The 53,146-nt window shown below is 46.7% G+C and carries 45 protein-coding genes, 2 tRNA genes and 1 riboswitch (1 of these 48 running past the window's edge); of the genes, 36 read left to right on the top strand and 11 right to left on the bottom strand.

Annotated features, from left to right (window positions below; translation table 11 throughout):
- The 8 genes from P5G61_RS23540 to zapA all read left to right on the top strand — a co-directional run.
- Positions 1–380 carry the end of an aldolase catalytic domain-containing protein gene (locus tag P5G61_RS23540; protein ID WP_053780435.1) on the top strand. It extends 577 nt beyond the left edge of the window, so the window shows 380 of its 957 coding nt (coding positions 578–957); the start codon falls outside the window, past its left edge; its stop codon occupies positions 378–380.
- Positions 381–785: 405 nt separating this feature from the next.
- Entirely contained in the window at positions 786–2,912 is a 2,127-nt protein-coding gene (locus tag P5G61_RS23545; RefSeq protein WP_301248650.1) for a bifunctional diguanylate cyclase/phosphodiesterase, read from the top strand.
- Positions 2,913–3,056: 144 nt separating this feature from the next.
- Positions 3,057–3,130: transfer RNA gene (locus tag P5G61_RS23550), tRNA-Pro, on the top strand.
- A gap of 11 nt (positions 3,131–3,141) precedes the next feature.
- Positions 3,142–3,212 (top strand) — tRNA-Gly (locus P5G61_RS23555).
- 480 nt (positions 3,213–3,692) lie between these two features.
- A complete protein-coding gene (abc-f, locus tag P5G61_RS23560) occupies positions 3,693–5,585 on the top strand; it encodes a ribosomal protection-like ABC-F family protein (RefSeq protein WP_301248651.1) in 1,893 nt (630 codons plus the stop codon).
- A gap of 460 nt (positions 5,586–6,045) precedes the next feature.
- Positions 6,046–7,080: a phenylalanine--tRNA ligase subunit alpha gene (gene pheS / locus P5G61_RS23565; protein WP_024628331.1), complete on the top strand. Its 1,035-nt coding sequence runs from the start codon at positions 6,046–6,048 to the stop codon at positions 7,078–7,080.
- Between the two features lie 72 nt (positions 7,081–7,152).
- A complete protein-coding gene (gene pheT, locus P5G61_RS23570; RefSeq protein ID WP_301248653.1) occupies positions 7,153–9,606 on the top strand; it encodes a phenylalanine--tRNA ligase subunit beta in 2,454 nt (817 codons plus the stop codon).
- Between the two features lie 138 nt (positions 9,607–9,744).
- Complete coding sequence (gene zapA / locus P5G61_RS23575; RefSeq protein WP_301248654.1) at positions 9,745–12,465, top strand: cell division protein ZapA; 2,721 nt, start codon at positions 9,745–9,747, stop codon at positions 12,463–12,465.
- Positions 12,466–12,569: 104 nt separating this feature from the next.
- On the opposite strand, the gene P5G61_RS23580 is transcribed toward zapA, so the two are convergent.
- Both P5G61_RS23580 and P5G61_RS23585 read right to left on the bottom strand, forming a co-directional pair.
- Positions 12,570–12,953, bottom strand: coding sequence for a cupredoxin domain-containing protein (locus tag P5G61_RS23580; RefSeq protein WP_301248655.1), 384 nt, complete (start codon positions 12,951–12,953; stop codon positions 12,570–12,572).
- Positions 12,954–13,160: 207 nt separating this feature from the next.
- Positions 13,161–13,526: a phage holin family protein gene (locus tag P5G61_RS23585; protein WP_024628335.1), complete on the bottom strand. Its 366-nt coding sequence runs from the start codon at positions 13,524–13,526 to the stop codon at positions 13,161–13,163.
- A 184-nt stretch (positions 13,527–13,710) separates the two neighbouring features.
- On the opposite strand from P5G61_RS23585, the gene P5G61_RS23590 reads away from it, so the two are divergent.
- The 4 genes from P5G61_RS23590 (at position 13,711) to P5G61_RS23605 (ending at position 18,601) form a co-directional block, all read left to right on the top strand.
- On the top strand, positions 13,711–16,080 hold the full coding sequence (locus P5G61_RS23590; RefSeq protein WP_301248656.1) for an endonuclease MutS2: 2,370 nt from the start codon (positions 13,711–13,713) through the stop codon (positions 16,078–16,080).
- A gap of 73 nt (positions 16,081–16,153) precedes the next feature.
- Entirely contained in the window at positions 16,154–16,573 is a 420-nt protein-coding gene (locus P5G61_RS23595; protein WP_024628337.1) for a DUF350 domain-containing protein, read from the top strand.
- Between the two features lie 120 nt (positions 16,574–16,693).
- A complete protein-coding gene (locus tag P5G61_RS23600) occupies positions 16,694–17,260 on the top strand; it encodes a hypothetical protein (RefSeq protein ID WP_301248658.1) in 567 nt (188 codons plus the stop codon).
- Between the two features lie 126 nt (positions 17,261–17,386).
- Positions 17,387–18,601, top strand: a complete 1,215-nt coding sequence (locus P5G61_RS23605; protein ID WP_301248659.1) for an MFS transporter — start codon at positions 17,387–17,389, stop codon at positions 18,599–18,601.
- Positions 18,602–18,660: 59 nt separating this feature from the next.
- Here the strand turns inward: P5G61_RS23605 and P5G61_RS23610 are convergent, their stop codons facing one another.
- Positions 18,661–19,881 (bottom strand): NAD(P)/FAD-dependent oxidoreductase, encoded by a 1,221-nt coding sequence (locus P5G61_RS23610; RefSeq protein WP_301248660.1) that lies wholly within the window; start codon positions 19,879–19,881, stop codon positions 18,661–18,663.
- Positions 19,882–19,978: 97 nt separating this feature from the next.
- Here P5G61_RS23610 and P5G61_RS23615 point away from each other — a divergent pair, with 97 nt between their 5' ends.
- The 7 genes from P5G61_RS23615 to P5G61_RS23645 all read left to right on the top strand — a co-directional run bounded on the left by P5G61_RS23615 (position 19,979) and on the right by P5G61_RS23645 (position 24,222).
- Positions 19,979–20,212: a hypothetical protein gene (locus P5G61_RS23615; RefSeq protein WP_024628341.1), complete on the top strand. Its 234-nt coding sequence runs from the start codon at positions 19,979–19,981 to the stop codon at positions 20,210–20,212.
- A gap of 34 nt (positions 20,213–20,246) precedes the next feature.
- The gene (locus tag P5G61_RS23620) at positions 20,247–20,642 is read left to right on the top strand and encodes a spore coat protein (RefSeq protein WP_024628342.1); all 396 of its coding nucleotides are present in this window, start codon (positions 20,247–20,249) and stop codon (positions 20,640–20,642) included.
- Between the two features lie 158 nt (positions 20,643–20,800).
- Positions 20,801–21,301: an Lrp/AsnC family transcriptional regulator gene (locus tag P5G61_RS23625; protein ID WP_301248661.1), complete on the top strand. Its 501-nt coding sequence runs from the start codon at positions 20,801–20,803 to the stop codon at positions 21,299–21,301.
- Between the two features lie 13 nt (positions 21,302–21,314).
- Complete coding sequence (locus P5G61_RS23630; RefSeq protein ID WP_024628344.1) at positions 21,315–22,523, top strand: aminotransferase class I/II-fold pyridoxal phosphate-dependent enzyme; 1,209 nt, start codon at positions 21,315–21,317, stop codon at positions 22,521–22,523.
- 190 nt (positions 22,524–22,713) lie between these two features.
- A complete protein-coding gene (locus P5G61_RS23635; protein WP_173405202.1) occupies positions 22,714–22,935 on the top strand; it encodes an aspartyl-phosphate phosphatase Spo0E family protein in 222 nt (73 codons plus the stop codon).
- 161 nt (positions 22,936–23,096) lie between these two features.
- The gene (locus tag P5G61_RS23640) at positions 23,097–23,648 is read left to right on the top strand and encodes a type 2 periplasmic-binding domain-containing protein (RefSeq protein ID WP_024628346.1); all 552 of its coding nucleotides are present in this window, start codon (positions 23,097–23,099) and stop codon (positions 23,646–23,648) included.
- A gap of 37 nt (positions 23,649–23,685) precedes the next feature.
- Complete coding sequence (locus P5G61_RS23645; RefSeq protein ID WP_024628347.1) at positions 23,686–24,222, top strand: bifunctional adenosylcobinamide kinase/adenosylcobinamide-phosphate guanylyltransferase; 537 nt, start codon at positions 23,686–23,688, stop codon at positions 24,220–24,222.
- A gap of 107 nt (positions 24,223–24,329) precedes the next feature.
- Here P5G61_RS23645 and P5G61_RS23650 read toward each other — a convergent pair whose 3' ends face one another.
- Positions 24,330–24,941, bottom strand: a complete 612-nt coding sequence (locus P5G61_RS23650) for a DedA family protein (protein ID WP_024628348.1) — start codon at positions 24,939–24,941, stop codon at positions 24,330–24,332.
- 226 nt (positions 24,942–25,167) lie between these two features.
- Here P5G61_RS23650 and P5G61_RS23655 point away from each other — a divergent pair, with 226 nt between their 5' ends.
- The 8 genes from P5G61_RS23655 (at position 25,168) to P5G61_RS23690 (ending at position 32,711) form a co-directional block, all read left to right on the top strand.
- Positions 25,168–25,749, top strand: a complete 582-nt coding sequence (locus P5G61_RS23655) for a cob(I)yrinic acid a,c-diamide adenosyltransferase (protein WP_024628349.1) — start codon at positions 25,168–25,170, stop codon at positions 25,747–25,749.
- Positions 25,746–26,729, top strand: coding sequence for an RluA family pseudouridine synthase (locus P5G61_RS23660; RefSeq protein WP_301248665.1), 984 nt, complete (start codon positions 25,746–25,748; stop codon positions 26,727–26,729). The genes P5G61_RS23655 and P5G61_RS23660 overlap by 4 nt, the downstream gene beginning before the upstream one ends.
- 387 nt (positions 26,730–27,116) lie before the next feature.
- Complete coding sequence (locus tag P5G61_RS23665) at positions 27,117–27,482, top strand: arsenate reductase family protein (RefSeq protein WP_301248666.1); 366 nt, start codon at positions 27,117–27,119, stop codon at positions 27,480–27,482.
- 364 nt (positions 27,483–27,846) lie between these two features.
- Positions 27,847–28,740: a 5'-3' exonuclease gene (locus P5G61_RS23670; RefSeq protein WP_301248668.1), complete on the top strand. Its 894-nt coding sequence runs from the start codon at positions 27,847–27,849 to the stop codon at positions 28,738–28,740.
- Positions 28,741–28,745: 5 nt separating this feature from the next.
- Positions 28,746–29,852: a phosphodiester glycosidase family protein gene (locus tag P5G61_RS23675; protein ID WP_363325764.1), complete on the top strand. Its 1,107-nt coding sequence runs from the start codon at positions 28,746–28,748 to the stop codon at positions 29,850–29,852.
- A 29-nt stretch (positions 29,853–29,881) separates the two neighbouring features.
- Positions 29,882–30,577 carry an MOSC domain-containing protein gene (locus tag P5G61_RS23680; protein WP_301248670.1) on the top strand — a complete coding sequence of 232 codons (696 nt, stop codon included), beginning with the start codon at positions 29,882–29,884 and terminating at the stop codon, positions 30,575–30,577.
- A gap of 70 nt (positions 30,578–30,647) precedes the next feature.
- Positions 30,648–31,526, top strand: coding sequence for an ROK family protein (locus P5G61_RS23685; RefSeq protein ID WP_301248671.1), 879 nt, complete (start codon positions 30,648–30,650; stop codon positions 31,524–31,526).
- A gap of 183 nt (positions 31,527–31,709) precedes the next feature.
- A complete protein-coding gene (locus tag P5G61_RS23690; RefSeq protein WP_301248672.1) occupies positions 31,710–32,711 on the top strand; it encodes an HRDC domain-containing protein in 1,002 nt (333 codons plus the stop codon).
- Positions 32,712–32,800: 89 nt separating this feature from the next.
- Here the strand turns inward: P5G61_RS23690 and corA are convergent, their stop codons facing one another.
- Entirely contained in the window at positions 32,801–33,736 is a 936-nt protein-coding gene (corA, locus tag P5G61_RS23695) for a magnesium/cobalt transporter CorA (protein WP_024629019.1), read from the bottom strand.
- Between the two features lie 453 nt (positions 33,737–34,189).
- Positions 34,190–34,315: riboswitch (SAM riboswitch) on the top strand.
- Between the two features lie 233 nt (positions 34,316–34,548).
- Between corA and metA the strand changes: the two genes are divergently transcribed.
- From metA to mqnC, 4 genes are all read left to right on the top strand, one after another.
- A complete protein-coding gene (gene metA, locus P5G61_RS23700; protein WP_301248673.1) occupies positions 34,549–35,466 on the top strand; it encodes a homoserine O-acetyltransferase MetA in 918 nt (305 codons plus the stop codon).
- 24 nt (positions 35,467–35,490) lie between these two features.
- Complete coding sequence (locus P5G61_RS23705; RefSeq protein ID WP_024629021.1) at positions 35,491–36,678, top strand: aminotransferase class I/II-fold pyridoxal phosphate-dependent enzyme; 1,188 nt, start codon at positions 35,491–35,493, stop codon at positions 36,676–36,678.
- Complete coding sequence (locus P5G61_RS23710; protein WP_285074731.1) at positions 36,671–37,864, top strand: trans-sulfuration enzyme family protein; 1,194 nt, start codon at positions 36,671–36,673, stop codon at positions 37,862–37,864. Before P5G61_RS23705 ends, P5G61_RS23710 begins: the two co-directional genes overlap by 8 nt.
- 244 nt (positions 37,865–38,108) lie before the next feature.
- A complete protein-coding gene (mqnC, locus tag P5G61_RS23715; RefSeq protein WP_024629023.1) occupies positions 38,109–39,245 on the top strand; it encodes a cyclic dehypoxanthinyl futalosine synthase in 1,137 nt (378 codons plus the stop codon).
- A gap of 326 nt (positions 39,246–39,571) precedes the next feature.
- On the opposite strand, the gene P5G61_RS23720 is transcribed toward mqnC, so the two are convergent.
- Together P5G61_RS23720 and P5G61_RS23725 are read right to left on the bottom strand one after the other, a co-directional pair.
- On the bottom strand, positions 39,572–42,448 hold the full coding sequence (locus P5G61_RS23720; RefSeq protein WP_301248676.1) for a YhgE/Pip domain-containing protein: 2,877 nt from the start codon (positions 42,446–42,448) through the stop codon (positions 39,572–39,574).
- 560 nt (positions 42,449–43,008) lie between these two features.
- Positions 43,009–43,500, bottom strand: coding sequence for an RrF2 family transcriptional regulator (locus P5G61_RS23725; protein ID WP_301248678.1), 492 nt, complete (start codon positions 43,498–43,500; stop codon positions 43,009–43,011).
- Between the two features lie 217 nt (positions 43,501–43,717).
- Between P5G61_RS23725 and P5G61_RS23730 the strand changes: the two genes are divergently transcribed.
- Together P5G61_RS23730 and P5G61_RS23735 are read left to right on the top strand one after the other, a co-directional pair.
- A complete protein-coding gene (locus P5G61_RS23730; protein WP_301248680.1) occupies positions 43,718–44,695 on the top strand; it encodes an aldo/keto reductase in 978 nt (325 codons plus the stop codon).
- Complete coding sequence (locus P5G61_RS23735) at positions 44,692–45,705, top strand: zinc-binding alcohol dehydrogenase family protein (protein ID WP_301248682.1); 1,014 nt, start codon at positions 44,692–44,694, stop codon at positions 45,703–45,705. Before P5G61_RS23730 ends, P5G61_RS23735 begins: the two co-directional genes overlap by 4 nt.
- A gap of 328 nt (positions 45,706–46,033) precedes the next feature.
- On the opposite strand, the gene P5G61_RS23740 is transcribed toward P5G61_RS23735, so the two are convergent.
- The 4 genes from P5G61_RS23740 to P5G61_RS23755 form a co-directional block, all read right to left on the bottom strand.
- On the bottom strand, positions 46,034–46,939 hold the full coding sequence (locus P5G61_RS23740) for a YitT family protein (RefSeq protein WP_301248683.1): 906 nt from the start codon (positions 46,937–46,939) through the stop codon (positions 46,034–46,036).
- Between the two features lie 111 nt (positions 46,940–47,050).
- On the bottom strand, positions 47,051–48,289 hold the full coding sequence (locus P5G61_RS23745; protein ID WP_301248684.1) for a cation:proton antiporter: 1,239 nt from the start codon (positions 48,287–48,289) through the stop codon (positions 47,051–47,053).
- A 4-nt stretch (positions 48,290–48,293) separates the two neighbouring features.
- Positions 48,294–48,788, bottom strand: coding sequence for a cation:proton antiporter regulatory subunit (locus P5G61_RS23750; protein ID WP_024629028.1), 495 nt, complete (start codon positions 48,786–48,788; stop codon positions 48,294–48,296).
- 311 nt (positions 48,789–49,099) lie between these two features.
- Complete coding sequence (locus tag P5G61_RS23755) at positions 49,100–49,504, bottom strand: hypothetical protein (protein ID WP_285074727.1); 405 nt, start codon at positions 49,502–49,504, stop codon at positions 49,100–49,102.
- A gap of 180 nt (positions 49,505–49,684) precedes the next feature.
- Here P5G61_RS23755 and P5G61_RS23760 point away from each other — a divergent pair, with 180 nt between their 5' ends.
- From P5G61_RS23760 to thrS, 3 genes are all read left to right on the top strand, one after another.
- Complete coding sequence (locus tag P5G61_RS23760) at positions 49,685–50,629, top strand: putative sporulation protein YtxC (protein WP_301248685.1); 945 nt, start codon at positions 49,685–49,687, stop codon at positions 50,627–50,629.
- Positions 50,630–50,822: 193 nt separating this feature from the next.
- Positions 50,823–50,999, top strand: a complete 177-nt coding sequence (locus P5G61_RS23765; RefSeq protein ID WP_301248686.1) for a hypothetical protein — start codon at positions 50,823–50,825, stop codon at positions 50,997–50,999.
- Between the two features lie 57 nt (positions 51,000–51,056).
- Positions 51,057–52,994, top strand: coding sequence for a threonine--tRNA ligase (gene thrS, locus P5G61_RS23770; RefSeq protein WP_301248687.1), 1,938 nt, complete (start codon positions 51,057–51,059; stop codon positions 52,992–52,994).
- Positions 52,995–53,146 lie beyond the last annotated feature (152 nt).

Genomic DNA, 53,146 nt, shown 5'->3' on the forward strand with positions numbered 1-53,146 from the left:
AACGTCTTGGTGTTCATACACACAATAACATGCAGCTCGCCTTCTCCAACACATTGGTAGCAGCAGAGCTTGGCGTTGAACTGCTGGATGCTTCCGTATACGGCATGGGACGTGCTGCAGGGAACTGCCCGACGGAACTGCTCGTTGCTCATCTGAAAGGCACGAAATACAATCTGCGTCCAGTCCTTGGTGTGTTGGAGCAATTGATGGTCCCTCTCCGTGAGAAGGAAGAATGGGGTTACATTTTGCCTTACATGATTACAGGTACATTGGACGAGCATCCTCGCTCGGCGATGGCACTGCGTTCGTCCGAAGACAAAGACAAGGTTGTTGATTTCTATGATAAATTGACAACACCAGAAGTGAATTTTGACAAATAAACATGTTGCATCATTGTTGAATTGGAGTTCCAGTGAACTAGAGCTGGATCTATTACATCTATAACTTTAGCGCATTAGCGTTTTAAGTCGAATGGTGCACGTAAGACGAAAATTAGTCTAAAATACAGTTGCAAATCCAAAAAAACATGAACTCCGATAGGGGGTTCATGTTTTTTTAGTTCTTATTGCCTTGTTTTTCTACATATCTATGAATAAATATTACTAGGAGTGCTCATTTTTGTGTTCACGTCTGCGGAAATAAATGTTATTATGTACCAGATAGCATGTATTCACATGTGAATTGAACGTTGGTAGATATAATAAAATGTCGAATATTGTAACAAAGTAGATTTATATCGTTAATGTTATTTCAGGATAGGTGATCCCGGGAAGGAAAAACACGGCATGAAGGCTAATCAGCAAGATCAGAGAAAAATAGGTTGGGTCGCGATAGGCGGCTTATTGTGTTTCATCGCAAATCAATGGTTTCGTTCCTCTGCAAGCTCTGATCTGATCATATCGGGTTACCCGGTTTTGACACTCTTGGGTGGATTCGCTGCGGCAGCGGCCTGTATCGGCATCTATAATCAAAGCTGGTTATTTCAGACTCAAAGACTGACCCTCCGAAGGGTCCTTATGACAACGTTGTTTTTATTGATTGGTTTATTTGAATTGGTTCACATCGTTTCTTTTGCGGAAGAGATGCCAAATGGTGCGATGATGGAGTCGGAGTTCTCGCTGAAGATGATGTCGCTTGGATCTCTTGTCTGTGCGGCAGGTTTGCTGTTCATATATGCAGTCAGCGAGAGGGAAATTGCGTTACCGCGCAAATTTTTACTGTTCGGCGGAACGCTGGGTATTTTTATTGTTTTGTATACATTGGCTATTCAGGAATGGGCTGTACTTCCGAACTTGCTGGAGGGGAATGTGCTTGGCGGCATGTTTACCCGATTTCATTTTCTGGTCGGCATTCTGTATAGCGTGACTGCGGTCATGTTATTCATTCAATGGAAAAAAGGAAAAGATCGTGATCTATCTACCGTCCTTTGCGCCATCCTCTGTTTTTTCTATGGAGAATGTTACTTTGTTTCGGCTACGAAAATTAATGATCTCAATCTGTTGCTGGGTCTATTAAGTAATTGTTTTGGCTATTTCTTCATCCAGAAGGGGCTGTATTCGTCTGTGGTGGATACGCCTTTCCTCAAGCAGCAGGTGGCTGAGGCAAAAATGAACTTTATTGCTCACCATGATGATGTGACAGGGCTGCCCAATCGCCGTCGCCTTTCTCAACGACTGAAAGTGATGATGGATGCAGCTATGGTAGAGGAGCAGCTTGTCGGGGTGTTGGTATTAAATATTAACCGATTCAAAACAATTAATGATTCATTGGGCCAACAGGCGGCTAACCGTGTACTTCGTCAGGTAGGACAGCGCTTGAAGCATTCTTCGCTCCCGGGAGAGGAAGTATTCGGACTGGGAAGAGATGAATTCGTACTCACAATGACAGATTTCAGCACAACAGATACGGCATTGCGGCGGACAAGATCAATCCTGCAGCTGTTCGAAAAGCCTGTAACTGTAGATGGAAACGAATATCATCTCACGCTGGGTATTGGTATGGCAATATTCCCGCATGACGGGGACTCACCGGAGGAGATCATTCAGAATGCGGATACGGCGCTGCATAATGCCAAAGAGCAGGGAATGGAGCTGAACCGATATGCCCATGTGATGCAGATGAAAGCCCAGGAACGTTTACAGCTCGAGAATGATTTGCGCAAAGCGCTGGATCGTGGGCAATTCTATCTGGTCTATCAGCCGCAGGTCAATCTGGCGAGTGGCTTGATTGTAGGTATGGAGGCTTTGGTGCGCTGGCAGCATCCGCTGAGAGGGTCAGTATCCCCTGCGGAATTTATTCCTCTTGCTGAGGAGAGTGGGCTGATCGTACCGCTTGGAGAATGGGTACTGCGTGAGGCATGTGCTCAGAACAAACGGTGGCAGGAAGCGGGTTACCGCAAGTTGTGTGTGTCGGTTAACTTGTCCATGAGGCAGTTCAGGCACTCCCATCTGCTGGATAACATCAGCGGCATTCTCAAGGAAACGGGCTTGGAACCGGTGTGGCTTGAACTGGAGATTACCGAGAGTATGACGTTTGATAAAGATCGTGCCTTTGAACAGTTGCGTAAAATTAAAGAGATTGGTGTGCACATCAGTATTGATGATTTTGGCACCGGGTACAGCTCGCTGCATTATCTGAAAGATCTGCCGATTGACCGCCTCAAGATTGACCGTTCCTTTGTCAATGAAGTGATGGAGGACAGTAACAATGCGGCGATTGTATCGACCATTACATCGATGGCGCATCACTTGCAGTTGAAGGTAACGGCTGAGGGCGTTGAAAATGAGGACCAGCTTTCGTTCCTTCGTGATCAGCATTGTCATGAGGCTCAAGGGTACTTTTTCAGCAAACCGATTTTGGCAGCCGATTTTGAAGAACAGTTTTTGAGAGATGTGGATAAACCAACAGGTTAAGGATAGGCAGGGGCGTAGACACGCTTCTGTCTTTTTAATTTTTCGAAACGGGGAGGGAAAAATAGTAAAAAGAAGTTGCAAAGCGTTGGATGATCATGGTATATTAATTTTGTAAAATTCATGTTAATGTTCCCCGGAACTTGACGGGACGTAGCTCAGCTTGGTAGAGCACCTGGTTTGGGACCAGGGGGTCGCATGTTCAAATCGTGTCGTCCCGATCGTCATTCGCGCGGGTGTAGTTCAATGGTAGAACTTTAGCCTTCCAAGCTAATAGCGTGGGTTCGATTCCCATCACCCGCTTAACTAATGCAACACCTAAAACCCTTGTGGAAACAAGGGTTTTTTCTTTTTTTTCGAAGTTAGTGTATTCCTAGTCCCGTTGGAATGGAGAATATCCTGACTCCAAATTCAAGACCTTTGCTTTTTCTCCATCATCTGGTACAATAACGGAGAAATCGATACTACACATGAATGAGAGGTAACCATACGTCCCATGAAGTAAAACACATGAATTCAACCCCAGTAACTGCAGAGAGTGTATTGACGCAGTCAGCCAAAGCGGCTGAGCAATGAGGGGATTCGTGTGTCCAAATTCAGCTATGGGATCAGGTATGGAAACAGGCAGGCTGATCTGGCTTGTGTGTACCCTTTTAGGGTTATTTGTTCATGCCATGGGTATCTTATGCTTGTTTTTTGACGCTTTATCCAATCCTGAATTGCCAGACCGCCGGCTGATGCCAGCGGTTTTTTTATTTTGAATTGCAGGAAGGATGAGGCCTCATGATGACAATGGTACGCCTACATGAAGTATCGAAAGAGTGGAACGGGAATGAATTATTCGCAGGATTGAATCTGGAAATAAATGAAGGCGAGCGGCTCGCCATTCTGGGTCGCAACGGGTGTGGCAAGACCACTTTGTTACGCATCATTCTTGGAGAAGAAGATGGCGGTGGACGAATCGAACGCCACGTCCCGCAACAGGAGTGGGGATTCATGCGTCAGCGCTCCTTGATCAAGCCGGAGACGAATGTGCTTGATGCCGTCCGTCAGGAAAGTGGACGGATCTACGAGGTGAAGTGTGACCTGGAAGAATTGGAACAGCGTATGGGCAAGAGTGGAGCGGCAGATGAGCAGCGGCTGCTTGAAGCTTATACAATAGCGATGGAACAATATGAGCAACTGAACGGGTATATGTGGGAGACGGAGGTAGAGAAGGTACTGACACGTCTCGGGTTATCGTCGGAACATTGGAGCAGGTCGTATCATTCCTTGAGTGGTGGTCAAAAAACGAAGGCCCGTCTCGCAGGATTACTGGTCAGTAAACCGAAATTTCTGATTTTGGATGAACCGACGAATCATCTGGATGAAGAGAGTATGCGCTGGCTTGAAGAATGGCTGTCCACCTATGCAGGAACATTATTGTTTGTCTCTCATGACCGGACCTTTATAGATCAGGTGGCAACGGGTGTGATTGAGTTTAGCCCGGGTGCCCTGACCAAATATAAGGGGGGCTACACGAATTACAAAGGCCATAAGGAACGTGAATTGCGTGAGCAGGAAGCAACCTATCGCAAGCAGGAACTGGAACGGAAAGCGCTAGAAGAGACGATCCGCAATTATCAGCAGTGGTTTCATCAGGCTCATAATTCAGCGTCCGATGTGGAGGTCAAAATCACCCAGAGCTTTTACAAAGCCAAAGCCAACAAGAACATTTCCCGCTACCATGCCAAGCAAAAGCAACTGGAGCGCTTGGAGAAAGAGCGCGTGGATAAACCTCGCGAAGCTGCGAAATTGAACATGGAGCTGCAAGTGAACACGCTGGCTGCCCGCCAGCTCCTTGCACTGGAAGATGCCAGTTTTGGTTATCCGGGAAGCCCGACATTGCTTCGCAATCTCCGGATTGCGGTCGAACGCGGAGATCGTCTTGCTGTACGCGGTCCCAATGGAACAGGCAAGACAACGCTGCTCAAGATGATGATTGGGGAGTTGGAACCTTCGCAAGGCAAGGTGACACGTCATCCGCAACTGAAGATTGGTTATTTTTCGCAAGAGCTTGAAGGATTACCGGAAAGTCAGACGCTTCTGGACAGTTTGCTCAGTCTTCCATCCATGACACAAAGTGCTGCACGCACCATTCTGGGATGCTTTTTATTTTCGAGAGATGATGTGTTCAAACGTATTGGGGATTTGAGTATGGGGGAGAAGTGCAGAGTTGCGTTCCTGCGTTTGTATTTCGGAGGAGCCAACTTGCTGGTGCTGGATGAACCGACCAATTATCTGGATATTGACACACAGGAAGTGATGGAGAATATATTGAAGCAGGCATCCGGAGCACTGGTACTCGTATCCCATGATCGTATGCTGACCAAAGTACTCGCCAACCGCTTGCTTGATCTGGAGCCGGGGGGAAAGGTTACACTGTTTGACGGTGGAGTCGAGGACTGGGAGCAATCCATCAAACTGCGAGAATCCGCCCTTGAGATTCGGGAGTCAGATGATGAACGGTTACGGCTTGAAATGCGTTTGTCTGAGTTGTTATCTCCTATGAGGAGTGCGAGCAATGAGGTGTTGACTAATCCTGATGATGTGATTGAGCGGGTGGCTGAAGTTGCCGAGGTTCGCGAAATTCAACGTCGTTTGAAACAGCTGCGTGAGCTGAGAAAACACAAGTAATCCATTGATAAAGCTTTTGTCGTTTTGCTTTTGGGCTTAACGATGGATCAAGCGGCTTTACGGCTTGCTATTTCGAGCGATTTTGCATATAATAATGGACGATCATCAGTAAATTTGAAGTTTTTTTCTGACATGAAAACGTGATGATGGAGACAAGTAAGCAGTGCCTCTGGACAGGGAGGAAGCGCCGTAGATTGAGAGCGTTTCTGTAGAACAAGGCTGCTGAAATTCACTCCGGAGCGGTTCCCTGAACCATATCTTGCGATCCATCGCAGGAGTTAGTAGGGGGTAACGGTTAACGGTCGTTATTCCGTATAGAGTGAGGCAAACATGTTGCAGGCCGGAAGGGCCGGGCAGCACTGAATGTCTAACAAGGGTGGTACCACGGTCTTTTCGTCCCTTCAGGGGAGAGAAGGCCTTTTTTTGTTGCATTAACACCACATAAAGGGGGCATTTACACATGAAAGAACGTTTGGAGGCATTAAAGATCGAAGCGCTGGAACAACTGTCCGGCGTGAACGATCCACAGACGCTGAGTGATCTGCGTGTAAAGTATTTGGGGAAAAAGGGTGCACTGACTGAGATTTTGCGCGGTATGGGTGCGCTTAGTGCAGAGGAACGTCCGGTGATTGGTCAGGTCGCCAATGATGTTCGCGGTGCAATTGAAGAAGTCATCGACAGCAAGCAGGAGCAGTTCCAGAAGGAAGAGACAGCGAAACGTCTGCAATCCGAGAAAATTGATGTGACCCTGCCGGGACGTCGCGGACGTCAAGGAGGACTGCATCCACTGACCAAAGTGGTACAGGAAATCGAAGATATTTTCATCGGTATGGGATATCGTGTAGCAGAAGGTCCTGAGGTTGAGATGGATTATTACAACTTCGAAGCATTGAATCTGCCGAAGAATCACCCGGCACGTGATATGCAGGATTCCTTCTATGTAACAGAAGACCTGTTGATGCGTACGCATACGTCACCGGTTCAAGTTCGTACCATGCAAAGCATGAAAGGTGAAGTGCCTGTTAAAGTTATCTGTCCGGGTAAAGTATACCGTCGTGACGATGACGATGCGACGCATTCGTTCCAGTTCAATCAGGTTGAGGGTTTGGTTATTAGCGAGAATATTCGCATGAGTGACCTGAAAGGCACCTTGCTGCAATTCGTACGCGAAATGTTCGGTTCACACACTGAAATTCGTCTCCGTCCAAGCTTCTTCCCGTTTACCGAGCCGAGTGCTGAAGTGGATGTCACTTGCGTGCAATGTGGTGGCAGTGGCTGCCGGGTATGTAAACAGACGGGCTGGCTTGAGATTTTGGGTGGCGGTATGGTTCATCCGAAAGTACTTGAGATGGGCGGTTACGATCCGGAGAAATACAGTGGGTTTGCATTCGGAATGGGCGTAGAGCGTATCGCTATGCTTAAATATGGCATTGATGATATTCGTCATTTCTACAACAGTGATATGGCGTTCCTGAAACAATTTGGACGCCTGTAATTACCGAAGTAGCATACAGGGCGAACGCCCTTCATTTGCAACACCAATTCATAGATTAGGAAGTGAACGTCCATGAGAGTATCGACAGATTGGCTGTCTGATTATATCGCGCTGGAAGGCGTGGAACCGCAGGAGTTGGCAGAGAAAATCACCCGTGCGGGGATAGAGATTGATGTAGTGGAGAACCGGAACCAGGGCGTGAACAAAGTGGTTGTCGGTTACGTGAAGAGCAAGGAGAAGCATCCTGACGCGGACAAGCTGAATGTATGTGTGATTGATGCCGGACAGGAAGAAGATCTGCAGATCGTATGTGGTGCGAAAAATGTGGATGCGGGTCAAAAAGTAGTTGTTGCCCTGGTTGGAGCGAAGCTCCCTGGTGGACTTGATATCAAAAAAGCCAAGCTGCGCGGTGTTGTATCCCTTGGCATGATCTGCTCTGCGAAAGAATTGGGCATGAACGACAAGTTGCTGCCGAAGGACCAACAGGAAGGCATTCTTGTTCTACCTGCACAAACGGAAATTGGCACACCAATCAGCCAGGTGCTTGGTCTTGATGATCATGTGCTTGAACTGGATCTGACACCGAACCGCTCCGACTGTCTGAGCATGCTTGGTGCAGCTTATGAAGTGGGTGCCATTCTCGGTCGTGAAGTGAAACTGCCTGATCCGACTCAAAAGTTGGTGGAAATTGGTGATGCGGCCGCGAACCATATCTCGGTTGAGATTACGGCTGGGGAACAATGCAGTCATTATGCAGCCCGTTATGTAACAGGGATCAAGCTGGGAGCTTCCCCACAGTGGATGCAAAACCGTTTGATGGCTGCTGGCATCCGTCCGATCAATAATATCGTCGACATCACGAACTATGTCATGCTGGAATACGGACAGCCGCTGCATGCTTTTGATGCAGATAAGTTGGAGAAGGGCCATATTGAAGTGCGAATGGCCAAAGAAGGCGAAACGATCGTGACGCTGGATAGCCAGGAGCGCAAGCTGGAGCCGCATATGCTGCTCATTACCGATGGCGTGAAACCGGTAGCCATCGCGGGTGTAATGGGTGGCGAGAATTCCGAGGTAACGGAAACCACTGTGAATCTGTTGCTGGAATCCGCCAAGTTTGATGGCGGAACTGTTCGGAAAACGTCGCGCCAACTGGGGCTGCGTTCCGAAGCAAGCATGCGTTTTGAGAAGGAAGTCGACCCGGCTGCTGTCATTACGGCATTGAACCGTGCGGCTGAGTTGATCCAGCGTTATGCAGAAGGCGAAGTTCATCAGGGAATTGTGGAAGCAGGAACAGCTGCTGCGGATAAACACGTTGTACAGTTGTCGCTGGAGAAACTGAATCGCTATCTGGGAACCGAGTTGTCCCTGCTTGAAGTGAAAACCATTTTCGCTCGTTTGCACTTTGCGTGTGGTGATGCGCAGCAGGGCCTGCTGGATGTTGAAGTGCCAAGCCGCAGAGGGGATATTACACTTGATGTGGATCTGTTTGAAGAGGTTGCCCGTCTGTACGGATACGACAATATTCCAACCACATTGATTGAAGGACCAACGACACCGGGAGCTTATACGCGTTCGCAAGCGATGCGCCGTACCATTCGTGGCCTGTTTGCAGGTAGTGGCTGGCAGGAAATGATCAGCTATTCGTTCGTACACCCGGATAAAGTTTCCTTGTTCCCTGCCCTGACAGAAGGCAGTAAAGCTGTGAAGCTGGCTATGCCAATGAGTGAGGATCGCAGTGTGCTTCGCAAGAGCATTTTGCCGCAAATGCTGGATGCAGCGGTGTATAACATGAACCGCAAGCATGATTCACTGGCTGTATTCGAAGTAGGCAGTGTCTTCTTCACTGAAGAAGAGAAGCTGACGAAGCAGCCGCATGAAATTCCGGTCCTGAGCTTGTTGCTCACAGGAAACCGTGCATCCCAGCAGTGGAATGTGGGAGCAGAGAAAGTGGACTTCTTCGATCTGAAAGGTGCACTTGAGAACCTGTTCGCCTATGTAGGTCTGGAGCAGCGTATTCGCCTGGTGGCAAACAGTCCAGAAGGTTTCCATCCTGGGCGCTCCGCATCGGTATATTTGGAAGCAAAAGATGGTGGAGAAGGCAAACTGATTGGTACGATGGGGCAATTGCATCCTGAACTGCAGCAGCAATATGATCTGAACGATGTATACCTTGCTGAGATCGGGCTTGAAGCCATCTATGGTGACGCTGATACGGATATCCGTTATCGTGAGCTTCCACGTTTCCCTGCAGTTGAGCGGGATATCGCGGTTGTTGTGAGTAAAGATATCGAAGCTGGGGATATGCTGCGTGCGATTCGTGAATCTGCCGGTGAGCTGCTGCAAACCGTACAGGTATTCGACGTATTCACAGGCAGCAAATTGGGTGAAGACAAGAAGAGTGTAGCGATGGCTCTCGTTTATCGCAATCGTGAACGCACATTGACAGATGAGGAAATTACCGAGGTTCATGCTCGTGTTGTTGCTCGTCTGGAGGAGCAATTTGGAGCCGAATTGCGTAAATAGAACATAAGTCAATTTTTTGAACAAAGTTTAGCAGGAATTGCTTGAAGTCACATCGAATCCTTAGCATTAGAGGATCGATGTGACTTTTTTTGTTAAACAGCTTAGAATCAACATACAGACTTGAAGGAGGGCACAACTGTGACTACACCTGATCGTACACGCGTCACCGTAGAGATCTACGGGACTTCCTATAAACTGGTTGGCAGCAGTGCCGACTATATGAAACAAGTAGCTAACCTGGTAGATGAGCGTATGAGCGCGATCTCCAAGCAAAATTCCCGTCTGGATACTCCGCGTATTGCGGTACTGGCGGCTGTACATATGGCTGAACAGTCTCTTCAGACTCATGAAATTCGGAATGAACTGAAGATGCTTACTGGAGAACGTACAGAACTGAGAAACGAATTGAACCGGTTGAACGCCATACAAAATGAACATCAACAGGAATTGGAACGTCGTGACCAAGCAATCGCTGAAGCAACGAAGCTTAAAGCTGAGGCGGAACAGACCATCGCGAAGCTCCAGAAGGATCAGCAGGCAGAAATAGCCAAGCTGAATACATTGCTGGAGCAGGAACGCACTCAGGCAGCAGGTCGTGAGCAAAAGCTTCAGGCCCAAACTGCTGCGCAGCTGAAAGCGGCGGAAGAGAAGACGCAGGCGCGTCTGAAAGAAGCAGAAGAAAAAGCAGCGAATCAAATCAAGAATGCACAGACGCAGGCGGCAGCCCAGCTGAAGGAAGCACAGACACGTGCAGCAAATGAGCTGCAGCAGGCCCAAGCCAAAGCGGCTGCACAATATAAGGAGCTGCAGGACAAGACGGCAGCTCAACTGAAAGAGGCAGAAGCACGGGCTGTGGCAGAACGTCAAAAAATTGAGGTTCAGGCCGCACAGCAAGTACAAACGGCGAAGGAACAAGCAGAAGCTGCAATTTTGTCTGAATTGGAACAAGCCGAGGCCCAATTGCAAAATGTTCAGGAAGAAGCCCAGCTTCAATACCGTGAACTTCAATCCGAGATGGAACAGCGTATACAGCAGGCGGAGCAAGCTGCCGTGAATCAGGCTCAACAGCTGACTGAAAAGGCAAAAGAAGAACAAGCCGCATTGCAGCAGCAAGCAGAGCAGAAGCGACTGGCTGAGATAGAGCAGCTGAAATCAACGTTCAAGGAGTCATCCGAACAGGCGGAACTGGAGTGGATGGAAAAAGAAGCGGCTTATGAGGAGCAGCTTCAGCAAATCCATGAGGCAGCCCAGACTCAAGCGAATGAAGCTTTGGTAACTGCTGAGGCTTTGCTGCAAGAAGAACGAGGCAAGCTGAAGCAGCAGTTGGAAGAAGAACGTAAACAGGCCAAATTGCGCTTAACCGATGTTGAAGGCCAGCTAGCCGAGGTACGTAAGCAGCTCAAGAATGCTCAAGAGGTTGTTGTGGATCAGGAGCAACAGCTCCAACACGAGCGTAATCAAACGGAAACGTTGCGCAGTGAACAAGCCGTATACAAACAGGAGCAGGATGTTCAGCTTCGTCGAATTACGGAATTGGAGCAGCAGCTGGAACAATTAAAAGCAGATAGTGCTCAGCTGACTGAACAGCTTCGCAACACAGAAGCTGAGGTAGAGCAGTCCCGGGAAGCGGAGCAGCAGTGGAAACAGCAGTATAACGAGACCGTTGAACGTGAATCTTCTCTGACAGCACAGCTGCGTAAAGTACAGGAACAGCACGGCCAGCTTGAACAGGAGATCAAGAAACTCCGTGAAGCCGAAGTGAAGTCCGAGGATGAGCAGCGCAGGCTGCAAAAAGTGCTTGAGCAGGCTCATGCGGCAGTGCGGACATTGCAACATGAACTCGGCACACTGACGCAGAGCGAGCAGTCCTGGAAAGAGCAGGCTGAACAACGCCTGATCGAAATCGGTGAACTGGAGACGCAGGTACTCGAAGCTGCGGAACAGAATGAAACGCTGGAGTCTGGTGTACAGTCCCTTCATGATGAATTATCCGTCGTTAAAGAAGAAGCTCGTCACGCCAGCGAAGAAGCTGAACATTATATTGCGCAAGCAGGTCGTCTGGAGCAGCAGCTTAAAGAGCTTGATGATGAATTGAATGAAGCACGTGAAGAACTGAACAAGCTGCAGGAAAGTTATAAACAAATCCGCAAGGATTATGGTGATGCACTGCAGCGTGAAGAAGACTATACTCGCAAGCTGAATGAAATGAGCGAAGAAAAGAAAGAAATCGTGCGTGCGCTTGAAGAATCCAGGCAGAATGCCAATCAGCTATCTGCGCGGATCGATAAACAAGGCAGCTTGCTGACTCAGACAGAAGAAGAAGCACTTGAGTGGCAGATTAAGCATGAAGAATTGTCTGCCAAACAGGCAGAGCTATCCTCACGCCTGCAAGAGCTCACTGCTCGGGAAGTTGAGCTGAGCTCCAGGGTAGAACAAGCAGAACAACATGCGGAACAACAAGAGCAGGTTTGGCAACGGCGTGCGGATGAATGGGCGGCTCAGGAGCAATCCTGGCAGGAACGATGGGCTGCACTGGAGAATGAAGTGAATCTTTGGCAGAAAGAAAGTGCTGCCAGTGTGGAGAAGGTAGAAGAGCTGGAACATGAGCGGCAGCAGCTTGACAAGCAGCGTGCAGAAGCGATCGAAGAAAAGCAGACGATGGAGAATGAACTGCTGGAGATCGGTGAGCGGTATGAAGTTGCGGCTAACCAGCTGCGTTTGCTGCAAGTTGAACGTGAGATGGAGCAGGAGAAGGCGGAGCAACTGAATACGGATTACCGCCAATTGCGGGATGAATATACGAAATTGCAGACGGAATATAACGAATGGATTGAATTGATTGAGCAGGATCAGACCTAGCTGATGATTACGTCATAACTGGAATCCTGGACAGCGCACTCTTGTACAATTTGTTATAATGAAGAAAGAGCTCCCGTCGCTACGGGGGCTCCTTGTCTTGAACACTATTCTTCAACAATAATTTTGGAGATCATACTGCCGTGACCGCTCCCGCAATAGACAGAACAGGACATTTCAAATTCCCCTGCTTTGTCAGGAGTAATCACTTTGGAACTGTTCTGGGTGTCCAGCCGAAGGTTCAGCTCGGGCACGAGAACGCCATGGTTACCATTTGTATTTTCATAAACAATCTTAACCGGGACACCTTTTTTTAAGTGGTATTCAGGTTGGTCAAATTCATAGTTGCTTGCTTTGATTACCAGTTCTTCGCTGGCAGTTACACCCGATTCAGACTCGCTGTTTGATCCTGCGGATTGTCCAGTTCCACCACATGCAGCAAGAACCAGGATCATCATACAGGCTGCAAGCCATGCCATGCCTTTTTTCATGATGTGCCTCCTTAAAAAGCGTGATATGGATAAAATTTGAATGATTGCTCCAGTCATCATACCGCAAATTGACGATGCCTGTACATGCTGCCTATGTCGTTTTTTTGAACATCAGTATGTATATAACACCCCCAAAAAATAAACCTCGTCAGGCGTTTAAGCCATCAGAGGTTTAGGGGAAGCCTATGGAGAGTAGATACGTTGAGTCTATGCGTGATCTTTGGATCTTCTTCCAGCATCAAAAGGGGTGGAAACTGGGATGAACAAATCAATAATCCCGATGACCAATGCAGCCAGAACGGCACCAAGCAGGCTGACATGCACATGATCTACGATATATTGACCAATCCAGATCACCAGTGCGCTGACGATGAAGCCGACAATACCACGGCCAAAGGGATTGACCCTTTTACCGAAGATGCCTTCAACAACCCAGCCAAGCAGAGCGATAACCAGAGCCAGCATCAGGGCGCTCCAGAAGCCACCGACGGCGAACCCTGGTACGATCCAGCTGACGACCATCAATACAATTGCGGCGATGATAAATCGCACGACATGTCCCAGAAAATTCATGGTTATACCTCCTTTATTCAGATCATATTGAGAATTGTACATCCAGTTCAATGTGAGGTTGCACAATCCTGACACCTGTAGTTTGTGGCGCTTTGTCCCAAGTTATGTGTGGAAGGATTCGTTAAATAGCGAAAGAAAGTTTCTTTCGTTATAATACAGTTATAGTTTGGAAGGAGTTGTACACTTGGACACGAAAATTTTACACACATTGGAATATCGCAAAATTTTAAATACATTGCAAAGCTTTGCCCAGACTACGATGGGAAAAAAGAAAGCGGACCAATTGGAGCCGATCAGTGAACTGGAAGAAGTCAAGAGGTTGCTCCAGCAAACGGATGAAGCTTTTACGTTTGACCGTCTGAAAGGCTCTCCATCTTTTGGGGGAATTGTGGATATTACCGCATCCATCAAACGTGCCGAAATCGGAGGCACGTTGAACCCGCATGAGCTGCTGGGGATTTCCAACACCACCTTGGCAGCACGTCGATTGAAACGCCAAATCGCTGCGCTCCACGATGATGAAAAGGTAGAATCGATTTTTTATATCAGTGATCAGTTATCTGAGCAAAAAGCGCTCGAAGATGCGATTCGTATCTGTATTGACGACAATGCCGAAGTCTCAGATAGCGCAAGTGTTACACTAGCGCAGATTCGGCGTGAATTGCGCGGAGGTGAATCCCGAATTCGCGAGAAGCTGGATTCGATGATTCGTTCTTCGACGGTATCCAAAATGCTGCAGGACCAGCTGATTACCATTCGTGGAGACCGTTTCGTGATTCCCGTGAAATCGGAGTATCGCTCTTACTTTGGCGGGATTGTACATGATCAATCCGGTTCGGGAGCAACGCTGTTTATTGAACCTGAATCCATCGTTGCGATGAATAACAAATTGCGTGAAACCCGAATCCGGGAAGAGCGCGAAATTGAAGTGATTTTGCAGAAATTGACGGCACTTGTCAGTGAACAGGCAGAGTGGTTATTATATGATGTTGACCTGCTGGGATCTTTGGATTTTATTTTTGCCAAAGCACGTCTTGCCCGTGAATTAAAGGCCACGTTGCCACGCATGAATGATCGCGGATTCATCAAGCTCAAGAAGGGGCGTCATCCGCTCATTTCGATTGAAAATGTGGTGCCCACCGATATTGAACTTGGCAACGATTATACGTCCATAATTGTAACGGGTCCTAACACGGGTGGTAAGACGGTAACGCTCAAGACCATTGGATTACTGAGTCTCATGGCGATGTCTGGTTTGTTCGTTCCGGCCGAAGACGGCAGTCAGCTATGTGTATTTGATGCAATTTACGCGGACATTGGTGATGAACAAAGCATTGAACAGAATCTGAGTACGTTCTCCAGCCATATGACGAACATCATTCGGATCTTGAAAAACATGACGACCAAAAGCCTCGTGCTGCTTGACGAACTTGGGGCAGGTACTGACCCGGCAGAAGGGTCTGCGCTGGCAATCTCCATTCTGGAGCATATGCATCAGACCGGATGCCGCATGGTAGCAACAACGCATTACAGTGAGTTGAAAGCTTACGCTTATGAGCGTAAAGGTGTTATTAATGCCAGCATGGAATTTGATGTCAATACACTGAGCCCGACCTATAGACTACTTGTAGGTGTTCCGGGACGGAGTAACGCGTTCGCAATTGCGGAGCGACTGGGTCTGCCAGGATACATTCTGGATTACGCCCGTGGCGAAGTGAAAGAGGAAGACCAGCGCGTCGAGCATATGATTGCTTCCCTGGAAGAGAATCGGCTTACTGCTGAACAAGAACGTGAAAGTGCGGAGCGTCTGCGTCAGGATATGGAGAAATTGCGCAGCCGCCACCAAGCCGAATTGGAGAAGCTGGAACAGCAGCGTGACCGCCGTATTGAAAAAGCGGAAGAAGATGCCCGCAACATTGTGGACAAAGCGAGAGCGGAAGCAGAGAAGATTATAGCCGATCTCCGTCAGCTCGCTATGGAAGAAGGAGCATCCGTGAAGGAGCACAAGCTGATTGCTGCTCGCAAACAACTGGATGAAGCAGAACCGGAGAAACGCAAGAAGACCATTAAGCGTGCTGCAACGGCAACGAAGTCCCGGGCCATCGGCCCAGGCGATGAAGTTCTTGTCTACAGTTTGAATCAAAAAGGTCATGTGGTGGAGATGTCCGGCAGCAGGGATGCCATGGTTCAATTGGGGATCATGAAAATGAAAGTATCCTTGAATGATCTTGAATTACAGCAGTCTGCACCAGCGGATTCCAAGCCGAAACAGAAACCGGTAACGGGTGTGAAACGAACTCGCGATGACAATGTGAAAAGTGAACTGGATTTGCGGGGCACGAATCTGGAAGAGGCCTTGATGGAGACAGACCGCTTTATCGATGAAGCGTTCCTTGCTAATCTGGGTCAGGTCTATATCATTCATGGTAAAGGAACAGGAATTTTGCGTTCCGGTATTCAAGATTACCTGCGTAAGCATAGACATATAAAAAGTTACCGGCTGGGCAATTACGGAGAAGGCGGAAACGGTGTGACCGTCGCAGAATTGGAATAGCCCGACCAAGAATCAAAGATATTCTGCCGCCTGAGTGTCTTCAGGCAGCAGAATGGGGAAGGGGAAACGATGAGTGAAAGGGACGATAGACCAATTGCTGTCTCATCCCTTGGGGATGGTGCTCGGATTTTTCTCCGTAGCGATTATGGAGCTGCTTGTATTTCTTGCCTGCTTTGAACTGGTGACCAAGTACAAATGCTGGAATGAAATCAAGAAGGGGAATGTGGCGGTTGCAATGGCTACAGGAGGCAAGATCTTTGGGATCTGTAATGTACTTCATTTCTGCATTCAGGCCAAATCGTCGGTGTATGAAGCTATGACGTGGTCCATTGTAGGATTTGTTCTACTGCTCATTGCTTATTTTCTATTCGAGTTTCTGACACCGGTGTTCTCTATTGACAAGGAGATTGAAGCGGATAACCGGGCCGTTGGATTGATTTCCATGATTATTTCCGTCTCGTTGTCATTTGTTATTGGCGCGAGCATCATGTAGGGGGACCGTTCATGAAAATATTGATACGGATTCTGTTTGCTGCGTCGATTGTATTCTTTGCCATAGGCATCATTTATGTGTTGAACACATGATTATTTGAAAGAGAAAGGTTGATTCAATATGGAACCAACAGTATGTCCATGGTGTCACACCGAGATTGTATGGGATGAGGAGCTAGGTCCTGAAGAAGAATGCCCTTACTGTCACAATGAATTAAAGGGATATCGTACTCTAAACATCAGCATCGGTGATGAAGAGAACGATGAAGCAGAAGAAGACATTTATGATATGGATGATGTCGTGGACGATGAACAAACTACGGATCTTGCCAGCCTGTGGGGAGATGAAGTAGAGCTGAAATTGCCGGAACTTCGTACATTAACGAAGTATGCGGATGAGGGAAATGATTTGATTCAATACGAAGAAGGCGTGGAGAAACAACTTGATTTGCAAGAAGAGGTACCAGAATGCCCGCACTGTCGTGAATTCATGATCCTCACGGGTACACAGAAGTCCACCAAAGATACGTTTAATCCTGTTGCCAATGCCGTTTCCGGTACGGACTCGTTGCTGGATGCGCCATTCGAAGTACAAATGTATGTATGCTCAGGCTGCTTCCAGGTGCAATATAATTTGGCCGAAGATGACCGTCTGCGTCTGATCCAGAATTTGAGTGCGCGGAAATAAGGGAGTATAACGATCTGAAAATATAATATTCCGGGAAATTCATCATGTTTTCCTTCTGCTTGGGGCACGTTAACCCTGAGACCTGCCTGTGAAGTGCTGACTTCAGGTGGAATAAGGAGGGAGCAGATGAAGATTTCTCTGGGACGACAATCCATTCTGCTACTAGGCGTGAATGGATTGTTTGTGTTAGCCGGAGCTTTGTCGGGGACGTTTCTGAATGTGTATCTGTGGAAAAGTCGTCCGGACTACGCCATGCTCGGGTGGTTCACCATAAGCCAGCAAATTGCACTGGGACTTACGTTCTGGCTCGCGGGGAAGTGGGTCAAGGAGCATAATAAAATGTATGCTTTGCGATTAGGCACCGCTTTGTCGGGTGTATTTTACATGCTTGTATTATGGGCGGGGCCCAAAGCAGTTGACTGGATTTGGCCTTTGGGGATTCTGCTCGGATGTGCACTCGGGTTGTTCTGGATTACGTTTAACGTTGTTTATTTTGAGGTGACTGATCGGGAAAATAGAGACCTGTTCAACGGTTGGGTGGGTTTACTGGGTTCCATGACAGGCATAATCGGCCCTTGGTTCTCAGGTCTTATTATTTCACGAATGGCTGACAATACGGGCTATCGCCTTATTTTCACAGTGTCGTTGGTGATCTATGTAATTGCCGTCGTGTTCAGTTTTTTTCTGAAAAAAAGGGAGGTCAGCGGCACATACCGCTGGTCTGAACCATGGCGACAGTTATCTGCCAAAGATAGTCCATGGAGACCGCTTGGCATGGGATTATTTGCGCAAGGCGTGCGAGAAGGTGTATTTGCCTTTCTGATTGCATTGCTCGTCTATATAGCTACGAAGCAGGAATATAAGCTTGGGCAGTTCTCACTAATCACTTCTGCCGTAGCTCTGGTGAGTTATTGGGCCGCAGGAAAATGGTTTAAGCCGCAATACAGGTCTAGGGGAATGTTGGCCGGAGCGATATTGTTGTTCATCGTATTGCTTCCTCTGTTATGGAAGGTTAGCTATGGTACGCTTTTAATTATGGGAATCGGGTCAGCCTTGTCGATGCCGCTGTACATTTTGCCGATGATTTCGGCAGGATTCGACCTGATGGGAACGAGCGGCGAAAATGTAGAGAAAAGGGTTGAACTTGTCGTATTAAGGGAGCTGTGTTTGATGGTCGGCCGGTTATTCGGCCTTGCTGTATTTATTCTGACGGTCATGAATGGCCCTTCATTACAAACGCTAACCTGGCTTATTGTGGTGCTTGGAGCTTTCCCGCTTATTGGCTGGATATTCATGCGTAAAATGTTAGTACAGCCGGATCAGCAAAAACCTTCTGCATAGGAAAAGGGTACAGTCCAGGGATGTGATCCTGAACTGTACCCTTATTTATTGAGATTTGCTTACACAGGAGTAGGCTTATTCGTTCTTGTTAATGAGAAAAGTTCCATGTCGTCATTCCGGACTCCTGTAACAGCGTCGGCCAGAATAGAAGCAGCGAACATGCTGTACACCGTCCCGTTACCGCCATAACCCTCGAGAAAATAAGAATGCGGGTAATCGGGATGTGGGCCGATAAACGGAAGGCCGTCATTGGTATTGCCGAACACGGCACCCCAGGCATAATCAACTTCAAGACCATCCAACGGGAAATAAGAGCGAACTTCTTCCAGGAGTGTATCTCCCCGGTGTTTTGCCCGAATCTCGCGCTGATCTTCCCTCGGTGTCTCTTCATCCAGTCCGCCAGCAATGATCCGTCCGTCTGGTGTTGTTCTCATATACAGATAAGGGCGTGCTGTCTCCCAGATCAGACTGTGCTCATGCCATTCTTTCAGGTCTGGCAACGGCTTCGTTGCAATAGCGTAGGTGGTTTGCAGGTAGGCTCCTTGATCCCTTTTGATGGCCTGCGTCTCATAACCGGCAGCAAAAATAACCTTACTGGCCCGGATTTTCCCACTTGAAGTATAACAAAGCACACCATCATCATCGAATTCACAATGAATCATCTCTGTCTGTCCGTAGATTCGTGCTCCACGTTTGCTCGCTGATTCAAACAGGGCATGAACAAAGCGATACGGGTTCACTTCGGCATCCCCCAACGTATAAAGTGCGGCAGGTTTGCTGAAGGGAAAATGGTCGCTAATTTTGTCGGAATTCCACAGTTCAGCTTCAAAGCCATAGCGCTTCAACGTTTGATATTCTTTCTCCAACATGGCTACATCATCCTTGCTGCTGGCAAAACAGAGACTGGTCCGCGGAATAAACCAGGGATCGGTATCGAGCCTTTCCGCAATTTGTGTGAGCTGCTGCATGGCTTCACGACATAGTTCATAGAATCGCACGCCTGTTTTTTCGCCAAAGGTATGAATGCATGAGGTTAATGATTTGTCGTTCGTGTATTGTAAAAGGCCTGTATTGGCAGAGCTGCTGCCATGGGCAATCTCCCTTTTATCAATGACAACTGTGTTAACACCACGCTGCGTGAGCAATTCGGAAGTCAGTGCGCCCCCCATACCACCGCCGATGATCAGGCAGTCACAGGAGATGTCGGTTTGCAGCGGGGGATAGGTGGAATTTGTATTAAAAGTGGAAGGCCAGAAAGGTGTGCCATAGACCAGATCCATGAGAAACATCTCCTTTGTAATTAACGTTTGTATACTTTTGGGCGACCGGGTTAACAATAATTGCGCATAAACTTTATGCCGAGGAGGTCAACGAAACATGCAGAATCAATCCATGCAAGCGCTGAGTCCGAAAGAGTTGAATTATATCGCGGATTCGATATCCAATGAAGAACTGCTGATCAAGCAGTGTGCAGCCACAGCTTCCATCTCACATAATCCGCAAATTCAACAAGCACTGAACCAGTATGTTCGCTCCCATGAACAGCATCTGAACATCCTTGTTAATGCTCTTCAGCAGCATCAGTCCATTGCCCCAACACAGGCTCAGTAAATCGAATTGAATCTAACGTTTAGGAGGAAATCGTGTGTACTCACAATCCATGTCTTCCAATGGGAATTTTATGCAGGAGAAAGATTTGCTAAAGTCGATTCTTGCAGATTTAAGACGAACTTCGCGCGAATATACGACAGCAACAACAGAATCTTCATGCCCGATGACTCGCAGAATGTTTACAGACCTGACCAACGATACCCTAAGGCTGCAAGGTGATCTGTTTAATCTAATGCAGCAAAACAACATGTATTCTGTCTCTTCCAAAGCACTTCGCCAGGATGTGGATAAGCAGATTCAGTCTGCTCAGCAGACCCAACAGAAATGTCAGCAGTTCATTCAGGAAAAGAACACTCAGAACAGTGCTTACAGCCAGGCACCCAATGTACCTCAGCATCAACCGAATTACGGTAACCCTTATTACATGTAACCTTTGTAATTATGGTTTGAAGCAGGGACTGTCACAGACCATACCACCGCTTGCCCGAATTCAGGGCGGGCGGTTTTTGTCTTTGCATGATCGTTGAATTCATGTAATATAAGTATTAATTCATTTTCAGGAACCTGGATGACGCTGGAGGGAAAGACATGAAGGATCTGAACGATCTGCAATTAAAAGTTCTGGATTTGTTGAAGGAAGACGCGAGAAGGACTCCCGCACTGCTGTCGACGCTGTTGGGGGAGTCGGAGGATAAGATCAAGAACGCCGTGGCACAGCTTGAACAGGAACATGTTATTGTGAAATACGCAACCGTTGTGAATTGGAGCAAGATCGATGATGAGAAAGTAACAGCCTTGATCGAAGTGCAGATTACGCCTGAGCGTGGTCGTGGCTTCGAAGGAATCGCGGAACGCATTTATCTGTATCCGCAAGTGAAATCGGTATATCTCATGTCAGGTGCATACGATCTGCTCGTAGAAGTAGAAGGTGGCAACCTGCGTGAAGTCGCTAATTTTGTTTCGGAGAAATTGTCTCCGATTGACTCTGTACTTTCAACGAAAACGAATTTTATTCTTAAAAAATATAAGCAGGACGGGATTATTTTTGAAGACCATCAGGAAGACAACCGTCTCATGATCTCGCCGTAAAGGAAGATGCGTCATGATAGTGAATGAACAGACAACAGGAAACAACAAGAAAATGACTTCGTATCTGGCACCTTTGGTTCAACAGATACCGCCATCCGGCATACGTAAATTTTTTGATCTGGTTGGTGATAACAAGGATATCATCACACTGGGTGTAGGAGAACCGGACTTTGTAACACCATGGCATATGCGTGAAGCTTGTGTATATTCACTCGAAAGAGGCATGACCAGTTACACTTCCAATGCCGGTATGCCGAAACTGAGAGAAGCCATTAGCGAGTATCTGGACACTCAGTTTGATACCAAGTATGATCCTAAGGATGAGATTATCGTTACCGTTGGTGGCAGTGAGGCCATTGATCTGGCCTTGCGTGCATTAATCGTACCTGGTGACGAAATTCTGATTCCCGAACCTTCGTATGTGGCATATTCTCCAATTGCTTCAATTGGTGGAGGTATACCGGTTGGGGTAGAGACGTATGCGAAGGATCAGTTTAAACTGACTGCCGAGGCGCTGGAAGCAGGTATTACACCGAAGTCCAAGGTGGTTATCCTATGTTATCCGAGTAATCCAACAGGTGCGATTATGACTTATGAAGAATGGCTGCCTATTGCTGAAGTGATCAAAAAGCATGACCTGATTGTCATCGCGGATGAGATTTATGCGGAGCTGACATATACGCAAAAACATGTTAGTTTCGCTTCAATTCCGGATATGAAAGAACGTACCATTTTGGTTAGTGGATTTTCCAAGGCTTTTGCAATGACCGGCTGGCGAATCGGGTATATGTGTGGACATCCTGAACTGATTGCAGCCATGCTCAAAATTCATCAATATACGGTGATGTGTGCACCTGCCATGGGACAGGTGGCTGCGCTTGAGGCATTGACGAACGGATTGGGCGAGAAGGACAGAATGGTCGAATCCTATAATCAGCGCAGACGCCTTATCGTACAAGGGTTTCGCGAGATTGGACTGGACTGCCATGAACCCCAGGGAGCATTTTATGCATTTCCGAGTATTCAGAAGACAGGGCTGAGTTCAGATCTGTTTGCCGAGCGTCTGCTAACGGAAAATAAGGTGGCGGCTGTTCCAGGTAATGTATTTGGTCCACAAGGCGAAGGGTTTCTTCGTTGTTCCTATGCAACATCCGTGACCCAATTGAATGAAGCATTGGAACGAATCGGAAACTTTGTTTACAAACTGCAAAAAGAGGGTTAATAGGAATTAGAAGCTTAGGACAAATGTGAACGTTCTTCAAACTAGAAAAAAATAACTTTCTTTTACAAAATATTGTGATATAATTTCAATTTGAAATAAGTTTTTCTTGTATTTGGAAACTAATTTTTCCAAGGAGGGGTTGGCTTTGTTTTGTGTTGAATATGATTTACCGACTAATCGTGGGCATTATTTGGCAGAAGGCGATCATGGCGACCGATGGTCGGTGAAACCGGATCACGCATCTTTGCATAACGTTTCCTTGGAAGATGAGATCCATATGCTTCGCCTCAAGATGGAACAGATATTTCTGGAAGAGAAGTCATTCACATCCGATATTGTAATTGAAATTAGCAGTTTGCTAGATTTGAAGATTAATGAATACATGAAGGCTAATCCGATTAAAGGAAAATAATTTTTTGTTGTATCTAAACGTTACGTATACTCGATTTGAAGAAGACCCGGAAAGGGTCTTTTTTTTGATCTATGAATAGATTGCTTTGGATAGGAAGGGTTATTTTTTTGCGTGGAACAATTGTGATATATTGTACATAGGAGACTAAAGGGGGAACTGGAATGAAGAGATTTTGGGGGCTTGCCGCAATCATTTCTATGATTTTTCTACTTGCTGGCTGTGGCGGTAAGGACGGTTTTACAATTTTTATCATTGACAACCAAGGAAATCCATCCGTGATCTCGGAGCAGCTGCAAGCTAATTTGCAGCAGAAGTTGGGTGAGGAGCCCAAGGTAGAGGTAATCACAAGTGCGATGTATGATGTTCAGAAAATTATGGTAGAGTATGCGGCAGGTGGACATGATATTTTCATTTTGCCTGAGGCTGATATGAAGCAGTACGGAAGTAATGGCTCCAATATTCCGCTTGATGATACATTTAATCCAGAGAAGTATGAACGTGGTGTATTTGAAGGCGGGGTCCTGGTGGAGAAGGGCGAAGGGGACGATGGTTCAGATATCAAGACAGAATCACATCTCTATGGCATTCCGCTGGAAGACATGCAAATGTTCAAAGATGTAGATTATGCTGCGCAAAATCTGTTTGCTACCATTCCGGTGTCAGCGTCCAATGTCGAAGAATCCAAGAAAGTGCTGAAGGCGCTGACAGAATAAATGCAATCTAGTATGGCTACTGAAGGAGGGGAGCGGATTGCTAATTACGGTCACAGGCGGCATAGGCAGTGGTAAAACCCGATTTGCGCTTCGATACGCAGCCCGGATTAGCCGGGAGGGCATTTATTTATCCACTGGTGATCATGATCCCGTGATTCCCGAATTGCCATCCGCTCATTATCGTGCCATCCAGGCTGGAAACGGCCAGCACCTTACGGAGGTGCTTCACCAGATTAATCGGGAATCCAATCTCTTCCTTGCAGATCAGCGAATCGTTATTGTAGATAGTCTGACAGCATGGATGGCAGCAGGGTTCAGGGCAAGTGATGATCTGGATCAGCAGCGTTCACAGACGCAGCTGTTGCTGGATGCCCTTCTGTCTTACCAGGGAAAGCTGCTCGTGATCACCAACGAAATGCACGGTTCGCTGTATCCTTCAGAGGAAGAACGAATTTTTGCGGCAAGAATGGCGTCGGTTAATCGGGCGTTGCAGGCGCATTCGGAACAGATGTACCTGCTGGTATCTGGCTTGGCTGTTGATCTTAGAGGTCAAGGGCTGCGATATGAAGATTAGCATTATTCATAACATCAAAACGATGGACGAACCTAAAAAAACCTCCGTAACCACAAGTTGTGGTGCGGAGGCTTTGTTTTATGCCAAAAAGTATAGTGTAAATCTCTTTATTTCCGAGTTTTATTTCGTCTGATCCACCAGATTATACAGCCAACAACAATAATCGCCAGCAATACATATACGACGAGGGAGTACACGTCCATAAAGTGCAGAATACTTTCCCATGACGCTCCAAGCGCGGCACCAACTGAGACGAGAATGATATTCCAGGCCAGTGTTCCAATGGTCGTGAAAAGCAGGAATAAGCCAAATTTCATGTTGGACATACCGGCAGGAATCGAGATCAGGCTGCGAACAAGGGGAACCATGCGACAGAATAGTACGGTCCACATTCCATATTTGTCAAACCATGCATCGACACGGTGGATATCTTCTTTTTTGATCCGCAGTATATGTCCCCAACGTTCTACAATCTTCTCCAGTCGATTGACATCAATTAACAGTCCGATTCCATACAGAATGACAGCCCCAAGCACAGAACCAATGGTAGCCGCAATAATGACGCCAGGAAGGGTCAGGCTGGTGTAGGTGGTCATAAAGCCGCCAAATGGTAAAATGATTTCAGAGGGGATGGGGGGAAATACGTTTTCAAGAGCAATAATAAGTGCAATGCCTATGTAGCCGTATTGTTCCATGAAATCGGTTATCCAGTTTTGCATAATCGTCTCCTCTACTTTTGGTTTGCAAGAATTTGGCGTATACTCGGCAGAGTACGCCAATTCATATATACGTATGAAGGATCTCACTGGTTTCTGAAAATAATAGCATTCCCGTAATCATAGCAGGTCAAGTATACTGATTAAGTTAAAGTTAAGAAGGGCATGCATTTATATTTAACCCCAGCGTTCTGCCATGCGAATGATATTAACAATAGGAGGGATTACAATGGGCATATATACACGAACAGGTGATGAGGGACAGACCTCGGTCATTGGAGGACGGGTCATCAAGGACGATGACCGAGTTGAAGCTTACGGGACAATTGATGAGCTGAATTGTTTTGTTGGGCAGGCGATCAGTTTTATTGATCAAGCCAATGGAGAGTTTGAAGATTTGCGTGAACATTTGCTCGAAATTCAGCAAGAATTGTTTGATTGTGGGTCTGATCTAGCCTTTGTAAAAATTAGCGAAACCAAATATAAAGTACGGGATGAGATGGTCACCCGGCTTGAACAATGGATTGATCAGTACGATGCCGAGAATCCGAAGGTAGAACGGTTTATTTTGCCTGGGGGAAGTCTGCTCTCTTCCACATTACATGTTTGCCGTACGGTATGTCGCCGTGCTGAGCGCCGCGCCGTTACACTCGGACAGCATACGGATATCAACCCTTCCGTACGACGTTATTTGAACCGTCTGTCTGATTATTTCTTCGTTGTTGCACGGACTGCCAATGCGAGACAACAGGTAGCGGATATTGAGTATGTGCGGAGCAAAAAAGTATTCCGTCGCAAAGACAACGAATGAGCGATTATTATTCACCACTGACTTACACCGTTCCCGAACATGAAGAGGGTTGGCTGCTGAAGACTGTGCTTCAGCGTCGTTTGCAGGTTTCGCGCAAGCTCCTGTCGAGACTCAAACTCACGGAGCAGGGAATTATGTTGAATGGCGAGCGGGTATACATCAGCGTCAAAGTTAGTGCAGGTGACGTCCTGGAAGTCCGGATGGAACAGGAGGAGTCTGATGATATTTTGCCTGAGCCGATCCCCTTTACGATACTGTACGAAGACGAGCACTTGCTTATCGTGAACAAGGATTCCGGTGTCATCGTGCATCCAACACATGGGCATTACACAGGTACATTGGCGAACGGGGTAGTCCATTATTGGAAGTCCAAAGGCGAGCGTTTTCGCTTCAGACCGATTCATCGACTGGATCAGGAAACTTCGGGTGTGCTGGCAATCGCGAAAAATCCATATGTGCATCAGCATGTGTCTGAACAGATGATTGCAGGAACGGTGGACAAAAAGTATATTGCCTTTGTGCACGGTAGTCCTGCCCAAGAAGAGGGGGCCATCGATGGCCCGATCGATCGTGATCCCGCAGAGCCCCATCGTCGAATCGTTACACCTGACGGATATGCAGCAAGAACGTTATACACGACAGTCGCCCGATGGGCGGCAGGGAGCGCCAGCGCGGTGAACCTGAAGCTGGAGAGCGGCAGAACGCATCAAATACGGGTACATATGACATCAATCGGCTGCCCGTTAATCGGGGATCGGATGTACAAGACCCTTCCCGTACATGAGATCAATGAGCAGACCATGGCTGTTCGGCAGGAACGAGACACTTGGATTGACCGTCAGGCATTGCATGCATGCGAACTGTCGTTTGACCATCCCATTTTGCAGAAACGGATGACGTTCCATGCCCCTTTACCCGCTGATATGGCGGCATTGGGGGCACGCCTGGATGTTGAGGCATCTCCTAGAGAAGCATTATAAAATACTGTGAATCGGCCTGTGATTTGCGCTGTGTAGCATCTCAGTGCACGGTGCCCTGCTGTCTATCAATGGTTTTAGTTAGATGAACCTATGTGAGGGATGCAACCGCACCCGAACAAAATGCCGTAGGCTAAGGTCTTAAGGTCTTAAGGTCTTAAGGTCTTAAGGTCTTAAGGTCTTAAGGTCTTAAGGTCTTAAGGTCTTAAGGTTTTAAGGTTTTAAGGTTTTTGATCTTAAAATCATATAGCCGAATGGATATTTTTTTCATTCGCAAAGCGGTTCACAATTACAGTGCGATGGTATCGGTTTGGAGCGACTTTTGGATTTGCGAAGCAAACCAAGGGAAGCGAGAAACCGAAACCGGAGCATTTCAGGAGGACAATAACAATGAGTAATCTGAAAGTATATCAATATGCAAAATGCGGCACATGCCGCAAAGCTGTAAAATGGCTGGAGGCACAGGGCCATGAGCTGGACTTAATCCCTATTTTCGACACACCACCATCCGAAGTAGAATTGAGTGACTTGATTCAGAAGAGCGGACTTGAAGTGAAGAAGTTCTTCAATACGAGTGGGGAAGTATACAAGGAGCAGCAATTGAAGGACAAGCTGCCGGGGTTGTCCGCAGAAGAGCAGATTCGTTTGCTGGCTTCCAATGGTCGTCTGATCAAACGTCCAATCGTTACGGATGGTCATAAAGTGACCGTAGGGTTCAAGAAAGACACCTATGAGCAGGAATGGAACAACGCGTAATTTATAGTTGAATGATTTCATATTGTTAAATGAACCAAGGTGAAAAAAGCTCTGATTGTTCAAATTTCAGGGCTTTTTTGGCTGGTCGATCCTTGGCGGAACTATGCTATAATGATAGAATTAGTTCGATATTTTATTTGCTATAGAAACTTAGCTAAAGATTTACACGAGAACGGAGAGGACGGAAATAACCTGAGGAAGCGGAGCGTTCGCCTTTATCACCGGATTTTCCCTTTTGAAGAAGGGAATCAAAAAAATCTGGGGATAACAGCGATCAGAAGGTTGTTCTGTCATCGGAGTGGCAAGTGTAAATATTCTTTAGTTCAATTTTCTATGGAATCAGGACAGGAGAGAACAAAATCAAGTGAATCAACGTAATGAACCTACTTTGTTGCTGGTAGATGGTATGGCGGTGTTGTTCCGTGCATTCTATGCAACATCTGCAAGCGGATATATCAGACGTACAAAGGCAGGCGTGCCAACCAACGCAGTATACGGATTTATCCGTTATTTCTGGGATGCGGTTCAAACCTTTGGGCCAAGTCATGTCGTATGCTGTTGGGATATGGGGGGCAAGACGTTTCGCGGTGAAGAGTATGCAGCGTACAAGGGGAACCGTCCGGAAGCTCCGGATGATCTGATTCCTCAGTTTGCTCTGATTCGTGAAGTGATGGATAGTTTGAATATTCCGAATATTGGCGCTCAAGGATATGAGGCTGATGATTGCATCGGTACACTTGCCAAGTATTACACCGAGCATACGGATATGAACGTGATGGTACTTACGGGTGACCACGATATGCTGCAGCTGATTGATGACCGCACTAGCATTATTATTATGAAAAAAGGTCATGGCAATTACATGGTCTATACGCCTGAATCCCTGATGTCGGAGAAACAGCTCACACCACGTCAAGTGATTGACATGAAGGGTCTGATGGGCGATGCCAGTGACAATTATCCCGGGGTACGGGGCATTGGAGAAAAGACGGCATTGAAGCTTGTGCAGGAGTTTGGCTCCATTGAAGGTATCCTGGACAATATGGATAAGCTTACAACTTCGGTACGTAACAAGATTGAGAATGATCTCGACATGCTTCATCTGTCTCGCAAACTGGCAGAGATTCACTGTGCAGTTCCGGTAGCTTGTGCACTGGATGTATGTGAATTGCGTCTTGACCCGGATATGGTGATGGACAAGTTCGAACAACTTGAGATGAAGAGCCTAGGCTCTTGGATGGGAGTGGCAATTGGGTGAGTAGTATGCAGACAAAACGGACGGGCAAAAAGTGGTGGACAGGGGCTATGGCCCTCGTCCTTGCTTTGCCTGTAATCCTTTCAGGAGCGGTGAGTGCTCCACAGACAGTAGATGCCAAAGCGGCAATTAGCACCAAAGTACAGAAAGTAAACGCAGCAGGACGCAGTTTTACCGTGCAGACGGTTAGTATTCCCAAGGGTACACCAGTTACCGTAGGATTAGCGAAGAAGCAGGTCGGTCAGACTGCAACATTACCTTCGATTGTCAAGGCTTATGGAGCACAAGCAGCCATTAATGGAGCGTTTTTTGAAGCTTATAACGGAGCTCCAGATCCATACGGCATGTTAATAGCAAATGGCAAGGTTATACATATTGGAAGATACGGAACAACGATCGGATTTAAGGAAGATGGCTCGGCCATCATGGATTCGCTTCAAGTGAGTCTCACGGGTAAAGTAACAGATACAGAAGGGAAATCACGCAGTTGGTATGCGACCTTTATCAACCGAACCCCTTCCGCAAATGCGAGTATTACGATGTTATACACGCCAGAGCGGGGATCCACCGTTGGGTTCAAGGGAGGTACTGCCGTTGTGATGGAGAAAGGGATTGTCACCAAGAAAGTACCCAATACCAATGTAGCTATTCCGAAGAATGGCTCGGTGCTGGTCTTCACGGGAAATCAGAAATCTTCGTCGGACCGCTTCACCGTTGGTTCAACTGTAGAGATGAATTATAAATACACCAACGCAGCAGGCAAAGAGATTCCTTGGCAAGATGTAGTCACCGCTGTGGGCGCAGGTCCGCGTCTGGTGAAAGACGGCAAAGTTGCCGTAAATCCAGCGAGTGAGGGCTTCAAGGATACCAAAATTCTTAATGCCTCCGGCGCAAGAAGCGGTATTGCCATTATGGCCGACGGTTCGGTTATGCTGGCTACCGTTTCGGGAGCGACAATCAAAGAATGGGCTGCTGTCATGCAGAAGCTCGGTGCCAAGCAGGCAATGAATCTGGATGGTGGAGCATCTTCAGGCATGTACGCTGGCGGCAAAATGCTTACTTCCCCGGGCCGTTTGTTAAGTAATACGCTTGTTTTTGGTGGCTCTGTTCGTTAAAAGAAAGCTATTATGGGAGGTATGATCAGATGACACTCACACACAACCGGAAGCCAGATGAAAGCAAGACGGCTGTACTAGCTGTAAATGTGGGGCAACCTCAGGCATTACCTGGTCAGAAGCGCGAAGTGATGAGCGGCATTGTGAAGCATCCCATATCCAGCCCGGTCTTCCTGTCATTCACCGGAATGACAGGAGATGGTCAGGCGGATCTGGAGCATCATGGCGGACCGGATAAGGCGGTTTGTGTATACGATTACAGTCGTTATCCGGCGCTTGAACAACTGATGGATCGCAAGCTGGACTGGGGGGCTTGTGGAGAAAATCTAACCGTTGAAGGCTGTATGGAGGATGAAGTCCGGATTGGTGATGTGTATGAGTTGGGAGGAGCCACAGTACAGGTCAGCCAGCCAAGACAGCCTTGCTTCAAGCTTGGTGCCCGGTATGATTACAAAGAGCTGCCAGTTTATTTTCAGGAGAGCGGACATACCGGATTTTATTTTCGAGTATTGCAAGAGGGCGAGGTAACTTCTTCTGCAATATTCAGACGAATAAGCACGGACCCTGCATCAATGACCATTCTGGAAGCTAATCGAATTATGCATCAGGGGAAGCATGATGCGGTTGGTATGCGTGCGTTGCTGGCCATTTCAACGCTGTCCGACAGCTGGAAGCAGTCTTTGTTGAAGCGATTGGCCAAGCTCGAAGCTGCTGAACTGGATTAACCATGCCTTCGTTCAGAGAGCAGATTGGAAGATCCATTTTAATTTTAAACTACTTGGGAGTGTGACTAACATGACGATTTTAGGCGCAATTGAAGCTGGAGGCACCAAATTTGTATGTGGTATCGGTACGGAAGAAGGAGAAGTTCTTGAACGCGTAAGCTTTCCAACGACGACACCGGAAGAGACGATGGCTCAAGTCATTGCTTTTTTTGAAGGTAAAGGCATTGAAGCTTTGGGTGTAGGTTCATTTGGTCCGATTGATCCGATTGAAGGAAGTCCGACCTATGGTTATATCACAACAACACCGAAACCACATTGGGGACAGTACAATATGATTGGTAAGCTCAAGGAGCACTTTGATGTACCGATGACATTCGACACAGATGTAAATGGTGCAGCACTCGGGGAAGCAACCTGGGGGGCTGCACAAGGCCTGGATAGCTGTCTTTATATTACGGTTGGAACGGGTATTGGAGCAGGTGCAGTTGTAGGTGGAAAAATGGTCCATGGCTTGTCACATCCAGAGATGGGACACATCATTGTACGCAGACATCCCGCAGATACGTATGAAGGGTTCTGTCCCTATCATGGAGACTGTCTGGAAGGCCTTGCTGCAGGTCCTGCCATTAATAAACGTTGGGAACAACCGGCTTACGAACTGCCAGCCGATCACAAGGCCTGGGAGATTGAAGCGCATTACCTGGCGCATGCTTTGATGAATTATGTTTTGATCCTCACTCCGCAGAAAATTGTAATGGGTGGTGGCGTAATGAAACAGGAGCATCTGTTCCCAATGGTTCGCAGCAAATTGCAGGAATTGCTCGCCGGATACGTTCAGCATCCTGCACTTCAGTCCAAAATTGACCAATATGTCGTTTCACCGGGACTTGGTGATAATGCGGGATTGTGCGGTTCACTTGCGCTGGCAAAATTGGCTTTGAACAAGTAAATAGCTTTATAAACTAATGGTTGACGAATTTTTCCATTGTGGTAATATATGAGCAACAGCATAGCACGGTTAATGAGGAAGCACCTCTCTTGCATGGATTTTGCAGGAGAGGTGTTTTTTGTGCTGTTCAAGATAGCACAATACAGACTGTGTCGAGCTGAACTATTGAAGGAGGGACAAGAAATGGAAGTCATTTTCATGAACAGGTTATCCAGAATGTCAGGTCAGAATGAAGAGCATGCTCAGCTGTGGATTGGTGAAGAAGAAGGGGAGTGGCATCTGGGATGGAGCCGATATGAGGAAGGAGATCGTGTAGATGCTATCTGGTATGATGGAAGCTCTTGGGACGAACTGTTGCATGTTTATCGTCATCAGTTAGCGATACAGATGGGCGAAGGGTATCGTCCGTTGCTGCAGGGTTTGTTTCACGAAAATGATGATTTGAAGTCGCGCAGCTATGGCGGTCAGCGTCTTCATTGTTACAGTGAATTATATGGCAATGAGGGGCTGTATATGGATCTTTGCATATGGCGCAGGAAGAGAGCAGCGTCTGATCGGAAGGCCCCTTATTTTATTGCAACGAATCGGCTGTTGCGCCTGATCAGTGCATTTGTTCCACAAACGATAGATGAATTGATGCAACTGCCTGGCGTAGGAGAGAGTAAAGCGTCCGAGTACGGAGCTGAATGGCTGGAGCTTACGAATGCACTGGAACGTTCCACGTCTTTTCCGCTAGAGTGGGTGTATACGGTGCTGAAAGAACAGGAATATGAGAGCTGGCTGTACAAACAGAGAGAGCAGAAATACAAGCAGGAATTAGACAAATTCACTACACGCAAGCAGGTACTCGAAGGCATGAAGGAAGGGCATACGCTGGAAGAGATCGTGAATCGTTCCGGATTATCCCGGCGGGAGCTAATTGAGCTGTTGGAGACACTGGATCTGGAGGGGTATGACACAGATTGTCTGCTGGACGCGGAACTCGCTATCATGCCTGAACAAGAGCAAGAAGCGGTGTGGAGCGCCTACGAGGAGCTGGGAGATACGTTTCTGAAGCCTGTGTTACATAAAGTGTATGGAGAAGAGAAGCCTGGCGGAGGCAATCTGGAGCAGGTTTACGAAAGACTGCGCATGATTCGAATCCGGTTTCGTCGTCACACAGAGACGGAGCAGCATGCGGGCTAGATTGAACATAGATCGGTAGTTGTCATTCATAAGCGTACAAAAAAAGACGAGGCGTTTCTCCAGATGAGGAGCGCTTCGTCTTTGTTAGTTCAAACCCAATCTTTTTTGCGGAAAATAAAGAACATGCTGAGGCCCAGTGTCACCATCAGGCCAATGACCACAAAATAACCATACTTCCAGTTCAACTCAGGCATGTTCGTAAAGTTCATACCATAGATGCCGGTGATGACCGTCAGCGGCATGAATACCGTCGTAATGGCGGTGAACACACGCATGATCTCATTCGCCCGGTTGGCGATACTGGATTGGTAAGCTTCTCGCAAGTTCCCCATCAAGTCGCGATAAGTCTCAAAGGTTTCGGATATTTTCACAGCATTCTCATAAATGTCACTGAAATACTTCTGCAGTTGATCATCAATAAGACGCAGATCTTTTTTGTTAAGTGTATTAATGACCTCTTTCTGAGGTCCCAGTACTTTCTTCAGCCATAGAATCTCACTGCGCAGCCCGATAATCTCATTCAGATGAGACTTCTTGGTATGCATCAGGATATCTTCTTCAAGCTTCTCAATGCGCGCTTCAATCCGGTCACCAACTGTAAAATAATTATCAACAATCAAGTCAACCAGCAGATACAACAGCTTATCCGGCGTACTGATCTCCTGTTCCCACAGGATCGGCTTCAATGTTCTCAATTCACTGACTTTCTGTTTGGTCACACTGATAATAAAGTGTCTGCCAAGGAAGAGGTTGACGGCACGTAAAAAAATCTCTTCATCATCAAAACGAATGCTATTAATAACAATAAAATAATGGCTCTCATAAATTTCAATCTTCGGACGTTGTTCTTCGTCACTCAAGCAGTCTTCTACAGCCAGATCATGCATCATGAATAGCGGTTGAAGTACCGCCAAATCGTCTACGTCCGCATCAATCCAGTAAAATCCCTCCGCTGGTGGAGTCAGCGCCTGCTGAATGTCATCCACCGGAATAAATACACCGTTGTTTACCAACCGGATTTTCATTGTTCATCTACTCCTTCTGCACCCGCCAAATGGGCGGATTTCATCAATATGGGCGCAAAAAGAACAGATCAGCCGGTCGGCAGCGGATCCTGGAAGTCAGGACTGCGTTCGCTTTATAACCAAACGGAAGTAACGTCCCGCTGCCGGCATGCTGATATCAATTCTCTATGCAGTTTGTCGGAATTCGGCTGCCAGTCAGGCCTCGGGTCGCCATCCATTGAATATGTCACCTCTCACATAAGGGTTTACAACACTTGTCTAGTATACCGCTGGTACAGAGTCCTTTCAAGCGCAAAAATGTGTCGATTTCGCGCCCTGGAGCAGTGTATGACAACGGCTGACGAACGGTTCCGATCCAGATGAACAGACATTGAACTACACCTTGACGTGAGGGGATTAATGTTTTAAAGTAAACGGTGAACCACACTAGATTTTACAATTAAATAAAGCGAAATCTTATCAAGAGTAGGTGGAGGGACTGGCCCGATGAAACCCGGCAACCGGCGGTATACCGCACGGTGCTAATTCTTGCAGCGACCAAGTGTCCAAGTTGACACTGTTGTAACTGAGAGATGAGAGAGGCGCATATCTATTTACATATGACCTTTCTCGGAATCCGAGGAAGGTCTTTGTTATATGCACCGACTTCTCAGCAGTGATTTTCGCTAAGGAACTTGAGCTTGCCGCCAGCAATGTGGTTGCAATTCAGCGCCTGCAGGCAAGCTCATGGCAGTCTATAACTGTACGGAGCGAATCGTATCGCACCCGCAGTGGCTGCATCTATTTATGCACAAGGAGGAGTTAGAACGACTATGCCAATCAAAATTCCAGACACACTGCCTGCCAAGGAAGTACTCGCAGGAGAGAACATCTTTGTCATGGACGAGACATCCGCTTATCAGCAGGATATTCGTCCGCTCCGTATCGCTATATTAAACCTGATGCCTACTAAGGAAACGACAGAAACTCAATTGCTTCGTCTGGTAGGTAACACACCCATTCAGGTAGATATCGTTCTGGTTCATCCGAAGTCTCATACGTCCAAGAACACATCCCAGGAATATTTGGACCTGTTCTACAAAACCTTTGACGAGATTGAGCACCGCCGTTTTGACGGCATGATCATTACAGGAGCTCCTGTAGAGCAAATGGATTTTGAAGACGTGAACTATTGGAAAGAAATCCAGGAGATCTTCGAATGGACCAAAACCAATGTGACTTCGACCATGCATATATGTTGGGCTTCCCAAGCGGGTTTATACCATCATTTCGGAGTTCCAAAGGTTCCGCTGGATGAAAAATGTTTTGGCGTATTCTCACACACGATCAACAGATCCAACGTGCCTTTGCTGCGTGGATTTGATGAAGTATTTAACGTTCCGCATTCCCGACATACGGAAGTGCGCCGTGAAGATATTGAAAAGAATGAACATCTCGAAATTTTGGCTGAATCGGAGGAAGCCGGTATTTTCCTGGTCGCTACCAAAGACGGCAAACAAATTTTCGCTACCGGACATGCCGAGTATGACCCGCTTTCATTAAAATGGGAATATGACCGGGATGCATCCAAAGGCATGGATATTGCTCTGCCAAGACATTATTTCCCGAATGACGACCCTTCCTGTGTACCTCCAGCCACCTGGCGGGCACATGCAAACTTATTATTCTCTAATTGGCTCAATTACTATGTGTATCAAGAGACGCCTTACGATATTGGTCCGCAAATTTAATCGACATTACAGGAGGATGCTGCAATGGAAGACAACAAGTTGAAAATCGAAAGCCGATTGGCTCAAATCGGGTCCATCAATGAACCGGTAACGGGTGCCATTAATTTTCCGATCTATCAATCCACTGCGTTTCGCCACCCGAAGCTTGGACAAAGCACGGGGTTTGATTATATCCGTACGACCAATCCCACCCGTAAAGTATTGGAAGAAGCAGCGGCGGCATTGGAGTCGGGGGATGCAGGTTTTGCCTGTAGCTCCGGCATGGCGGCTTTGCAAACGATTTTTGCTTTATTCGGTCAAGGAGATCATCTCATTGTATCGCTGGATCTGTACGGGGGAACGTATCGTTTGCTTGAACGCATCCTGTCTCGATTCGGTGTGACAGCAAGTTACGTAGATACCAATGATCTTGCAGCTCTGGAAAGTATCCGTCAGCCGAACACAAAAGCAGTATTTATTGAGACACCAACCAATCCACTAATGATGATTACGGATGTGGAAGCGGTTTGCTCCTGGGCGAAGAGCCACAACTTGCTGACCATTGTGGATAATACACTACTGACTCCGTTCTTCCAGCGTCCAATTGAACTCGGTGCCGATATCATCATTCATAGTGCCACCAAGTATCTGGGTGGTCATAATGATGTCCTTGCCGGATTAATTATTACCAAAGGGGAAGAATTGTCGGCCGAAATGGCATTCCTGCACAATTCCATTGGTGCAGTGTTGTCTCCAAGCGACTCCTATCAGTTGATGAAAGGTATGAAGACACTTGCTCTTCGTATGGAGCGGCATGAGTATAATGCCTTGACGATTGCCAAGTATCTTTTGGAACACCCAGCCGTTAACGAAGTGTATCATCCTGGTTTGTCGGATCATCCCGGATTTGAAATACAGAATAAACAGTCGAGTGGGAACACAGGCATTTTCTCTTTCAAAGTAAAGGATGCCCGTTATGTTGAACCGCTGCTGCGTCATATTAAGCTGATTGCCTTTGCGGAAAGCCTCGGGGGTGTAGAGTCGTTGATGACCTATCCTGCGGTACAGACCCATGCGGATATCCCGATTGAAATTCGTGACGCTGTAGGTGTGGATGACCGTCTGTTGCGCTTCTCTGTAGGGATCGAGCATGCCGAAGATCTGATTGCCGATCTGGGCAATGCACTCACAGCTGCACAGCAGGAGATTGAAGGAGGAGCGCATCATGAGTGAGCAAAACAATAATGCCAACAATCCTGATCGGAATGTTCATTCCGACCTGAAGTTTGATACCAAGCTGCTGCATTTCGGTGACGAAATCGATAAAACAACCGGGGCTTCCAGCGTGCCGATTTACCAGGCCTCCACATTCCATCATTTTGATATTTTCAATCCGCCTCAACATGATTATAGCCGTTCGGGTAACCCGACTCGTCAGGCATTGGAGGATTACATTACATTATTGGAAGGTGGAGCACGCGGATTCGCCTATTCCTCCGGCATGGCTGCCATCTCCAGTGTGTTCATGATGTTCTCCGCAGGAGATCACATGATTGTAACGGAAGATGTATATGGAGGTACATATCGACTGCTTACTTCCATTCTGAGCCGGATGCAGATTGAGACTACCTTTGTGGATATGACCAATATTGCGGAAGTAAAGGCAGCGCTTAAACCGAATACGAAGGCAGTCTATATGGAGACACCATCCAACCCGACACTTCGGATCACGGATATTGCTGCGGTCACCTCTTGGGCACAGGAACAGGAGTTAATCTCCATTCTTGATAACACCTTTATGACACCTTACTACCAACGTCCAATCGAGCTCGGGGTGGATATTGTCGTACATAGTGCCACCAAGTTTCTTGGCGGACACAGTGATGTGCTGGCAGGTTTAGCTGTTGCACGGACGGATTCACTGGGAAGACAGCTCAAACAATTGCAGAATGGACTGGGAACTGTGCTGGGTGCTCAGGAATCCTGGCTGCTGATGCGCGGCATGAAGACCTTGGGTGCACGCATGGCACACAGTGAACAGAGCACTGCCAAGCTGGCAGCCTGGCTCAGTGGACGCAGTGATATTACGGCTGTATTTTATCCGGGGCTGCTGGATCATCCCGGCCGTGAAGCTCACGAACGTCAGTCAAGCGGGTATGGTGCGGTCGTGTCGTTTGACGTCGGTTCAGGCGATCGGGCCAAGGCTGTACTTAACCGTGTGAAATTGCCAATTGTTGCCGTGAGTTTGGGTGCGGTTGAAAGTATCTTGTCTTATCCTGCGATGATGTCTCATGCGGCTATGCCGGCTGAGGTTCGTCGTGATCGGGGAATCACGGACGGATTATTGCGTTTCTCGGTTGGACTGGAAGACATCGATGACCTGATTGCCGATCTGGATCAAGCACTTCAGGACTCGTAGAGTCGGTAGTATTGAAACAAGGGTGTTAGAGCGCGCCTGAAAAAGAAATGAAATAGATACCATATGTAAACATTTTTATTAATTTTTAAAGCACCTGCGCATAAGGTGCTTTTTTTCACATGTAACCTGTGTTACGATATGTGGAGTACAGAAATGCGATGTTGCCACCAAAACTTTCATCTATATGAACAAGTTGGGACGGATCGTGATACTATTTTCTCTTCATGAGGGAGGCTTTTTTACGATGAGTACGGTAGACCGTATCTTAGATAAAGCCCTTCGGGGCGAACGTTTGGACTTGGAAGACACGATTCAGCTGTTTGAATCGAATGAAGTAGACAAAATCGGGGCAGCCGCCAATGTGATTGTAAAACGCATGCATCCCGAACCATACAGAACATTTGTTATTGGGCGTAACGTCAACTACACGAACGTGTGTGATGTGTACTGCCGTTTTTGTGCTTTCTACCGCAGACCTGGCTCTGAGGAAGGGTATGTACTTCCCGATGAAGTCATTTTCCAGAAGATCAAGGAAACCGAAGACGTGAACGGTACCGAAATTCTGATGCAGGGCGGAACGAATCCGAATCTGCCGTTTAGCTATTACACGGACCTGCTTAAAGCGATCAAGGAGCGTTTTCCTAATATTACGATGCACTCCTTCTCTCCTGCTGAAATTATGAAAATGGTTGAAGTATCCGACGGTCTTACTCTGGAAGAGGTTGTTCGTGCGATTCACGAAGCGGGACTGGATTCCCTGCCTGGTGGTGGTGCCGAAATCCTGGATGACCGTACACGCCGCAAAATCAGCCGTCTGAAAGGTTCATGGCGCGATTGGATGGACGTGATGCAGACAGCTCACCGTATCGGTATGAACACAACCGCAACGATGGTTATCGGCCTTGGTGAAACGATGGAAGAGCGCGCATTGCATCTGCTTCGTGTACGTGAAGCTCAAGATGAGTGCATTGCGAACAAGTATGATTCCGAAGGATTCCTGGCGTTCATTCCTTGGACATTCCAACCGGATAATACGAATCTGAAGCTGGAGCGTCAGACACCGGAAGAGTACCTGAAGACGGTAGCGATCAGTCGACTGGTACTCGACAACATCAAAAACATTCAATCCTCATGGGTAACGATGGGGCCTGAAGTCGGCAAAAAATCACTTGAATTTGGTTGCAATGACTTTGGTAGCACCATGATTGAAGAGAATGTGGTATCTGCTGCAGGCGCGACGTACAAAGTCAACATTAGTTCGATTACACAACTGATTCGGGAGTCGGGCTATATTCCGGCGCAGCGTAACACAAGATATGATATCCTGCGCACGTTTGATGAAGAGAACGCCATTCATGAAGATTTTGTTATGCAGAACTAATACGAATAGGTTAATTATTGACCCATCGATACGGATCATTTGATGTGTAAGAATGGGAACCAGCCCGCAGACTACTCCTTAAGGAGAGTTTAGCGGGCTCTTAAAATATGTCCGCAGGGGAGGTAACTCTGTAGGTCTGTTAACAGAAGGGTAAGATCTGTTGCATTATAGTAAGAACTAGACTCAAAGTTCCCCACTTAGGTGAGTAGGTAGCGAGTAGCAGAGTATGACCATAATAATAATGTATTCTTGTGTATAAGAAAAACCAGGCGAATTGTAATTTCTGCCTGGTCTTAATTTTGCTAGCTAAAAATAGTATTTCTTTATTATATAGATAATGATCCAGCATCATTATGGTTAGAAAAAGAAGCGTTTTTTCGAGATTTAACAACCATTACGGACAGTAGTAACACGTTGAAGAGGATCATAAATCCGATTAGCCCCATCATGCTTGAACCAAATTGCCCAGCACTCATACTGGAGGTAAGAGCACTTCTAAAGCCCTCAACTGCATAGCTCATCGGCAATAACCAGTGGAGTGCGTTGAAAAATTTGTTGGTCAGTTCCATAGGGAACATACCACCGCTTGCACCAAGTTGAATCACGAGGATGACCATGGCCAACAAACGGCCCGCATTTCCGAAAGCTACATTTAGTAGCATAACGAAAAACATGAATGTTATGGACGCGGTAATCGCCAGAACGACAAATTGCAGCAGGTTGTCAACCTGAAGGTCCATCCCGAGTACCATTATGATTACCATAATCAGTGCCGCTAAGGTTGCCTGCAATGCACCAACCGAGAATTTGCCTAACCACCAGGAAAAACCAGATGCTTTTTTTCCGGCAGGACTGGTAAGGGGAAATACCAGATTAAAGGCAATGGCACCAACAAACAGGCCAAGAATTAAAACATATGGAGCAAGTGCATGACCATAATTAGGAACGCTACTGTATTCCTGCTTTTCCAGGTTAATCGGCTTGGCGATCATTTCGGCATTGGCATCTTTGAGACTCACGTCCTCAATCTGCTTTGCACCATCACTCAATTTTGTATTTAATTCGTCAGTACCTGATTCCAATTGAACAATACCATCATTCAGATCATTTGAACCCTGTAGTAATGAAGAAGAACCGTCATGAAGCTGCTCCGCCCCTCCAGAAAGTTTCTCTGCGCCTGTTACTAGATTTGGAAAATTGGAGGCAAGAGAGGAGAGACCTTGTGTAATGGCTGCTGAGCCTTTGGACAGTTCACCCGATTCAGCTGCCAGTTGATTCAAACCACCACCCATTTGCTGTGCTCCTACACTAAGCTGCTCTAATCCTTGGGAGTATCGCTTGACACCGGTAGAAAATTGATCCGCACCAGGACCAAATTGACCAGCAGCTACGACCATTTGCTGGCTGCCCGAGGAAAGTGATGTTAAACCATCTGTTAATTCCTGGCTTCCTTCAAACAGTTGATTTGTACTTTGGGCCAACACAGGTATTTGTTGGTTCAGCTGCTTCATGGCAGAAACTAACCCGTCGCTTCCTTTAAGGGCGTCAGCTAGACCTTGATTCAATTTAGCTGAGCCAGGCAGCAATTTTTCATTGATAGCGGTGTCCAGTGTTGAATAGGTCGATATTGCTAGAACTGCCGTAGGATTCACACGGTTCACTGCTCCGTTTAACTGTTGAATCTCAGTAGAGAGTGTACCGATCTCTTTTACTGCTGGAAGGAGCTCGATGTTCATAGCCTTCTCCATTTCCGACAGAGCAGAGGAAATGGTTTGTAATTGAACTATTTGTTGCTCAGCTTGTTTAGTTAATTCTTCATCCAACGCATTAACCAGCTCTTGTTGCTGGGCATTAGTCAGAGCTTGAAAGCCGCTTGTTTTTTGAATTACAGACAGGGTGCTTTTACCATTGCTTTGCTGCTGGGTGGAGAGAGCGGTTAGCGCCAGCTGTATCGAACTCATATTTTTCTGAATTACGTTAAAGGAGTTGGTCAAATCAGTTCCCGAGCCGATCTGATCGGCCAGTTGATTCATTCCGTCTTGAATTTGTTGCAACCCTTGACTTAATTGCTGCGTCTGATCTTCTGAAGGTATACTACTGCTTAGTTGAGACAAGCCTTTCTGGAGAGAATCAGCACCTGTTTGGAGTACAACAATTCCCGAATGCAGATTTTCCTGTCCTTGAGTTAGTGCGGGAACTCCTTTGTTATCATCAGTCAAACGAGAGACTGCACCATTCATTTCGTTTAATCCTTGAGTCAGCGCGGTGCTACCTCCCAAGGCAGAGATTGAGCCATTGGAAAGACTTTGGAGTCCAGGAACCATTTGCTCCGCACCTGTCGCCAGTGACTGAGCACCTGTTACAAGCTTGGTCGTCTCGGCATTCAATTGATTAGCGCCCTCTACAAATTTCTGACTACCTGTATAGAGTGTGTCTACACCGACAGTATATGCGGATATCCCTTGATCCAGTTTCCGGGCGCCTTCATGAAGCTGAGCTACGCCTGTTTGAGCGGAATTCAGTGCAACAACCATCTGTTGTGAGCCATCACTGAATGTTAACGTGCTGTCGGTAAGCTTCTGTAAGCCTGCTTTCAACTGAAGATTGCCATCCTTGGCGTTTCCTATTCCATCCTGTATTTTTCCTGAGCCATCGGCGGCTTCTTGCATGCCTTCTCCAATGCTTCCGATTTGATCGAATAATGTCTTGGTATAGACTTCTGTTATATTGGACGCCACCATCTCTTTAACGGATGCTGCCGCCTGTGAGGATACAACGCTGGCGAAATAATTTCGCCCTGGGTTAATTACGTAATTCATGGTCATCGCTGTAGGTTTTTGGTCCAGTACACTAGAGGCGTTAGCTGAAAAGTTCTTCGGAATGGTGATCACCATATAGTAATCTCCATCCTCAAGTCCTTGTTTTGCCTTAGTCTGGTCTACAAAGTGCCATTGGAGCGAATCGTTATCTTTCAGTTGATTGATGAGTTCTTCTCCCAAATTCAGCGTCTTATCACCGTAGTTGGTGGCTGTGTCCTCATTAACAACGGCGACAGGTAATTCTGCTGTACGACCATAGGGATCCCAGGCAGAGCTCAAAAAAATACCACTGTACATGATGGGAACAAACATCAGAACAACGAGTGTCCCCAAAAGTATTCGGTTGGTGAAAATATTTTTCCATTCCATTTTGAAAGCGTTCATGGTCTACTCATCTCTTTCTCACAAATTAGGGTAAAAACGTAGTGCTCCAATCCATTTTGGGAAGTTCAGAGACACCAGTGCTTTGTTTAAGCAGGTTTTCAGGTCTTGGCTTGCCAATAGTACAACTGCAGCTGAAGGCTGTTCCGGACCTGCCGAAAACATCCTATAAAATTGACCTCCTATCTAAACTTGGATAAAATAAATCCATAATGGATTATTATTATCGATATTAAAATACTTCGATTTTTTTAGCAAGCGATATTTTTTATAGTTCTGGAATTATGAGGATAAACGTTCTTCCCCTTGAATAATAGTGGTTGAATAGAGAGGATTATATAGACAATGAGTACGTTTTTGAATAGATTTTATTTTGAACGGATTTTTGGAATACAAAAATAAGCTTGGTTTATATATTAAAAGACTCAAAATGGAATTGTAGGCAATTCCATTTTGAGTCAACGATTATTATTAAACTAAAGATGCTAATCTGTTCCTGTACTGAAATGGGGACTGTTGGGTATAACTGTTCTCTACCCACTTGGAATGTATTCATTGCATGCCTATTTCTTATTCAGAAAATGTGCTAGTGACATCGTGTTCCAATCTATTTTCGGAAGATCAGATCCACCAGTACTCTGTTTAAGCAAGTCAGCTATAGTTATCGAAGAAAAGTATTGAACAAGTAATTGATTGGCTCCTTCAAACATGGAAGAAATTACCTCAGATCCTTTTTCAGCATATAGGCCATCCTTGAACGAATTCTGAATAAGTCCAGTGCTCTGATACACATTTATCGGACCTTCAATAGCCTCAATTAAATCAAGTACAGTCAATTCGTTTTTTGATTTTGCCAAAGTAATCCCACCTTTGGTACCAGAAACAGAATTAATAATTCCTTTGATTACCATCCTTCGAGTCAATTTCTTTATATACGAAGGCGAAACCTCCAGAATTCGACTAATTTCATCCGAAGCTAGCGGGCTTTTTAGGTCTTGACTTGCCAAAAGAACGACGATGGCCGCAGCTTGTTCCACGCCAGAAGTAAATTTCATATTTAGTTCCCCCGCTTTAACCTGTAATGTAGACAATGAATGTCTTTTATGGACTATATATATCTATATTATATGGGGATGAGAGACTTAGCAAGCGATTATTCACAGATCATCAAACAGTACATATTACGCATTTGGCGATATTTCATATTGAAATCGAACTGTTACAATGAAAGGGCACTTGAGGTAAGCAGACATGCTGGGAAGGGGCAGGCCGATGAAAACAAGAAGACTTGGAAAGACGGGACTGGAAGTACCTGTATTGAGCTTTGGAGCATCCTCACTAGGTTCGGTATTTCGTGATATTGACCGGGGTGAGGGGATTCGTACGGTTCACGCTGCTGTAGATGCAGGGATGAATTATATAGATGTTTCGCCCTATTATGGATTAACGAAGGCAGAAGCCGTACTTGGAGAGGCCCTTCGCAGTTTGCCGCGCAGCTCGTTTACGCTGTCGACCAAAGCTGGACGTTATGGGGAGAATACATTTGATTTTTCTCGTAAACGGATACAAGATAGTGTACAAGAGAGTCTGGATAGACTCCATACCGATTATATCGACATTCTGTTCCTGCATGACATTGAGTTTGTCCCGGCCGAAATCATTATTGAAGAAGCTTTCCCCACCTTACTCCGCCTGAAAGAGCAGGGAGTGATTCGCCATGCAGGAATTTGTGGATTACCACTGCCATTATTTGAAAAGGTATTGCCACAGATTGATGCTGACGCAATCATTTCCTATTGCCATTATGCACTGAATGACACTTCACTGCTGTCCCTGCTCCCTCTTTTGGAAAAGAAATCAATTGGCCTTGTGAATGCTTCGCCTCTTTCCATGGGTTTATTAAGCACAAGAGGCACTCCTGCCTGGCACCCGGCAGATGATCATGTGAAGCAGGTCTGTCTGCAAGCAGCACGGTTCTGTGCGGAACAAGGCAGTGACATCGCCAAGCTTGCCGTGCAGTTTGCAACAGCCAATGAACAGATTCCAACGACACTGGTCAGCAGTGCAAGCGAACATAATATCCGTAACAATGCAGCCTGGATCGAAGAACCACTAGACCAGGAACTGTTATCGGAGGTGCTGCGTATTCTGGCTCCAATTCATAATGAGAGCTGGGCCAGCGGCCGGCCTGAATACAACATTGCACATCACTTGAAGCCACAATCATCATTGAAGGGGGAACAGGAATGAGAGCGGTTATATGTGAAGAAATAAATCGTTTGGCGTTGCAAGACATAGCTGAACCCCAAAGAACCGAGAATCAGGCGCTGGTATCCATCCGACGGATTGGAATCTGCGGCACAGATTTGCATGCTTACAAAGGGAATCAGCCATTTTTCACCTATCCCCGAGTATTGGGTCATGAGCTTGCAGGAATTATTGAAGAGATCGGGCCCAATGAAGCGGGCTTGAAGCCGGGAGATCAGGTGAGTATTATTCCATATTTGCATTGTGGTCATTGTATCGCTTGCCGATCGAGTAAAACGAATTGTTGTGTGTCCATGCAAGTGATGGGTGTTCATGTGGACGGAGGCATGCGAGAGAGAATCGTTGTACCTGTCTCGCATCTGATCCAAGCCGAAGGGCTTACACTGGATGAAACTGCGATGATAGAACCGCTGAGTATTGGTGCTCATGCGGTCAGAAGAGCCAGTCTAAGGCCTGGAGATCAGGTTGTTGTCATTGGAGCTGGACCGATTGGACTTGGTGTGATGGCATTTGCCAGACAGGCGGGTGCTCGGGTCATTGCTATTGATCGGAATGTGGACAGGCTGGAGCTTAGCCGTACGTGGGCGGGAGTGGATGCTTTGGTTCAGGCCAATGAACAAGCGGCCCAGTACGTTGCTGAAATTACGGATGGGGACTATGCGACGGCTGTCTTTGATGCAACAGGAAACATGCATTCGATGAATGATGCGATCCATTATGTGGCCCATGGTGGTCAATTAATCTTTGTTGGACTGGTCAAAGCCGATATTTCCTTTCATGATCCGGACTTTCACAAGCGAGAGATGAGCATTTTGGGCAGCCGAAACGCAACGCGGGATGATTTTGAGCAGGTCATGTCGATCCTGCGGGAGAAAAAGCTGAACATGGATGATTACATTACACACCGGGCAAATTTTGACCAACTGCCTGATACGATCGACACCTGGCTACAACCGGATTCGCATGTTGTGAAAGCGATAGTGGAGTTATAAATAAGAATGAACAAAAAACTCTCTTTGATCCTCAATGAATGCTACACATCCATAGGAATCAGAGAGAGTTTTTGTTTGCTTATATGAATTGAACAAAACATTTACACGAGAACGGAGAGGACAGAAATAACCTGAAGAAGTGGAGCTAAAAGCTTTCTGAAAGAAAGCTGCATCGGAAGCTTACGCTTCGCCTTTATCCCCGGATTTTCACCTTTGAAAAAGGGAATTCAAAAATCTGGGGATAACAGCGATCGGAAGTTTGTTCTGTCATCGGAGTGGCAAGTGTAAATATTCTTTAGTTCAATTTGCCTACCCTATAGGAATCAGATTATTTCTCCGGGTTCGTCACAATACCTGCATGTGGATCAATATGACGCACAATAGATTTGAGCCAGATCATTTCGAGGAAATGAATCTCATAATAGAGTGCTCCCGGAACGTGTTGGATCCATCCTTCGGTCAGAGCAGCGTGTCCTGAATTGATCGAAGAATCCAATGTTCCAGGCTCACGGCGCAGCCGTTTGCGGACGGCTTTCTCAACTTGGGCGCTTTGAGTGGTAAAGATACATATTTTGCGCTTGGCTGTGAATCCGCGGAATGCAATATACACCATTTCATAGGCAATAAGATAGGCGATTACTGAATACATCGCTTGATCCCAACCAAAGACAACACCAGCAGCAGTTAGAATCAACAAGTTGAGCAGCATGATTATTTTTTCGATAAGCATCCGTTTCCCGCTAAATACACATTCAGGTGGACGAGAGGACGGATCACCGATTTCCAGCGTATCCAGTGTCCCACCATACCGTACGACTAGACCGATTCCTAATCCGAGACATAATCCGCCAAACATGGCGGCAGCCAGCGGGTGCTCGACAAGCGGCGGCATGGGATGAAGCACAATGGCACCAATCGAAAAGACAACCAAACCCAGAACAGTGACCAGTACGAATTTCTTTTGCACAAGTCTATAGGATAGAAAAATAAATGGAACGTTGAACAAAAACAGGAACAATCCAATCCTCATTTCGGTCCAGTGGGCGAACAATGAAGAAATACCTGTGATGCCTCCAATAATGATCTTATTGGGATGCAGAAACAATTCAAGTCCCACGGAGGCCAGTATTCCACCTGCAATCACAAACAATAAATTCAACATGCGACGGGCAGATGACAATCTGGTCTTGGCAGTTTGTGGCACCGTATTAGCCGATATCAGAGGTGCTTTCATAGGTCATCCTCCTTTGTGCGGCTTTCGTACCATTCTCCCTGGGGTAATTACAGAAAGATCGGCGGTAGAGCCGCGAGTACAATACGTTGTCTGTTCTGAACAGACAAGGGGTTATCCTTCTTTCTGCAATACCTTCGGTTCTTCTTTTTTCTTCCGAGGGTCTTTAAACTTAAATATTTTATCCAATAATCTGAACACATGTTTGGATTCTTTCGTTAATAACGGTCCAAGGATTGCCAGAATGAGTACATATAATGCGGCAAATGGTTGCAGCAGCGGAAGAAGTCCTCCGGCTTTACCCATGTTGGCCATAATGATGGAGAATTCACCACGTGATACAATGGTCAATCCGATATTAGCTGATGCTTTCGGTGATAATCCGGCACTCCGACCAGCGAGCATGCCTGCAAGGAAGTTTCCGAATAGTGTGAGCACAACTGCGATCAAAGCAAGCCATACAGCTTCGCCACCAAGAGACAGCGGATCGATGGACAAACCAAAGCTGAAGAAGAAGACAGCTCCGAAGAAATCACGGAATGGCAGAATCAAGTGCTCAATCCGTTTAGCATGTTCCGTCTCTGCCAGCACCAAACCAATAAGCAGGGCGCCAATGGCTTCGGCGACATGAATAGTTTCCGAGAATCCGGCTACGAGGAACAATGCACCGAAAATCACAAGCGAGAATAACTCATTGGAGCGAATCTTAAGCACCTTATTAAGCAGCGGTGTTGCTTTACGTCCAAGAATAATGACAATGAGCATGAATCCAAGCGCAACGAGTGCGGATACAATGACACCTCCGATGGAGGATGAATCACTGAGCACAAGTCCAGACAAGATGGAGATATATACAGCTAGGAACACATCTTCAAACATGATGATTCCGAGAATCATTTCCGTCTCCGGATTCGCTGTTCGTTTCAAATCAACGAGAACCTTGGCGACGATGGCACTGGATGAAATAGTCGTAATCCCGGCAATGATAAGAGCTTCGGCGGCTGGGAAACCGGAAGCAAAACCAAAAATCAGTCCCAGCGTAAAGTTAATCCCGATATAGATCGAACCGCCGACGGCAATCGATTTACCCGACTTGATAAGACGGCCAACCGAGAACTCCAGTCCGAGATAGAAGAGTAGGAACAGAATACCGATTCGGCCCATAAACTCAATAAACGGCTGACTTTCAATGAAGCGGAAATCCAGATGCCAGATCTTCATCGCATGAGGTCCAACGGCCATCCCGATCAGGATGTAAAATGGAACGACCGAAAATCTCAGTTTTGCGGATAAGAGTCCGGCTGCTGCAATGAGCACAAGAGCCAGACCTACTTCGAATATCAGATGATCCATCGACTCACCCCCTTCCGGTCAGGAGGAGGGATTTGAATAGCTTTTGCTGATTGCGTTCGCCAACGGCTACTACCGTGGACTCTGCACTAATCACGACCTCCGGACCGGGGCTGATATGTTTTTTGTGATTCTTCTCTACAACGGCAATCACCGTTGCCCCTGAGTTTTGACGTACATCCAATTCACCAATTGATTTACCGATACATCCGTAGGATGGCTCGATTTTGTACCATTCAATAATCAGGTCGTCAAACGTTACTTCAATATTTTCAAGCTGCTTAGGTTTATAGGTTAATCCACCAACGATGGCAGCAATCTGTCTTGCTTCATAGTCATCGAGCGTAATCATGGAGATGCTTTGGTCTGGATCATCGTACTCAAAATGGTACATTTCCCGGCGACCGTCATCGTGAATAATGATAATAATTTTATCTCCACTGCTCGTTTCAATCTGAAATTTCTTGCCGATTCCCGGCAAATCTGTTTCGCGTACATCCATGGATAGTGTGCCTCCTTAAATTGAGGGCTGGCCACAGAAGACAGGCTTATTTCCCGAATATAGAATGATCTGCTGCTCTAAGGAACATTAAATTGAAGCGGGTAAACAGAGCCAGGTACTCCTGACAGACAGCCTAGTGTTTGATTTTTTAATAAAGATGGGTATAACAAAATAGATGTTAGGAATAGGGGTTGCCAATGAGGCTGATTGATATCTAACATTTGCTAAAAGGGTTATAAGTTATGCACAAGCACACCGTCTATCAAACAGAGGTGTCTCCATGCAAGCGACCTAAAATACGGTGTAACGGCCTAGTTATAAGCGTTCACGTAGTTTGGTGCTATAGGGGTGGGAGATACATACATACTGGTGAATTTAATGGGTAGCAGAAATAATCTGCGTTTAAACAGACAAATCAACGGTTTAAAGGGCAGACGCGGTGTAGGAATTCGCAGCATTAGCAACAAAGCGAGCACAAGAAAGACAGGTTTGTTATGCGTGACCGCAATCAACTTCGACATGACTTGTGGGTATTTGCGAATGGCAGGTTTCTGCTGAGACTCCAATGTATGGACAAGAACTTCCTTGTTGGAGTTCGCCTCAACGTTTACCTCGATAGCGGATTCCGACTGCATCGGAATAGGGAAAGACAACGCTTGGAATACGCACAAAATGATAATAAAAGCGTAACGGAGTATTCTTGGTTGTTGTCTCATTTTGGCTTCCCCCCTTTTCCGTGAAACATACTGTTATAAAAATAATAACACATTTTTGGCTTAACTCCAAACGGATTGATAATATACTGAGAAATCATGACACGCTTTCCATCAATCCGCTTCGTATATCCCTATCGGCCTTGCCATATACTTTGAACAGGAAGGAAAGGAGTGATTCTTATGGAACTGTTCGCCGTATGGACCGATGTATCAGGGCAGGAGGAAGCGGATCAATTTTATCGTTGTGTGAAGGAAAAAACCAAAGGTTTACATATAAGCAAAAGAGGATTTCGGCTCACCTTCAAACATAATGACGGAAGAGCGGCCTGGGTATGCAGAGGGAATGAGAATCACGCTGACTTCCAGCAGTGGCTGCCTCAGATCAGTGATTTGCTGGCCACGGGACTTGCCGATTTCATTATGAATACACGTGAACGCATTATTGTGGAAGAGATGATCTCCAAGGCTTGCTCGGTCATGGATGAACATGAAGTGGAGAAGGTAAACCGGATATGCATCCCTTTATTATTCAATAGTGATTTGGATCAGCCTGGATTACGGGACCGTCGTCGTACCTCATTGGCCAATGGACTGAAGCAGGACTTGGAGGAGGTTCATTTTTTTCACCTTGAAGGCATTATGAATTTCCGCATTCGGCAATACAAGCAGGAGCTTCATGAACTGGTGGAATATGCGCTGGATGAATTCTGGATGGATCGCCAATACGAAGAGTTTATGGGACTTCTCAAATATTTTGTATTTTTTCAGGAAGCGAAAGTACCTCTTGTGCATTTGATACACAAAGGTTTGCATGAATTTCAGGTATTGGATGCTGCGCTTAATGTGCTTCCCGTACAAAAGGATGAGCAGGTCGTTGTGGAGATGCCGGGACTGGAATTGGAAATGGATATCGAAGATATGATCGTGAGTACGCTGATCTCCATCTCGCCGGAAAAAATCATGCTGCATACGCGCACTCCAGATCTCCCCATTATCTGTACGATCCGACAAATCTTTGAGGACAAGGTACAATTATGCCACCATTGCCCCGAGTGCGAAGTGCTGCGTTCCGGATTGTTGACAGGTCTTGACGCAAGTGATCTCGGCAATTATAATAACTGTTGATCCATGATTTATTAGAAGTTGTTATGGAACAATAAGCAAAAGCGTTGACAAAGACAAGAACCATACGCACGGTCGGTGCAGAGAGAGGGAACCAGGCTGAAATTTCCTCCGGATACCACGTTTGGTTTACCCCTTTGGAGCTGCAGTTTTGAAAATGGATATGAGATTGCCTCTATTATACAGGTAATCGTCCGTGAGTAAGGATATGCCGGGTCATGCCCGTTATCGTCATGCCAATGAGGGCTGTACTTCCGATATGGATGAAGCAGCTGAAGTAGGGTGGAACCACGAGAGTATATACAGCACTCGTCCCTTTGCCGGGACGGGTGTTTTTTGCGTTCCTTTGCAAAAATCGCAGGAACAGCAATAGATTATCCATCCATGAAATGTATGGACAGAGGTTGAATTTACAGGAGGAATGAGACAAATGGCAGTTAACATTAAACTACCTGATGGTTCGGTTCGTGAGTATGCCGAAGGAAGCAGCATTGAAGATGTAGCCGCTTCGATCAGCAGCGGACTACGCAAAAATGCCGTAGCCGGCAAACTGGATGGAATCGTCGTGGACTTGTCCACAACACTTCATGAAGGAGCATTGGTGGAGATCGTAACACTGGATTCACCAGAAGGTCTGGAAGTGATGCGTCACAGTACAGCTCACTTGCTCGCTCAAGCTGTGAAGCGTTTATACGGAAACAAAGAAGTGCACCTCGGTGTTGGCCCTGTCATTGAAGATGGTTTCTACTATGATATGGATCTCGAACAACCGCTCAATCCCGAAGATCTGCAGAAGATCGAGAAGGAAATGGAACGCATTGTTAATGAGAATTTGCCAATTGTACGTAAAGAAGTTAGCCGCACGGAAGCGATCAACATTTTCGAAGAAGTGGGCGATCCTTACAAGCTTGAATTGATACGTGACTTACCGGAAGACAGTGTCATCACCATTTATGAGCAAGGTGAATTCTTCGACTTGTGCCGTGGACCACACGTACCATCCACCAGCAAAATCAAAGTATTCAAACTGATGAATGTCGCTGGTGCTTACTGGCGTGGAGATAGCAAAAACAAAATGCTGCAACGTATTTACGGTACGGCTTTTGTGAAGAAAGCGCAGCTTGATGAGCATTTGCATTTCCTGGAAGAAGCGCGTAAACGGGATCACCGCAAACTGGGTAAGGAACTCGAAATCTTCACCTTCTCCCAGCTGGTTGGACAAGGCCTGCCGATCTGGCTGCCTAATGGTGCCAAGCTGCGCCGGACGTTGGAGCGTTATATTGTGGACCTGGAAGAGAGCCTTGGATATCAGCATGTGTATACACCAGTGCTGGGTAATGTTGAATTGTATAAAACATCCGGACACTGGGAGCACTATCAGGAAGACATGTTCCCGAAAATGGTTATGGACAATGAGGAACTCGTTCTTCGTCCAATGAACTGTCCTCACCATATGATGGTGTACAAGTCCAGCATGCACAGCTACCGTGATCTGCCGATCCGGATTGCCGAGCTTGGTATGATGCACCGTTACGAAATGTCGGGCGCGTTAACAGGTCTGCACCGTGTACGTGCAATGACGCTGAACGACTCACACATTTTTGCACGCCCGGATCAGATCAAGGAAGAATTTGCACGTGTTATTGAACTGATTCAAACGGTTTATAAAGATTTCGGCATTCACGAATATCGTTTCCGTCTGTCCTATCGCGATCCTCAGGATACCGAGAAATACTTCCAGAATGACGAGATGTGGGAAATGTCCCAACGCATGCTGCGTGAAGTTGTGGAAGAGCTCAACCTTCCATTCTATGAAGCAGAAGGCGAAGCAGCATTCTACGGTCCAAAACTGGACGTGCAGATCAAAACAGCGCTGGGCAAGGAAGAGACATTGTCTACCGTTCAATTGGACTTCCTCTTGCCAGAGCGGTTTGAGCTCGAATATGTGGGAGATGACGGACAGAAGCATCGTCCGGTCGTTATCCACCGCGGTGTAATCAGTACGATGGAGCGTTTCACAGCATTCTTGCTGGAGAACTTTGCAGGGGCTCTGCCACTGTGGTTGTCTCCTGTACAAGCGAAGGTTATTCCGGTATCCGGCAACTTCGACGACTATGCACGTGAAGTGGAAGCGAAGTTGAAACGTGCAGGGATCTCTGCTGAAGCTGATCTGCGTAACGAGAAGCTCGGTTATAAGATCCGTGAGGCACAGCTTGAGAAAATGCCTTACATGTTCGTGGTTGGTGAAAATGAACGCAATGCAGAGGGCGTATCTGTACGGAAACGTGGAGAAGGCGATCTCGGCATGAAACCACTGGACGAAATTGTAGCCCAGCTCAAAGAAGAAATTACAACAAGACAGGTGTAATTCAGGAATTGCTGATTTTTCTATAAATAGAAAACCGTTTGAACCTTATTGGAGAAAATCCAATGGTTCAGGCGGTTTTTCGTATTATCAGGTTAGCCAGTAATTACTGGTTGGCCTTTTTTTGTGGTCGTTTTACGATGGGGGAAGCCGGG

It is taken from the genome of Paenibacillus vandeheii (genome assembly GCF_030433635.1).
In the GTDB taxonomy this organism is placed as follows: Bacteria; Bacillota; Bacilli; order Paenibacillales; family Paenibacillaceae; genus Paenibacillus; species Paenibacillus vandeheii.

Coding starts and splice junctions, on each gene's coding strand:
- P5G61_RS23720 (WP_301248676.1), bottom strand. CDS start 42,448: ATGAACGCTTTCAAAATGGAATGGAAAAATATTTTCACCAACCGAATA.
- P5G61_RS23745 (WP_301248684.1), bottom strand. CDS start 48,289: ATGGATCATCTGATATTCGAAGTAGGTCTGGCTCTTGTGCTCATTGCA.
- P5G61_RS23545 (WP_301248650.1), top strand. CDS start 786: ATGAAGGCTAATCAGCAAGATCAGAGAAAAATAGGTTGGGTCGCGATA.
- thrS (WP_301248687.1), top strand. CDS start 51,057: ATGGCAGTTAACATTAAACTACCTGATGGTTCGGTTCGTGAGTATGCC.
- P5G61_RS23610 (WP_301248660.1), bottom strand. CDS start 19,881: ATGGATCTGGTCTATGGCACACCTTTCTGGCCTTCCACTTTTAATACA.
- P5G61_RS23630 (WP_024628344.1), top strand. CDS start 21,315: ATGATAGTGAATGAACAGACAACAGGAAACAACAAGAAAATGACTTCG.
- abc-f (WP_301248651.1), top strand. CDS start 3,693: ATGATGACAATGGTACGCCTACATGAAGTATCGAAAGAGTGGAACGGG.
- P5G61_RS23680 (WP_301248670.1), top strand. CDS start 29,882: ATGACACTCACACACAACCGGAAGCCAGATGAAAGCAAGACGGCTGTA.
- pheT (WP_301248653.1), top strand. CDS start 7,153: ATGAGAGTATCGACAGATTGGCTGTCTGATTATATCGCGCTGGAAGGC.
- P5G61_RS23690 (WP_301248672.1), top strand. CDS start 31,710: ATGGAAGTCATTTTCATGAACAGGTTATCCAGAATGTCAGGTCAGAAT.
- P5G61_RS23685 (WP_301248671.1), top strand. CDS start 30,648: ATGACGATTTTAGGCGCAATTGAAGCTGGAGGCACCAAATTTGTATGT.
- P5G61_RS23755 (WP_285074727.1), bottom strand. CDS start 49,504: ATGAGACAACAACCAAGAATACTCCGTTACGCTTTTATTATCATTTTG.
- P5G61_RS23660 (WP_301248665.1), top strand. CDS start 25,746: ATGAGCGATTATTATTCACCACTGACTTACACCGTTCCCGAACATGAA.
- pheS (WP_024628331.1), top strand. CDS start 6,046: ATGAAAGAACGTTTGGAGGCATTAAAGATCGAAGCGCTGGAACAACTG.
- P5G61_RS23605 (WP_301248659.1), top strand. CDS start 17,387: ATGAAGATTTCTCTGGGACGACAATCCATTCTGCTACTAGGCGTGAAT.
- P5G61_RS23730 (WP_301248680.1), top strand. CDS start 43,718: ATGAAAACAAGAAGACTTGGAAAGACGGGACTGGAAGTACCTGTATTG.
- P5G61_RS23655 (WP_024628349.1), top strand. CDS start 25,168: ATGGGCATATATACACGAACAGGTGATGAGGGACAGACCTCGGTCATT.
- P5G61_RS23750 (WP_024629028.1), bottom strand. CDS start 48,788: ATGGATGTACGCGAAACAGATTTGCCGGGAATCGGCAAGAAATTTCAG.
- P5G61_RS23675 (WP_363325764.1), top strand. CDS start 28,746: ATGCAGACAAAACGGACGGGCAAAAAGTGGTGGACAGGGGCTATGGCC.
- P5G61_RS23650 (WP_024628348.1), bottom strand. CDS start 24,941: ATGCAAAACTGGATAACCGATTTCATGGAACAATACGGCTACATAGGC.
- mqnC (WP_024629023.1), top strand. CDS start 38,109: ATGAGTACGGTAGACCGTATCTTAGATAAAGCCCTTCGGGGCGAACGT.
- P5G61_RS23710 (WP_285074731.1), top strand. CDS start 36,671: ATGAGTGAGCAAAACAATAATGCCAACAATCCTGATCGGAATGTTCAT.
- P5G61_RS23735 (WP_301248682.1), top strand. CDS start 44,692: ATGAGAGCGGTTATATGTGAAGAAATAAATCGTTTGGCGTTGCAAGAC.
- P5G61_RS23640 (WP_024628346.1), top strand. CDS start 23,097: ATGAAGAGATTTTGGGGGCTTGCCGCAATCATTTCTATGATTTTTCTA.
- metA (WP_301248673.1), top strand. CDS start 34,549: ATGCCAATCAAAATTCCAGACACACTGCCTGCCAAGGAAGTACTCGCA.
- P5G61_RS23625 (WP_301248661.1), top strand. CDS start 20,801: ATGAAGGATCTGAACGATCTGCAATTAAAAGTTCTGGATTTGTTGAAG.
- P5G61_RS23580 (WP_301248655.1), bottom strand. CDS start 12,953: ATGAAAAAAGGCATGGCATGGCTTGCAGCCTGTATGATGATCCTGGTT.
- P5G61_RS23615 (WP_024628341.1), top strand. CDS start 19,979: ATGCAGAATCAATCCATGCAAGCGCTGAGTCCGAAAGAGTTGAATTAT.
- P5G61_RS23600 (WP_301248658.1), top strand. CDS start 16,694: ATGGAACCAACAGTATGTCCATGGTGTCACACCGAGATTGTATGGGAT.
- P5G61_RS23585 (WP_024628335.1), bottom strand. CDS start 13,526: ATGAATTTTCTGGGACATGTCGTGCGATTTATCATCGCCGCAATTGTA.
- corA (WP_024629019.1), bottom strand. CDS start 33,736: ATGAAAATCCGGTTGGTAAACAACGGTGTATTTATTCCGGTGGATGAC.
- P5G61_RS23760 (WP_301248685.1), top strand. CDS start 49,685: ATGGAACTGTTCGCCGTATGGACCGATGTATCAGGGCAGGAGGAAGCG.
- P5G61_RS23705 (WP_024629021.1), top strand. CDS start 35,491: ATGGAAGACAACAAGTTGAAAATCGAAAGCCGATTGGCTCAAATCGGG.
- P5G61_RS23740 (WP_301248683.1), bottom strand. CDS start 46,939: ATGAAAGCACCTCTGATATCGGCTAATACGGTGCCACAAACTGCCAAG.
- P5G61_RS23665 (WP_301248666.1), top strand. CDS start 27,117: ATGAGTAATCTGAAAGTATATCAATATGCAAAATGCGGCACATGCCGC.
- P5G61_RS23725 (WP_301248678.1), bottom strand. CDS start 43,500: ATGAAATTTACTTCTGGCGTGGAACAAGCTGCGGCCATCGTCGTTCTT.